60 protein-coding genes, 1 tRNA gene and 1 riboswitch (2 of these 62 running past the window's edge) are annotated in these 54,968 nt (G+C 70.5%); of the genes, 33 read left to right on the top strand and 28 right to left on the bottom strand.

Features of this window, described 5'->3' with window-relative positions:
* Both BLR04_RS10960 and BLR04_RS10965 read left to right on the top strand, forming a co-directional pair.
* Nucleotides 1-991 carry the end of a prolyl oligopeptidase family serine peptidase gene (locus BLR04_RS10960; RefSeq protein ID WP_176903028.1) on the top strand. Its footprint begins 1,145 nt before the window's first position, so the window shows 991 of its 2,136 coding nt (coding positions 1,146-2,136); the start codon falls outside the window, past its left edge; its stop codon occupies nt 989-991.
* The gene (locus tag BLR04_RS10965; protein WP_090762413.1) at nt 985-1,545 is read left to right on the top strand and encodes a hypothetical protein; all 561 of its coding nucleotides are present in this window, start codon (nt 985-987) and stop codon (nt 1,543-1,545) included. Before BLR04_RS10960 ends, BLR04_RS10965 begins: the two co-directional genes overlap by 7 nt.
* Here the strand turns inward: BLR04_RS10965 and BLR04_RS10970 are convergent.
* From BLR04_RS10970 to BLR04_RS10980, 3 genes are all read right to left on the bottom strand, one after another.
* Nucleotides 1,542-2,555 (bottom strand): zinc-dependent alcohol dehydrogenase, encoded by a 1,014-nt coding sequence (locus BLR04_RS10970; RefSeq protein ID WP_090762416.1) that lies wholly within the window; start codon nt 2,553-2,555, stop codon nt 1,542-1,544. The two genes, BLR04_RS10965 and BLR04_RS10970, sit on opposite strands and share 4 nt — an antisense overlap.
* A complete protein-coding gene (locus BLR04_RS10975) occupies nt 2,555-3,394 on the bottom strand; it encodes a fumarylacetoacetate hydrolase family protein (protein WP_425413435.1) in 840 nt (279 codons plus the stop codon). Before BLR04_RS10975 ends, BLR04_RS10970 begins: the two co-directional genes overlap by 1 nt.
* A 119-nt stretch (nt 3,395-3,513) precedes the next feature.
* Nucleotides 3,514-4,716 (bottom strand): MFS transporter, encoded by a 1,203-nt coding sequence (locus tag BLR04_RS10980; protein ID WP_090762421.1) that lies wholly within the window; start codon nt 4,714-4,716, stop codon nt 3,514-3,516.
* A 105-nt stretch (nt 4,717-4,821) separates the two neighbouring features.
* On the opposite strand from BLR04_RS10980, the gene BLR04_RS10985 reads away from it, so the two are divergent.
* From BLR04_RS10985 to BLR04_RS11010, 6 genes are all read left to right on the top strand, one after another.
* Nucleotides 4,822-5,274, top strand: a complete 453-nt coding sequence (locus tag BLR04_RS10985) for a winged helix-turn-helix transcriptional regulator (protein WP_143022010.1) — start codon at nt 4,822-4,824, stop codon at nt 5,272-5,274.
* 342 nt (nt 5,275-5,616) lie between these two features.
* Nucleotides 5,617-6,570 (top strand): RNA polymerase sigma factor SigJ, encoded by a 954-nt coding sequence (gene sigJ, locus BLR04_RS10990; protein WP_218128821.1) that lies wholly within the window; start codon nt 5,617-5,619, stop codon nt 6,568-6,570.
* Between the two features lie 132 nt (nt 6,571-6,702).
* Entirely contained in the window at nt 6,703-7,944 is a 1,242-nt protein-coding gene (locus BLR04_RS10995) for an ROK family transcriptional regulator (protein WP_218128822.1), read from the top strand.
* Between the two features lie 189 nt (nt 7,945-8,133).
* Entirely contained in the window at nt 8,134-9,480 is a 1,347-nt protein-coding gene (locus BLR04_RS11000) for an ABC transporter substrate-binding protein (RefSeq protein ID WP_090762961.1), read from the top strand.
* Between the two features lie 7 nt (nt 9,481-9,487).
* Complete coding sequence (locus BLR04_RS11005; RefSeq protein ID WP_090762425.1) at nt 9,488-10,438, top strand: carbohydrate ABC transporter permease; 951 nt, start codon at nt 9,488-9,490, stop codon at nt 10,436-10,438.
* Nucleotides 10,435-11,292 carry a carbohydrate ABC transporter permease gene (locus tag BLR04_RS11010; RefSeq protein WP_090762427.1) on the top strand — a complete coding sequence of 286 codons (858 nt, stop codon included), beginning with the start codon at nt 10,435-10,437 and terminating at the stop codon, nt 11,290-11,292. The genes BLR04_RS11005 and BLR04_RS11010 overlap by 4 nt, the downstream gene beginning before the upstream one ends.
* Nucleotides 11,293-11,406: 114 nt before the next feature.
* Here BLR04_RS11010 and BLR04_RS11015 read toward each other — a convergent pair whose 3' ends face one another.
* A complete protein-coding gene (locus BLR04_RS11015) occupies nt 11,407-12,144 on the bottom strand; it encodes an SDR family NAD(P)-dependent oxidoreductase (RefSeq protein WP_090762429.1) in 738 nt (245 codons plus the stop codon).
* Between the two features lie 103 nt (nt 12,145-12,247).
* On the opposite strand from BLR04_RS11015, the gene BLR04_RS11020 reads away from it, so the two are divergent.
* The gene (locus BLR04_RS11020; RefSeq protein WP_090762431.1) at nt 12,248-12,871 is read left to right on the top strand and encodes a TetR/AcrR family transcriptional regulator; all 624 of its coding nucleotides are present in this window, start codon (nt 12,248-12,250) and stop codon (nt 12,869-12,871) included.
* Nucleotides 12,872-12,927: 56 nt separating this feature from the next.
* Here BLR04_RS11020 and BLR04_RS11025 read toward each other — a convergent pair whose 3' ends face one another.
* From BLR04_RS11025 to BLR04_RS11040, 4 genes are read right to left on the bottom strand one after another with little or no spacing between them, the layout of a single operon-like run.
* Nucleotides 12,928-14,817 (bottom strand): S9 family peptidase, encoded by a 1,890-nt coding sequence (locus BLR04_RS11025; protein WP_090762433.1) that lies wholly within the window; start codon nt 14,815-14,817, stop codon nt 12,928-12,930.
* A 32-nt stretch (nt 14,818-14,849) separates the two neighbouring features.
* A complete protein-coding gene (locus BLR04_RS11030; protein WP_090762435.1) occupies nt 14,850-15,980 on the bottom strand; it encodes a GDSL-type esterase/lipase family protein in 1,131 nt (376 codons plus the stop codon).
* Nucleotides 15,977-16,813 (bottom strand): SDR family oxidoreductase, encoded by an 837-nt coding sequence (locus tag BLR04_RS11035; RefSeq protein ID WP_090762437.1) that lies wholly within the window; start codon nt 16,811-16,813, stop codon nt 15,977-15,979. Before BLR04_RS11035 ends, BLR04_RS11030 begins: the two co-directional genes overlap by 4 nt.
* Complete coding sequence (locus tag BLR04_RS11040; protein WP_090762439.1) at nt 16,810-17,097, bottom strand: hypothetical protein; 288 nt, start codon at nt 17,095-17,097, stop codon at nt 16,810-16,812. Before BLR04_RS11040 ends, BLR04_RS11035 begins: the two co-directional genes overlap by 4 nt.
* A gap of 65 nt (nt 17,098-17,162) precedes the next feature.
* Here BLR04_RS11040 and BLR04_RS11045 point away from each other — a divergent pair, with 65 nt between their 5' ends.
* Nucleotides 17,163-17,615, top strand: coding sequence for a MarR family winged helix-turn-helix transcriptional regulator (locus BLR04_RS11045; protein WP_090762441.1), 453 nt, complete (start codon nt 17,163-17,165; stop codon nt 17,613-17,615).
* An 86-nt stretch (nt 17,616-17,701) separates the two neighbouring features.
* On the opposite strand, the gene BLR04_RS11050 is transcribed toward BLR04_RS11045, so the two are convergent.
* The 3 genes from BLR04_RS11050 to BLR04_RS42290 all read right to left on the bottom strand — a co-directional run bounded on the left by BLR04_RS11050 (nt 17,702) and on the right by BLR04_RS42290 (nt 20,048).
* Nucleotides 17,702-18,451: a GNAT family N-acetyltransferase gene (locus BLR04_RS11050; protein ID WP_245740175.1), complete on the bottom strand. Its 750-nt coding sequence runs from the start codon at nt 18,449-18,451 to the stop codon at nt 17,702-17,704.
* Nucleotides 18,452-18,751: 300 nt separating this feature from the next.
* Nucleotides 18,752-19,444: a TetR/AcrR family transcriptional regulator gene (locus tag BLR04_RS11055; RefSeq protein ID WP_090762443.1), complete on the bottom strand. Its 693-nt coding sequence runs from the start codon at nt 19,442-19,444 to the stop codon at nt 18,752-18,754.
* A gap of 151 nt (nt 19,445-19,595) precedes the next feature.
* Nucleotides 19,596-20,048, bottom strand: a complete 453-nt coding sequence (locus BLR04_RS42290; RefSeq protein WP_281191386.1) for a LysR family transcriptional regulator — start codon at nt 20,046-20,048, stop codon at nt 19,596-19,598.
* Nucleotides 20,049-20,187: 139 nt separating this feature from the next.
* On the opposite strand from BLR04_RS42290, the gene BLR04_RS11065 reads away from it, so the two are divergent.
* Nucleotides 20,188-20,850 carry an MBL fold metallo-hydrolase gene (locus BLR04_RS11065; RefSeq protein ID WP_245740176.1) on the top strand — a complete coding sequence of 221 codons (663 nt, stop codon included), beginning with the start codon at nt 20,188-20,190 and terminating at the stop codon, nt 20,848-20,850.
* Between the two features lie 185 nt (nt 20,851-21,035).
* Here the strand turns inward: BLR04_RS11065 and BLR04_RS11070 are convergent, their stop codons facing one another.
* Nucleotides 21,036-22,394, bottom strand: coding sequence for a M20/M25/M40 family metallo-hydrolase (locus tag BLR04_RS11070; protein ID WP_218128823.1), 1,359 nt, complete (start codon nt 22,392-22,394; stop codon nt 21,036-21,038).
* 281 nt (nt 22,395-22,675) lie between these two features.
* Between BLR04_RS11070 and BLR04_RS11075 the strand changes: the two genes are divergently transcribed.
* The 7 genes from BLR04_RS11075 (at nt 22,676) to BLR04_RS11100 (ending at nt 26,146) form a co-directional block, all read left to right on the top strand.
* A complete protein-coding gene (locus tag BLR04_RS11075; RefSeq protein ID WP_143022011.1) occupies nt 22,676-23,353 on the top strand; it encodes a hypothetical protein in 678 nt (225 codons plus the stop codon).
* A 4-nt stretch (nt 23,354-23,357) separates the two neighbouring features.
* On the top strand, nt 23,358-23,864 hold the full coding sequence (locus BLR04_RS11080) for a thioredoxin domain-containing protein (protein WP_090762452.1): 507 nt from the start codon (nt 23,358-23,360) through the stop codon (nt 23,862-23,864).
* Entirely contained in the window at nt 23,861-24,358 is a 498-nt protein-coding gene (locus BLR04_RS11085) for a hypothetical protein (protein ID WP_090762453.1), read from the top strand. Before BLR04_RS11080 ends, BLR04_RS11085 begins: the two co-directional genes overlap by 4 nt.
* Nucleotides 24,343-24,516: a hypothetical protein gene (locus BLR04_RS40535; RefSeq protein ID WP_176903029.1), complete on the top strand. Its 174-nt coding sequence runs from the start codon at nt 24,343-24,345 to the stop codon at nt 24,514-24,516. Before BLR04_RS11085 ends, BLR04_RS40535 begins: the two co-directional genes overlap by 16 nt.
* 72 nt (nt 24,517-24,588) lie before the next feature.
* Nucleotides 24,589-25,071: a hypothetical protein gene (locus BLR04_RS11090; RefSeq protein ID WP_090762455.1), complete on the top strand. Its 483-nt coding sequence runs from the start codon at nt 24,589-24,591 to the stop codon at nt 25,069-25,071.
* Nucleotides 25,072-25,602, top strand: a complete 531-nt coding sequence (locus BLR04_RS11095; RefSeq protein ID WP_090762456.1) for a MauE/DoxX family redox-associated membrane protein — start codon at nt 25,072-25,074, stop codon at nt 25,600-25,602.
* A 40-nt stretch (nt 25,603-25,642) separates the two neighbouring features.
* Entirely contained in the window at nt 25,643-26,146 is a 504-nt protein-coding gene (locus BLR04_RS11100; RefSeq protein ID WP_090762458.1) for a hypothetical protein, read from the top strand.
* A 176-nt stretch (nt 26,147-26,322) separates the two neighbouring features.
* Here BLR04_RS11100 and BLR04_RS11105 read toward each other — a convergent pair whose 3' ends face one another.
* The gene (locus BLR04_RS11105) at nt 26,323-27,198 is read right to left on the bottom strand and encodes a sigma-70 family RNA polymerase sigma factor (protein WP_245740177.1); all 876 of its coding nucleotides are present in this window, start codon (nt 27,196-27,198) and stop codon (nt 26,323-26,325) included.
* 72 nt (nt 27,199-27,270) lie between these two features.
* On the opposite strand from BLR04_RS11105, the gene BLR04_RS11110 reads away from it, so the two are divergent.
* A complete protein-coding gene (locus tag BLR04_RS11110; RefSeq protein ID WP_090762459.1) occupies nt 27,271-28,041 on the top strand; it encodes an SDR family oxidoreductase in 771 nt (256 codons plus the stop codon).
* Nucleotides 28,042-28,069: 28 nt separating this feature from the next.
* Here the strand turns inward: BLR04_RS11110 and BLR04_RS11115 are convergent, their stop codons facing one another.
* Nucleotides 28,070-28,903 carry a helix-turn-helix transcriptional regulator gene (locus tag BLR04_RS11115; protein WP_090762461.1) on the bottom strand — a complete coding sequence of 278 codons (834 nt, stop codon included), beginning with the start codon at nt 28,901-28,903 and terminating at the stop codon, nt 28,070-28,072.
* Between the two features lie 117 nt (nt 28,904-29,020).
* On the opposite strand from BLR04_RS11115, the gene BLR04_RS11120 reads away from it, so the two are divergent.
* The 3 genes from BLR04_RS11120 to BLR04_RS11130 all read left to right on the top strand — a co-directional run bounded on the left by BLR04_RS11120 (nt 29,021) and on the right by BLR04_RS11130 (nt 31,983).
* Nucleotides 29,021-30,091, top strand: a complete 1,071-nt coding sequence (locus BLR04_RS11120; protein ID WP_090762463.1) for an aldo/keto reductase — start codon at nt 29,021-29,023, stop codon at nt 30,089-30,091.
* Nucleotides 30,092-30,157: 66 nt separating this feature from the next.
* Nucleotides 30,158-30,901 (top strand): SDR family oxidoreductase, encoded by a 744-nt coding sequence (locus BLR04_RS11125; RefSeq protein WP_090762970.1) that lies wholly within the window; start codon nt 30,158-30,160, stop codon nt 30,899-30,901.
* A gap of 38 nt (nt 30,902-30,939) precedes the next feature.
* On the top strand, nt 30,940-31,983 hold the full coding sequence (locus BLR04_RS11130; RefSeq protein ID WP_218128824.1) for an MDR family NADP-dependent oxidoreductase: 1,044 nt from the start codon (nt 30,940-30,942) through the stop codon (nt 31,981-31,983).
* A 48-nt stretch (nt 31,984-32,031) separates the two neighbouring features.
* On the opposite strand, the gene BLR04_RS11135 is transcribed toward BLR04_RS11130, so the two are convergent.
* From BLR04_RS11135 to BLR04_RS11155, 5 genes are all read right to left on the bottom strand, one after another.
* Nucleotides 32,032-32,490 carry a hypothetical protein gene (locus BLR04_RS11135; protein ID WP_143022012.1) on the bottom strand — a complete coding sequence of 153 codons (459 nt, stop codon included), beginning with the start codon at nt 32,488-32,490 and terminating at the stop codon, nt 32,032-32,034.
* A 63-nt stretch (nt 32,491-32,553) separates the two neighbouring features.
* Nucleotides 32,554-32,823, bottom strand: a complete 270-nt coding sequence (locus BLR04_RS11140) for a hypothetical protein (protein ID WP_090762467.1) — start codon at nt 32,821-32,823, stop codon at nt 32,554-32,556.
* Between the two features lie 400 nt (nt 32,824-33,223).
* Nucleotides 33,224-34,525, bottom strand: coding sequence for an MFS transporter (locus BLR04_RS11145; RefSeq protein ID WP_090762469.1), 1,302 nt, complete (start codon nt 34,523-34,525; stop codon nt 33,224-33,226).
* Nucleotides 34,526-34,713: 188 nt separating this feature from the next.
* Nucleotides 34,714-35,265 (bottom strand): ArsR/SmtB family transcription factor, encoded by a 552-nt coding sequence (locus tag BLR04_RS11150; RefSeq protein ID WP_090762471.1) that lies wholly within the window; start codon nt 35,263-35,265, stop codon nt 34,714-34,716.
* 461 nt (nt 35,266-35,726) lie between these two features.
* A tRNA-Arg gene (locus tag BLR04_RS11155) sits at nt 35,727-35,798 on the bottom strand.
* A 116-nt stretch (nt 35,799-35,914) separates the two neighbouring features.
* Here BLR04_RS11155 and BLR04_RS11160 point away from each other — a divergent pair.
* Complete coding sequence (locus BLR04_RS11160; protein ID WP_090762976.1) at nt 35,915-36,301, top strand: response regulator transcription factor; 387 nt, start codon at nt 35,915-35,917, stop codon at nt 36,299-36,301.
* A 31-nt stretch (nt 36,302-36,332) separates the two neighbouring features.
* Here the strand turns inward: BLR04_RS11160 and BLR04_RS11165 are convergent, their stop codons facing one another.
* Both BLR04_RS11165 and BLR04_RS11170 read right to left on the bottom strand, forming a co-directional pair.
* Nucleotides 36,333-37,181 (bottom strand): universal stress protein, encoded by an 849-nt coding sequence (locus BLR04_RS11165; protein WP_090762473.1) that lies wholly within the window; start codon nt 37,179-37,181, stop codon nt 36,333-36,335.
* Between the two features lies 1 nt (nt 37,182).
* On the bottom strand, nt 37,183-37,527 hold the full coding sequence (locus BLR04_RS11170; protein ID WP_245740178.1) for a hypothetical protein: 345 nt from the start codon (nt 37,525-37,527) through the stop codon (nt 37,183-37,185).
* A gap of 106 nt (nt 37,528-37,633) precedes the next feature.
* Nucleotides 37,634-37,744: riboswitch (TPP riboswitch) on the top strand.
* Here BLR04_RS11170 and thiC point away from each other — a divergent pair.
* The 7 genes from thiC (at nt 37,737) to BLR04_RS40540 (ending at nt 44,100) form a co-directional block, all read left to right on the top strand.
* Complete coding sequence (thiC, locus tag BLR04_RS11175; protein WP_090762475.1) at nt 37,737-39,290, top strand: phosphomethylpyrimidine synthase ThiC; 1,554 nt, start codon at nt 37,737-37,739, stop codon at nt 39,288-39,290. Its footprint overlaps the riboswitch before it by 8 nt.
* Before the next feature lie 286 nt (nt 39,291-39,576).
* Nucleotides 39,577-39,963 (top strand): hypothetical protein, encoded by a 387-nt coding sequence (locus tag BLR04_RS11180; RefSeq protein ID WP_143022013.1) that lies wholly within the window; start codon nt 39,577-39,579, stop codon nt 39,961-39,963.
* Nucleotides 39,964-39,981: 18 nt separating this feature from the next.
* Nucleotides 39,982-41,385 (top strand): sensor histidine kinase, encoded by a 1,404-nt coding sequence (locus tag BLR04_RS11185; protein WP_218128825.1) that lies wholly within the window; start codon nt 39,982-39,984, stop codon nt 41,383-41,385.
* A complete protein-coding gene (locus tag BLR04_RS11190) occupies nt 41,382-42,044 on the top strand; it encodes a response regulator transcription factor (protein WP_090762982.1) in 663 nt (220 codons plus the stop codon). Before BLR04_RS11185 ends, BLR04_RS11190 begins: the two co-directional genes overlap by 4 nt.
* A 70-nt stretch (nt 42,045-42,114) precedes the next feature.
* The gene (locus BLR04_RS11195; protein WP_090762478.1) at nt 42,115-42,675 is read left to right on the top strand and encodes a DUF4956 domain-containing protein; all 561 of its coding nucleotides are present in this window, start codon (nt 42,115-42,117) and stop codon (nt 42,673-42,675) included.
* Nucleotides 42,672-43,502, top strand: a complete 831-nt coding sequence (locus BLR04_RS11200) for a polyphosphate polymerase domain-containing protein (protein ID WP_090762480.1) — start codon at nt 42,672-42,674, stop codon at nt 43,500-43,502. The genes BLR04_RS11195 and BLR04_RS11200 overlap by 4 nt, the downstream gene beginning before the upstream one ends.
* 46 nt (nt 43,503-43,548) lie before the next feature.
* Nucleotides 43,549-44,100 carry a DUF6879 family protein gene (locus BLR04_RS40540; RefSeq protein WP_090762482.1) on the top strand — a complete coding sequence of 184 codons (552 nt, stop codon included), beginning with the start codon at nt 43,549-43,551 and terminating at the stop codon, nt 44,098-44,100.
* A 10-nt stretch (nt 44,101-44,110) separates the two neighbouring features.
* On the opposite strand, the gene BLR04_RS11210 is transcribed toward BLR04_RS40540, so the two are convergent.
* Nucleotides 44,111-44,569, bottom strand: a complete 459-nt coding sequence (locus tag BLR04_RS11210; protein ID WP_090762484.1) for a MarR family winged helix-turn-helix transcriptional regulator — start codon at nt 44,567-44,569, stop codon at nt 44,111-44,113.
* A gap of 87 nt (nt 44,570-44,656) precedes the next feature.
* Here BLR04_RS11210 and BLR04_RS11215 point away from each other — a divergent pair, with 87 nt between their 5' ends.
* On the top strand, nt 44,657-45,304 hold the full coding sequence (locus BLR04_RS11215) for an FMN-dependent NADH-azoreductase (protein ID WP_090762486.1): 648 nt from the start codon (nt 44,657-44,659) through the stop codon (nt 45,302-45,304).
* 144 nt (nt 45,305-45,448) lie between these two features.
* Here the strand turns inward: BLR04_RS11215 and BLR04_RS11220 are convergent, their stop codons facing one another.
* From BLR04_RS11220 to BLR04_RS11240, 5 genes are read right to left on the bottom strand one after another with little or no spacing between them, the layout of a single operon-like run.
* On the bottom strand, nt 45,449-46,672 hold the full coding sequence (locus tag BLR04_RS11220; RefSeq protein ID WP_090762488.1) for an acyl-CoA dehydrogenase family protein: 1,224 nt from the start codon (nt 46,670-46,672) through the stop codon (nt 45,449-45,451).
* 26 nt (nt 46,673-46,698) lie between these two features.
* Nucleotides 46,699-47,685 carry an ABC transporter ATP-binding protein gene (locus BLR04_RS11225; RefSeq protein WP_090762490.1) on the bottom strand — a complete coding sequence of 329 codons (987 nt, stop codon included), beginning with the start codon at nt 47,683-47,685 and terminating at the stop codon, nt 46,699-46,701.
* Entirely contained in the window at nt 47,675-49,555 is a 1,881-nt protein-coding gene (locus BLR04_RS41700; RefSeq protein ID WP_090762492.1) for a dipeptide/oligopeptide/nickel ABC transporter permease/ATP-binding protein, read from the bottom strand. Before BLR04_RS41700 ends, BLR04_RS11225 begins: the two co-directional genes overlap by 11 nt.
* Nucleotides 49,548-50,486, bottom strand: coding sequence for an ABC transporter permease (locus tag BLR04_RS11235; RefSeq protein ID WP_090762494.1), 939 nt, complete (start codon nt 50,484-50,486; stop codon nt 49,548-49,550). Before BLR04_RS11235 ends, BLR04_RS41700 begins: the two co-directional genes overlap by 8 nt.
* A complete protein-coding gene (locus tag BLR04_RS11240) occupies nt 50,483-52,105 on the bottom strand; it encodes an ABC transporter substrate-binding protein (protein WP_090762497.1) in 1,623 nt (540 codons plus the stop codon). The genes BLR04_RS11235 and BLR04_RS11240 overlap by 4 nt, the downstream gene beginning before the upstream one ends.
* Before the next feature lie 116 nt (nt 52,106-52,221).
* Here BLR04_RS11240 and BLR04_RS11245 point away from each other — a divergent pair, with 116 nt between their 5' ends.
* Complete coding sequence (locus tag BLR04_RS11245; protein ID WP_176903031.1) at nt 52,222-52,878, top strand: TetR family transcriptional regulator; 657 nt, start codon at nt 52,222-52,224, stop codon at nt 52,876-52,878.
* 55 nt (nt 52,879-52,933) lie between these two features.
* Nucleotides 52,934-54,502, top strand: coding sequence for an amidohydrolase (locus BLR04_RS11250; protein WP_090762499.1), 1,569 nt, complete (start codon nt 52,934-52,936; stop codon nt 54,500-54,502).
* A gap of 21 nt (nt 54,503-54,523) precedes the next feature.
* Here the strand turns inward: BLR04_RS11250 and BLR04_RS42560 are convergent, their stop codons facing one another.
* Nucleotides 54,524-54,968, bottom strand: partial view of a DUF6807 family protein gene (locus BLR04_RS42560; RefSeq protein WP_090762501.1) — the end only. It continues 1,490 nt past the right edge of the window; the window shows 445 of its 1,935 coding nt (coding positions 1,491-1,935); its start codon lies off the right edge, out of view; its stop codon occupies nt 54,524-54,526.

The following is a 54,968-nucleotide window of genomic DNA, read 5'->3' on the forward strand; positions in this document are numbered from 1 at the left end:
GTCCCTGCAGACGGGGTTCCCGTACGGACGCCACCTGTGGTTCGGCTACTGCGACGCCGCCACCCCCTCGACCGTCCACCGGTACGACCCCGCCACGGGCGAGACCGTCGCCGAGGCCCGCTGCGCCGCGAGCCGTCCGGCGCCGGCGATCCGCAGCCGTACCGTCCGTTACCCGGCGGCCGACGGCACCGAGATCACCATGTTCCTCTTCATGCCGTCGGACGACCGCGACGGCCCCCGCCCCACCCTGCTGTACGGCTACGGCAGTTTCGGGCTGACGATGCGCCCGCTGTTCTCGCCGATGGCCGCCGCATGGGTGCACGCCGGCGGCATCCACGCGGTCGCCTGCGTACGCGGCGGCGGCGAGGAGGGCCAGCACTGGCACGACGCCGGTCGCGGGCCGAACAAGCACCGGGCGATCAGCGACTTCAACGACGCCGCCGACTGGCTCGTCCGTACCGGGCTCACCACGCCAGGGCAGCTCGCGAGCTACGGCATGTCGGGCGGCGGGCTGCTGGTGACCTCCGCCGCCATGCAGCGCCCTGACCTGTACGCCGCCGTCATCGCCGACGGCCCGCTCTGCGACATGGTCCGCTACGAACGGTTCGGCCTCGGCGGCACCTGGACCGAGGAGTTCGGCACCGCCGCCGACCCAGAACAGTTGCGGTGGCTGCTCGACTACAGCCCGTACCACCGGGTCACCCCGGGCACGGCCTATCCCGCCTTCCTGCTCGCGGGCGCGGTCACCGACCTGCTGACCGGCGAGGCCCACGTGGCCAAGATGTGCGCGGCCCTCCAGCACGCCACCAGCAGCGACCGGCCCGTCCTCATGCGCCGCGAGCCCGACGGCGCCCACGCGGGGTCGTGCGCGAGCAAGGAGCGCGCCCTGGCCGCCGACCTCCTCGCCTTCGCCGGGACGCACACCGGCCTGGCCCCCGTACGACAGGAAGAGGCACGACCTCCCGTGACGGAGGGGAGCACGCCATGCTGACCAGGATGACGGACGTCCTCGACACGTCGTCGGCGCGGTGCCTGACCGTCGAGGCGCACAGGTGCCGCGGCGGGGCCGCCGAGGTGGACAAGTCCTCCGAGGAGGCCGGCCCGTCCGACACCCGGTACCGCGCCATGTACGCGACGGGGGAGGTGCTCGGACAGCTGCACCGGAGCGACTCGATGATCGCGGCGGTGAGCCGCGCCGCCGGCGTCGTGGTGGAGCCCAGCGTGGCGACCTACATCTACTACCGCAAGGGCGACTTCATCGCGCTGCACCGCGACCAGGAGATCTGCAAGACCGTCCTGCTGGTGTGGCTGGCGGGGCCGGGCGGGCCGCTGCACGTCCACCCCGACCTGAGCCACCTCGACCCTGACCAGCTGTCGCGGGTGTCGCGCGAGGCGGGCGGCCATCCGGCGAACGGCGCGCGACACCTGCTGCAGGAGGGCCCGCTGCTCATGACCGGCTCGGTCGTCCCGCACCACCGGCCGCCGCACGACGGCGACGAGGAGCTCGTCATGGCGTCGTTCTGCTTCGACCACCGGCCTGCCTAGCGGCGCGGGTCGATGTGGATCTTCGGGCCGGGCCCGGCGCCCCGCGGGCGCCTACCGGCCAGGGCGTCGACGGTGCCGGACAGGCCGACCGTGGCCGCGACGAGCGGGCGGGCGTCCACCGAGCCGTCGGCGTAGGCGGCGATGGCGCCCGGCAGGCCGGCCGAACCGCCCAGGATGCCGACGGCGGTGACGTCCTTGAGCACCATGTCGCGGGTGTCGACCGTGGACGGGACGCCGGCCAGGCCGATGCAGACGACCCGCCGGGCGGGTTCCACGAGCTCCAGCGCGAGCCCGGGCAGTCCGGCCGCGTTCGAGGCGTCCACGACGGCGTGCCACGGCACCGGCGGCAGGGCCGCCCGCGTCCAGACCTGATCGAAGCCGAGCTCGCGCGCCACCCGCAGGGCCGCCTCGTCACGCGCCATCAGGTGCACCTCGGCACCGGCCGCGCGTGCGAACAGGGCCGTGAGCAGGCCGATCGTGCCGGTCCCGAGGACCAGCAGCCGCTCACCCGGCTCCAGGCCCGCCGCGTGCACGGCGCGCAGGGCGTTGCCGCCCGGCTCGGCCAGCGCGCCGAGTGCCGGATCGACCGCGTCCGGCAGCGCGTGCAGCGCCGCGAAGGGGACGGCCAGCTGTTCGGCCAGCGCGCCGGCCCGGCCCCGGCTGATGCCGATCTCCGCCAGGTCCGCGCACACGTGGTGGCGGCCGGTCAGGCAACGGCCGCAGCGACCGCAGCCGAGCATCGTGTCGCCGGTGACCCGCCGGCCCAGCCAGGACGGATCGACGCCGTCGCCCGTCGCCGCGACCCGCCCGCACCATTCGTGGCCCGGCCGTAACGGGTAGCGGGCCCGACCGGTGCGCAGGTAGCTCATCTCGCCGGTGAACAGCTCGACGTCCGTGCCGCAGACGCCGACCCGTTCCACGTCCACCACGACCTCGCCGGGCGCGGCGACCGGCGGCGCGACCTCCTGGACCTCGGCCAGTCCAGGGCCGGTCAGGACCAGCGCGCGCACTACCGGGGTCCGACGACCCGCTGGCGTTGCGTGCCCAGCCCGTCGATGCCGAGCTCCATGACGTCGCCGGGCTGCAGCCACACCTGCGGCCTGAGCCCCATGCCGACGCCGGGCGGGGTGCCGGTGTTGATGAGGTCGCCCGGCTCCAGCACCATGAACTGGCTCAGGTGGTGCACGATGACGTACGGATCGAAGATCATCGTCTTGGTGTTGCCGGTCTGGCGGCGCACGCCGTTCACGTCCAGCCACATGTCGAGGTCGTTGACGTCGGCGATCTCGTCGGGCGTGACCAGCCACGGCCCGGCCGGGTTGAACGTCTCGGCCGACTTGCCCTTGCTCCACTGGCCGCCGCGCTCCATCTGGAAGGCGCGCTCGCTGACGTCGTTGACCACCAGGTACCCGGCGATGGCGGCGCGGGCCTCGTCCACCGAGTCCAGGTACGCGGTGCGCCGGCCGATCACGATGCCGAGCTCCACCTCCCAGTCGGTCTTCGTGGCGCCGCGCGGGATGCGCACGTCGTCGTTCGGTCCGACGAGGGTGTTGGGCGACTTGGTGAACAGGATCGGCTCGTCCGGCACCGCCTGGCCGGTCTCGGCGGCGTGGTCGCTGTAGTTGAGCCCGATGCACAGGATCTGGTGCGGCCGGGCGATGGGCGCGCCGATCCGTTCGTCGCCGAACTCCCGTACGTCGCCTTGGCGGATCCGGTCGGCGAGCAGGGCGACCCCGCCCGAGCCGAAGAAGCGCTCGTCGAAGTCGGGGGTGACGTCGGAGACGTCGATGTAGTGGGTGTCGTCGACGCGGACGACCGGCTTCTCGGCGCCGGGCGCGCCGATGCGCATGAGGTACAAGGCGGGTCTCCCCGAATCAGTCGGGCGGCGTGTGCCAGGGCTTCCACCGCCTCGACGCCTGCGCGGTACGAACCGTACATTACGGTCCGCGCGCCCGGCGCACTACCCGCTCAGGGCGTGGTGCTCGCGGCGCGGCGCAGGGCGGCGACCGTGCCGAAGGCGCTGAGGAGGACCGCGCAGAAGAAGACGCTGAACGCGGTGGCCCCGGCCAGCAGCCCGGCCGTCAGCCCGTGCCCGGTGACGATCACGCCGAGCGCCGGGGCCCCGATGCCCTGGCACAGGTAGCCGACGAGGTAGCCGCCGGAGACCATGCTCGCGCGGTGGTGCGGCGCGGCGTACCTGTTCAGGACGGTCAGGCCGCCCGCGAAGTCGAACGCGTACGCCGCTCCGGCGCAGGCCGAGGCGAGGAAGAAGACCGTCAGCGAGTGCGTGGCGCCGGTGAGCACGAACAGCCACACCGCCGCGACCGACCCGGCGGCGCCCACGATGACCAGCACCCACACGTCGAGCTTCCTGGCGACGAGCGCGTTCAGCGTGATGCAGCCGGCGAACACCGACAGCAGCAGGCCCGTGACCAGGGCGTTGGTCGAGCCGGCCAGCTGCTGGGCGATCTTCGCGCCCAGCGGCAGGACGATCGAGCCGAGCAGGAACGACGAGGCCATCGCGATCGACCCGGCGGTGAAGATGCCGCGGTTGCCGCGTGGGATCACGATGGCGCGCACCCGCCAGGGCTCGTCGGTCTCGTCGCGCGTGTGGCGCGGCATGCACAGCACCAGGAGGCCGACCACGGCGATGATCGCCGCGAGGACGACGAAGTTGAGCCGCAGCGGGTACGGGGCGTACTCGGTCAGGGCGCCGCCGACCAGCATCGCGAGGGCGATCCCCAGCGCGGAGACCGCGGTGCCGATCGCGCCCGCGCGCTTCTCCTGGCCGGGGCCGCTGAACTCCACCATGGCGACGTTCGCGGCGCCCAGTGACAGGCCGACGCCGAGGCCCATGAAGGCGCGTCCGGCCAGCAGCCATCCGACGTCCGTGGCCACCGCGAACAGGAGCACGCCGACGAGTTCGGCGCCGAGGCCGAGCAGCATGGCGGCGCGGCGGCCGATGTGGTCGGACAGGTCGCCGAAGATCACCAGGACCGGGATGAGGGCGATCGGGTAGGCGGCGAAGATCCAGGTCACCGTGGTCGTCGAGATGTGCCAGCCGGACTGGTAGAGCGGGTACGTCATGGTGGGGCAGGCGCTGGTCCACAGGGCGAGCGCGACTACGGCGCCGGCGGTCCAGAAACCGCCGCGCGCACCGAGGTGGGGCACGGGAACTCCAGGCGAGAAGGGTGAACGCCGGACTGGCTGACTTGCTCAAAGAAAGCTAGCACTGCCTGGATAGCCTGGTGCAAGCCAGGGGTTTATCCTTTGCACATGCCCAAGACGCTCGGACGTGACTCCACGTGCTCCATCGCGCGCAGCCTCGAGATCCTCGGCGACGCCTGGACGCTGCTCATCGTCCGGGAGGCGCTCGTGGCGGGCTCGACCCGCTTCCAGGAGTTCCAGGAAGCGCTGGGGACGGCGCCGAACATCCTGTCCAAGCGGCTGGCCGCCCTGGTGGACGAGGGGCTGATGCTGCGCCGCGCCTACCAGGAGCCGGGGACGCGGCCGCGCGACGAGTACGTCCTGACGGAGGCCGGTCGCAGCCTGGCCGTCGTCATCGCGGCCCTGGCCGAGTGGGGCCGCGAGCACCGCCCCCGCCCCGACGGCACCTCACCCCGCTTCGTCACGGACGACGCCAGAACCGCCGACCTCGCCTTCGTCACAGCCGACGGCCACCGCATCCCCGCCTCCACGCTGACCGCCCACCGCATCTCCGACCACTGACCCCTGCATCGCCCAGCCCGGCCGCACGCTTCTCGCCTCGTGGGTGAGGCGCTTTGTGCATGAGCGTTCCTGGTCGCGGAGGTGTGTGGGGCGCGTGGCTGCGTCCGCCGGCCTGCCGCGCGGGCCTGCGGCCTTTGCCGGAGGCGGACGAAGGTTTGTGGTGGAGCACCCCTGGCAGCCGGCCGGCTCCGTGCCTGTTCCCTCCACGCGGCCGGGGTGGGTCAAAATTCGTTTGCTGGAATATGGGGGATAAATCGTATTTGTGGGACTAAAACGGAGCATAACCTCCCTTTTGGGGGCGCGCCGCCCGGGCGTGAACGTGCACCACGCAGGAGAGCCATCGTGCTGGATGACCGCAGAGCAACCGGACACTCCCCGCACGCTGTCTTCGGCGAGCGCGGCAAGCTGCTGAACATCGCCTTCAGGATGCTCGGCTCGACCCCGGACGCCGACGAGGTCGTCCAGGACACGTACGCGCGCTGGTTCGCCCTGTCGGACGAGGAGCGCCGCGCCGTCAGGTCGCCCGCCACCTGGCTCATGAGGACGGCCGGCCGCACCTGCCTCGACCATCTCGCCGCGGCGCGGACGCGCCGCGAGCAGTACGTGGGGGAGTGGCTCCCGGAGCCGCTGCCCGGCGACACCCGCTGGAACAGCAGCGCACGCACCGAATGGATCTGCGACCCCGCCGAGCACGTGACCTTCGACGAATCGGTCAGCATGGGCGTGATGGTGGTGCTCGAATCGGTCACCCCGGCCGAGCGGATCGCGTTCATCCTGCACGACGTCTACGACCTGCCGCACACCGAGATCGCCTGCGTCATCGGGCGTGTCCCGCCCGCCTGCTGCCAGCTCGCGGCCTCGGCCCGGCGGCACATCCAGGAGCGCCGGCACCGCCCGGTCGCTCCCGAGCAGCATCGCGACGTCGTCGCCGCCCTCAGGCAGGCCTGCGCGGACGACGACCACGACGCCCTGGCCGGTCTGCTGGACCCCGAGGTCAGCGTCCGTTCCGACGGCGGGGGGAAGGTACGGGCGGCCCTTCGTCCCGTCCACGGCCAGGAGAAGGCGGCGCGCTTCCTCCTCGGCCTGCTCCGGCCGCAGCACGGCCAGCGCCTCGCCGAGGAGACCGTCAGCGGGCACCCCGGGCTGGCGGCGTACGTCGACGGCGAGGTGGTCGCGGTCGTGGCCACCGATGTGCGGGACGGCCGCGTCTGCGACCTGTGGATGATCCTGAACCCCGACAAGCTCCACGCCTGGCGATGCCTGCAGCCCGCGCGATGCGAACAGGGTGACGGCTGAGGCCGGATAGCTTGTAGGCTCGGCGAACGCGCGATGAACGGCCGAGCCGGCCCCGCGGCCCTCGGACCTTTCCTACCGGCGACGGCAGACGGGGCGTCCGCAGCCGTCCGGTTCAGCAGCGGGAGGTCAGCCTTGCACCGCACCGGAACCAACCTTCCCGCCGTCGGCGAGTACAACCAGACGGTCGTCCTCGATGCCATCCGCCGGCGTCCAGAAGGCATCACGCGGTCCGAGCTCGCCGCCCTGACCGCGCTGAGCGGCATGACGGTGACGAAGGTCTGCCGGCGCCTGCTCGCCGCTGGCCTCGTCGACGAGCACGGCACGCGGACGAGCGGTCCCGGCAAGCCCGCGGCGGTCATCAAGCTCAACCCGAGCGGCGGCTTCGCCGTCGGCGTGCACATCGACCCGGCGGCGGTGACGTACGTGCTGGTCGACCTGTCGGGAACGGTCCGCGACCACTCGCGCACCGGCACGCCCGTCACGGGCGACCCGAGCGCGGTCATCGAGGAGATGGCGAACGCGATCGAGGCGCTCATCGCGGGCTCGGCCGTCGACAGGTCCCGCATCATCGGCATCGGCATCGCCTCGCCCGGCCCGGTGGACGTCGGCGACGGTGTGCTGCTGAACCCGCCGATGATGCCGAACTGGCGTCAGGTGCCCCTGCGCCGCGCGCTCGCCGAGGCGACCGGCCTGCCCGTGCTGCTGGAGAAGGACACGACGGCCGCGGTCGTCGCCGAGCTGTGGTTCGCGGCGCCCGGCAGCAGCCGCGACTTCGCGTTCATGTACTACGGCACGGGGCTCGGCACCGGCCTTTCCGTGTCGGGCGAGGTCGTGCGCGGCATCAGCTCCAACGCGGGCGACGCGGGCCACATCACGGTCGACCCCGCCGGGCCGGTGTGCCACTGCGGGCGGCGCGGGTGCGTCGGCTACGTCACCGTCCCGCGCGCGCTCGTGGAGCGCGCGGTGCTCGACGGCGTGCTCTTAGCGGACGAGGCAGGCGACCTCGACGACATGGTCGCCGTGGACGCGGCGTTCACCAGGCTGGCGGCGCTCGCCGCGACCGGTGACGCCGGCGCGCGGGCGATCCTGACCACCGCCGCCCGCTCGCTGGCGCGCGCGATCGTGCTGCTGGTGAACCTGCTCGACATCGACGAGGTCGTCTTCGGCGGCCCGTTCTGGGCGCGCGTCTCGCCCGTGATCCTCGACGCCCTGCCGGAGGCGGTACGCGAAGACCCGGCTCTGGTGAGGCCGCACCCGATCCGGTTCAGCCAGTCGGCGATCCCGGTCGACGTGGCCGCCGTCGGCGCGGCGACGCTCGTGCTCGACAACACCTTCTCGCCCCGGCCGTCCGCGTTGTTGCTGGCTGCGGAGTGAGCGCCCCCGACTTTGTCCTCACAAAGTCTTGCGGGCAATTTGAAAACATGGTTTGCTAACCCGCCAGGGCGCCCGGCGCTTGAATCGACACCGTCGCGTCTACCCCTGCCTTCATGGGCACTCCCCCGACCCCTCGACTGAGGCGTGATCGTCGGCTCGTCCAGCGCCGTCGCCAGTCAGAAGGAAGACATGAGCAACAGAGTCACGAGCATTCGTCTCGCGGGCGCCGTCGTCGCCACGGCAGTCGGTATCTCCGTACTGGCCGCGTGCTCGTCGCCCGCTCCGTCGGGCGACACCTCCGCCGCCGCGGCCGCCTGCGAGCCCGCGAAGGGCAAGGTCACCCTCCAGTACTGGAACACCGTTCCGGGCATGGACAAGGTCGTCGACCTGTGGAACAGCAAGAACCCGAACATCCAGGTCGAGATCAAGAACATCTCGAACGACATGTACGGCACCATCGGCAACGCCCTGAAGGCGGGCAACGCGCCGGAGCTGTCGCAGATCGGTTACGACCAGCTGCCCAGCCTGCGTCTCCAGAGCGCCTTCGCCGACGCCTCGGTCTGCCCGGACGCCCTCGCCGTCAAGTCGAAGTTCGTGCCGTGGGCCTGGTCGCAGACCAGCTTCGGCGACACAGGCGTGTTCGCGTTCCCGCAGGACACCGGCCCGATGGCCCTCTACGTCCGCAAGGACCTCTTCGAGAAGCACGGCCTCGAGATCCCCAAGACCTGGGACGAGTACGCGGCCGACGCGCAGAAGCTGCACGACGCCGACTCCGACCTCAGCATGACGTTCTTCGACCCGAACAACGCCGAGTTCTTCAACGGCCTGCTCTGGCAGAACAGCGCCAAGATGTACGACTACTCCGGCGACAAGTGGCAGGTCACCGTCGACAACGACAAGAGCCGCCAGGTCGCCGACTTCTGGCAGAAGCTGATCGACGCCAAGCTGGTCCGCACCGACCTCGCGCACGCCACGACCCCGATGTACGCCGCGTACCAGAAGAACCAGATCGCCACCTACATCGGCGCCGCCTGGGGCTACAGCATGCTGCGTGACAACCTGCCCGACCAGAAGGGCAAGTGGACGATCGTCCCGCTGCCGACCTGGGGCACCAGCACCGCGTCCGGCAACTGGGGCGGCTCGACGGTCGCGTTCATGAAGGGCAACACCCACCTGTACGAGTCGGTCAAGTTCAACACCTGGCTGAACACCGACCCGGAGGCCCTCGCGATGGAGAACGAGCTGGGCGGCCTCTACCCGGCCTCTCTCGACGGCCTGGCGCTGCCCGCGCTCAAGAAGGGCGTCCCGTACTACGACGACCAGAAGATCTTCGACGTGTTCGCGGAGTCGTCCAAGAACATCGACAGGACCTGGTCGTGGGGCCCCACGCAGAAGACGACGAACCTGGCGCTCCAGGACGCGCTGGCCAAGGCGGTGGGCGGTGAAGGCAAGCTCACCGACGCGCTCGCGGCCGCCCAGGAGATGGCGCTGAAGTCGATGCAGGAGCAGGCGATCCCGGCAGCGGCGGGCAACTGACGCCGGCATGACCGACATCGCAACCTCCGCGACCCGCGTGGCCGCAGTGCCCGGAGGCCGTCGTCGTCGACTGAACGGCGGCGGCCCCAGGGCCGGCACCATCGCGGCGTTCCTGACCCCGTTCTTCCTCCCGTTCTTCCTGTTCCACCTGGTGCCGGTCGCGTACGCGTTCTGGCAGAGCCTCCTCGTCGTACGGCGCGAAGGCGGGCAGTACGGCACCTCGTACACCACCTTCGGGGGTTTCGAGCAGTACCTGCTGGTGGTGCAGAACACGGAGTTCTGGGGGAGCATCGGGCGCATCGGACTGTTCGGCGTCGTACAGGTGCCCGTCATGCTGTTCGTCGCGCTGATCATGGCCCTGCTGCTCGACAGCCCGCTGCTGAAGCTGAAGTCGTTCTTCCGCATCACGGCGTTCATGCCGTACGCGGTGCCGGGCGTCATCGCCGCGATCATGTGGTCGTTCCTCTACTCGCCGCAGCTCAGCCCGGTGGTCGACCTGCTGAACGGCATCGGCGTGGAGGCCGACTTCCTCGGGCCGAACGCCGTGCTGTGGTCGGCGGCGAACGTCTCCACCTGGCTCTGGACCGGCTACAACATGCTGATCATGTTCTCGTCGCTCCAGGCGATCCCGCAGGAGCTGTACGAGGCCGCCAGGATCGACGGCGCGAGCAACTGGGCGATCGCGTGGCGGATCAAGGTGCCGATCATCGCCCCGTCGGTCATCCTCACCACGGTGTTCTCGATCATCGGCACGCTGCAGCTCTACGGTGAGCCGGCCGTGCTGCGCCAGATCTCCTCGAACATCTCGAGCACGTACACGCCCAACATGCTCGCCTACGCGGTGGCCTCCGGGAACAACTACCAGCAGGCAGCGGCGATCTCCGTGGTCATCGCCGTCATCACCTTCGTGTTGAGCTTCGGGTTCATGCGACTGACCTCGAAGAGGGCCGGACTGTGAACAAGCAGAGCGCGATCCGCGAGAGCCTGGTCAGCCGCACGGCCGCCATGGGCCTGATGTTCGTCCTGGCGATCTACTTCCTGCTGCCGATCTACTTCCTGATCGTCGCGGCCACGAAGGCGCAGGGCGACCTCGCCTCGACGTTCGGGCTGGCGTTCGCGAACTTCAACCTGTTCGAGAACCTGGACACGCTGTTCGGACGCAGCGACGGGATCTTCGCGCAGTGGGCGCTGAACAGCGTGATCTACTCGGTGCTCGGCGCGGCCGTCGGAACCCTGATCTGCGCGGTGTGCGGCTACGCGCTCGCGAAGTTCAGGTTCCGGGGCCGGGAGTTCCTGTTCTCCGTCATCCTCGGCGGCATCCTCGTCCCGAGCACCGCGCTCGCGTTGCCGCTGTTCCTGCTGTTCTCGGCGACCGGGCTGGTCAACACCTATCTCGCGGTGTTCCTGCCGAGCATCGTCAGCCCGTTCGGCGTCTACCTCGCGCGCGTCTTCACCAACGCCGCCGTGCCGGACGAGCTGCTGGAGTCGGCGCGGCTGGACGGCGCCGGTGAGTTCCGCACGTTCTTCTCGGTGGCGTTCAAGCTGCTGACGCCGTCGCTGGTGACCATCTTCCTGTTCCAGTTCGTCAGCATCTGGAACAACTTCTTCCTGCCGATGGTCATGCTGCAGAACGAGTCGCTCTTCCCCATCACGCTGGGCCTCTACCAGTGGAACGGGCAGACGGCCCGCATCTCGCTCCTGCAGCAGTCGGTGATCACGGGCTCGCTCGTCTCGATCGTGCCGTTGATCATCGTCTTCATCCTGCTGCAGCGCTACTGGCGCACCGGTTTGGCTGCCGGCTCGCTCAAGTAACTGTTTGTCGGGAAGGGTGGGCGGCGGGGTCGTTGCTGACGCTTCGGTCTCGCCGCCGGCTCGCTCAGGTGAGCGTCGGGAGCGGCCGGCGATGGGTCGCGGGCCGCTCCCCGTTCACATGGTCTGGTCGGTCGGGCGGACGAGGATCTCGTTGACCGCGACGTGCTCCGGCTGGCCGATCGCGTACACGACGGCGTTCGCGATGTCCTCCGGCTGCAGCGTGCGCATGGAGGCGCCCAGCCGCCGGGCCATCTCGCGCCGGTCCGGGTCCGTGATGTGGCTGACCAACTCGGTGGCGACGAAGCCGGGCTCGACGATCACGACCCGCACCCCCTGTGTCGTGACCTCCTGCCGCAGCGCCTCGGAGAACGCGGTGATCCCGAACTTCGTCGCGGCGTAGACGCCGCCGCCGGCATGCACGATCCGGCCCGAGGTCGAGGAGATCTGCACCACCGTGCCCCTGCCCTCCAGCAGGTGCGGCAGAGCCGCGTGGACGGTGTACATCGACCCGAGCAGGTTGGTCTCCACCATGCGGGTCCACTCCGTGGTGTCCGCGTCCGCGATCGGGCCGGAGAGCATGAGCCCGGCGTTGTTGACCAGGACGTCGAGGGCGCCGAACCGCTCGACGGTGCTCGCGACCGCCGCCCGTACCGACTCCTGGTCGGTGACGTCGAGGTCGAGGGTCAGCACCTCGCCCGGCGCCTTCCTCGCCAGCGACTCCAGCCGGTCGGCGCGCCGGGCGCCCACCGCGACCCGGGCTCCCTCCGCCGAGAGGGCCAGCGCGGTGGCCTCGCCGATGCCCGACGACGCCCCGGTGACGAGGACGACCTTTCCCTGCAGCGTGGTGTTCATGTTCTTCCTTCCCCGATAAACGGACCGCTTGGTCAGGTTTGATGCTAGCAGCAAAGCGGACCGGCCGGTCAGGTTGGGTAGACTGACGGACGGAAGGAGGCCCATGGCTGGAAAGACGCCCGCCGGCTCGGCGCGCAGCGACGCCGTGCGCAACCGCCGGCTGCTCCTCGACGCCGCCGCCGAGGCGTTCGCCGAAGGCGGGGTCGAGGTGTCCATCGGTGAGATCGCGCAACGCGCCGGCGTGGGGAAGGGCACGGTCTTCCGGCACTTCGTCTCCAAGGACGAACTGCTCGCCGCGATCATGCTCGGCATGCTCGACGAGCTCATCGACACCGCCTCCGGGCTGACCACCGCCGACGACCCGGGTGCGGCGCTGAAGGGCTTCCTCACCGCCGGCGTGCAGATCTTCGTCCGCGACCGCGCGTTCTGCGAGGTCATCGGACGCCCGTCGCTGCAGCACGCGGAAGTGCGCGCCGCGATCGACCGCCTGTGCGACGTCGCGGAGCAGCTCACCGCCCGCGCCCGCGACCGGGGGCTCGTCCGTCCCGGCATCACCGGCACCGACGTCGCCCTGCTCATGGCCGGCGTCCAGCAGACCGCGGCCCCGCTGCTCGCCGCAGAGCCGCAGGCGTGGCGGCGCTACCTCGACCTGGTCTTCGACGGCATCACCGCCTCGACGGGCCGCGAACTCCCGTACCCGCCGCCGTCCCACCTCTCCCTGGCCTGAACGCGCGCGGCCCCGCACCCCTCAGCACGGGGTACGGGGCCGCGGCGTGACACCGACTACAGGTGGCGCCCCCACCACTCGAGGACGGCCTCGAACCGGGCCACCCGGTGGCTGGGCAGGCCGGAGCGCGACAGCTCGTGCCCCTCGCCAGGGAACAGCAGGAACTCCGACTCCACCCCCCGCAGCTGCAACTTGACGAACAGCCGCTGTGCCTGCTCCACCGGGCACCGCCAGTCGTGCTCCGAGTGGATGATCAGGAACGGGATGTCGATCTTGTCGGTGTGCGTGAGCGGGCTCTGCTCCACCCAGCGCGCCGGGTCATCGCCGTACAGGTCACGCGCGAACGACCAGCCGATGTCGCTGCTGCCGTGGAAGCTGTCGATCGCGTTGACGGCGCGCTCGCTGATCGCCGCCTTGAACCGGTCGCCGTGGTGGGCGGCCATCCACGTCGTCATGAATCCGCCGTGCGAGCCGCCGAGCACACCGGCGCGGGAGGCGTCCAGGCCGCCGGTGGCCAGGGCGGCGTCGAACAGCGCCACCAGGTCGATCGCCGACAGGCGGCCCACGTCGCCCATGATGTGCCGGCCGTGCGCCTGGCCGTAGCCGGACGAGCCGCGCGGGTTGCCCATGACGACCGCGTACCCGGCCGAGGCGTACACCTGGGCCTCGTCGAAGACGTGCCAGCCGTACTGCGCGAAAGGACCGCCGTGGATCATGAGAAGCACGGGGTGCGGGCCCTCGCCGGCCGGGCGGACGATCCAGCCGTGCACGGGGTAGCCGTCCGGAGCCGTACCGGTGATCTCCTCGATCGGCAGCACGTCGATGCCGGGGCCGAAGGAGGTCAGGGTGATCTCCTTGCCGTCGCGCAGCGCGATCAGCTCGCCCGTGCTGCGGGGGTCGGAGACGGCCGCGACGGTGACGTCCGCGGCGTGGGCGAAGGCGTTGACCTCGCGCGAGCCGTTCACCAGCACGGTCGGCTCGCCGCCCGCGTACGGCACCAGCAGCAGGTCGACGGCGCCCCGGTTCTCGGCGGTGACGAGCACGCCGTCGGCGGCCGGCACCTGTGGCGACCCGGAGAGGTGGAAGCGCTCCTCGTCGGTGAGGCGGCGGGCCTCGCCGCCGGAGACGGGCACGAGCCAGAGGCCGAGGTTCCTGGCGACCAGGTGGCGGCCCTCAGGGCCGGCGTGGGCGCCGAGGAAGCACAGCGACTCGCCGTCAGGGGTGAAGCACGGCAGGGCCACCGACAGGTCGGTAGCGGTCACGCGGCGCAGGCCGGACCCGTCGGGGGCGCACACCCACACGTCGTCGGTGAGCGTGCTGTCGCGCTTGTCGTGCCGGGCGGCGGTGAACGCGAGCAGCGCGCCGTCCGGGCTCCAGGTGACCCCGCCGTGGTCGAAGTCGCCCTCGGTGACCTGGGACGCGGCCGGCTCGTCGGCGAACGGGTCGACGACGAAGACGTGCGTGCGCCGGTCGAGGGAGAAGCCCAGGTTGTCCCACCGGTACTTCAGGCCGGTGATGCGGCGCGGCCGCTCCTGCTCGGGCTTGGCCTCGCCGTACCGGCCCTCCTCGGGGACGCGCGCGACGAACGCCAACCGCCGCGAGTCGGGGCTCCACACGGGAGCGCTGATGCCGAGCGGCTGGTCGGTCACCTTGCGCGGCTCGCCGCCGTCGGTGGGCATCACGTAGAGCTGCGGCTTGGCGCCGTCGCCGCCGCGGACGAAGGCCAGCCACGCGCCGTCGGGGGAGTAGGTGGGCTCGGCGTCGCGCGGACCCCTCGTCAGCGGGCGAGGCTCGGCGGAGCCGTCCGTCGGGACGAGCCAGAGGCCCCCGCGATACTCGTCGGCTTCGAGGTCCGGCCGGGTCACGGCGACGACCGCATGCTTACCGTTGGGCGAGATCGTCGGAGCACCGAGAGCCGGCAAATGGGCGATATCCGCAGGTTTCATGCTGAAGACAGTAAACCCACTGCCTGAGCCGTTCACAGTGGCCGGGAGATCACGATTTCCTGGGACGACCGCTGGAGAACGAGGCTCTTCAGGTCCACGGTGCGGGCCATGGCCCGGGCGCCCGCGTCGTTGAGGTGCATGCCGTCGCCGCTGTCCAGAGCGGGGTGGATGCGGTCGGGAGCGTCGGGGTCCTCGACGGCTCGGGCCACGTCGAAGACCGCGTCGAACGTCCCCGTCGTACGGATCCAGTCGTTCACCTCGCGTCGCGCGGCGAGGCCCGCGGGCGTGCTCAACCCGCCGGCGGCGCCCCCGAAGGGACCGATGGTGGCGGCGAGGATCTTCAGGCCGGCCTGGTGCGCGCGGCCGGCCAGCGCCTCGAAGCCCTCGACGAGGACGTCGGAGGTGACCCGAGGCTCGCCGGTCATGGCGGGAAGGACGAGATCGTTGATGCCGAAGTGCACCAGGACATGGGTCAGCCCGGGGATCGCCAGGACGTCGCTGTCGAAACGCGCCAGCCCGTGCTCGCCGACCTCGTCGGTCAGCAGGCGGTTTCCCGCGATGCCCTGGTTGACGACCCATCCCCGCGGCAGACGCCGGTTGAGGAAGTCGACGGAGCGGTTGTTCGCGCCGCTCGTGGTGCCGACCCCTTCGAACCAGGAGTCGCCGAACGCGACGGCGACCGCGGTGTCGTCGGGGGCGAGCACGTCCACCCCCGCGACGTAGAACCTGCCTTGGACCTGCTCGGCCCCGGGGTGGACGGGCGACCTGCCGCGGACCACGCGGGCGGTCTGCGCGGGCATGTGCGAGTAGGTGGCCGGCCCCGTCTCCTCGGGGAAGTAGAGGCCGAGGTGCAGGTCGGCGCCGGCGGCGACGGGAAGGTCGGCCGGATCGCTGACGATCTCCGCGCCCGGCGGGACGGTGACCGTCCCCGAGCCGCCGAAGGTCAGACCGGCCTGCCCGTGCTCGGTGGCGGCCCGCGCGGCGCCGAGCACCAGGGGGCCGCGGCCGTGCCGGTTCGTCAGGCGTACCCGGACGCGTTCGCCGCCGCCGGCCATGTGCAGCACCTGATGCACCGTCTGGTCGGCGAAGCCGCGCGGCCTGCCGAACTGGATCCGCCCGTACGGGCTGATCACCCCGGTACGGAAGGCGGCTGTCCACCTCATGCTGCGAGCCGGTCGGCGTGGTCGCGGGCGAACTCGGCGAACGTCCTGCCTGGACGGCCCGTCACGGCGGCGTACGTGGACGTCGTGTAGTCGCCCCAGCCCGCGTCGTACGCCGTCAGGTACTCCGCGGTGACCCTCGCGTCCCACTCCTTCGCCCCGGCGGCCATCATCGCGGAGCAGGCTTCGTCGGGGCTGACCGGCTGGTAGGCGATCGGTCTGCCGTACACCTCCGACAGCAGGCCGGTGGTGTCGCGCAGCCTGATGCTCTCCGGGCCCGTCAGGGTGTAGATCGCACGATGGTGCCGCTCGGGATCCCGCAGCACGGTGGCGGCGAAGTGGCCGATGTCCCGTACGTCGATCAGGCCGATCCGGCCCTCTCCCGGAGCGCCGCGGAAGGTGCCGCCGTCGACGGAGCCGAGCAGGTTCTGCATGAAGTACGCAGGGCGGACGACGGTCCAGCCGAGTCCGGAGGCCGCGAGCTCGACGTCCGACAGGGCGTGCAGCCTGCCGTTGCGGGTGGGCGCGTCGTGGCCGGCGCCGATGGCCGACATGCGGACGATGTGCCGTACGCCCGCCTTCCTGGCCGCCCAGACCGCGTTGCTGCTGGCGTGCGTGGAGTCGGGACCCATGGCGAGCAGCAGCCACACCGTGTCGACGCCCGCGAAGGCCCGCTCCAGCGTCTCGGGGTGGTGGAGGTCGCCGACCGCGACCTCCACGCCTGACGGGGCTCTGCTTCTGTCGCGGACCAGTACGCGCAGGTCGGCCGTTCCTCGCAGGGAGCGCAGCACCTCTCGGGAGACCGTGCCGTTGGCGCCGGTGACGAGGATGGTCATCGGACGGTCCCCTCCTCCACGGAGACGACCTCGGCGATCAGGTCGAAGAACGCCTGGATGCCGGGCAGGTTGCCGCCCTTGGCGCGGGAGGCCGCGAAGTCGGCCGGGCCGGCCCACTCCACGATGTCCAGCCATTCGGTGTCGGACAGCTGGACCAGCTTCGCGCCCAGGAAGCCGTGCCGGTCGGCCTCGAAGTCCGCGAGCATCTCCTGGCGGGCGGCCAGGAGGTTTGTGGTGTTCTGAGGAGATACGCGGAACCTGGTGAGTTCTACTGTCGTGGTCATGCCGCGACGATATAGTAAGAGATAGTGACAGTCAAGATTAGTGACTAATTGGGAGAGTGTGCGTGATGCGGAGGAGCGAGCGCAAGCGTGAGGCGCCCGACCTGGGGATCCTGTCCGGGCAGACGCTGTTCGGCCTGCAGAAGGAGCTGTTCTCCCGGCTGTCGGAGATGGGGCACCCGCGGGTGAGGCCGCGGCACGGGGCCGTACTGGCGTACCTCGACGTGGAGGGCAGCCGGGCCTCCGACCTCGCCGCGCAGTCGGGCCAGCACAAGCAGGTGATCGGCACCTTGGTGGACGAGCTGGTGGCGCTCGGATACGTGGAACGCCGTCCCGACCCGGCCGACCGCAGGGCCAAGCTCATCGTGCCCACCGAACTGGGCCGCGACCACATGGAGAAGTCGGACGCCGTCCTGGCAGAGATGGAGGCGGAGCACGCGAAGGCGGTAGGGGAGGAGGCGTACGCGGAGTTCAAGCGCGTCTTCGCCCTCGTCGCCCAACGCCAGTCCAGACCGAGGTGACCTCACCGGCACCCCACCGCCCCGGTCCGGATCGGGCCGGGAGTGGCGGTCTCAGGACAGGGCGGGAGGGGTGGCTCGGCGGTGGGTCATGAGGCCAGGCTGTAGAAGCCGATCGGTGAGTTCGGTCGGAAGCCGATGCGCGGGTACACCCTGGCGCCGTCGACGGTGGCGTGCAGGGTGGCACGGGTGAGGCCGGTGGCGCGGGCGCCCTCGTACAGTGCCTTGCGCGTGACCGCCTCGCCGTACCCCCTGCGCTGCCACTCGGGGTCGGTGGCGACGAGCGCGACGAACAGGCGGCCGTCCGCCTCGACGGCCCCGGCGCACGTCACCGGGACGCCGTCCCGCAGGCCCAGGTAGGCGTGCACCTGCTGCTTCCACAGCGTGGAGCCGACGAGCCCGTCACGGCCCTCCTCCAGGGGGAACCCGTACGCGCGCGAGTTGAGGTCGGCGTACGCGCGCAGGTGCTCGTCGGTGGAGACCCGCACGAACGTCAGCTCGGGGTGCGCCGGCTCGGGGATGGGCAGCAGGTCACCGGCCATGCCGGTGCCAGGGAAGGCGTACGCGAGCCCGGCCTTCTCGGCCGCCGTCGCGAGGGTCTCGCGCGACTCGCCGTCGAGCAGGCCCTCGAAGAGCCACAGGAAACCGGGCCGCTCCTTGGAGCGCATGATGTCGGCCGCCTGGGCGAGGCGCTGCGCGAGCAGTTCGGCATCCGGGTGGACGTCCGTCAGGGTGACGGCGTTCCAGAACGCGAGCGGCTGTCGGCCCAGCGGACGGCGATGCCCGGAAGGTCGCGTACGTCGGCCTCTGGGTTCCGGTCGCGCACCATGGCCCGCCACGCCACGGCCAACTGCTCCACCGATTCCTGGGAATGCAGCAGATGTGTCATGAATATCCCCCTGTATGTGAATGGCCCGCCCCCGGGCCTCCGTAGGACTCGCCGATCCGCCTGAACAATTCGCGAGCGTGCCGCACGCACACGACGAAAAGGCGAGAACCGTACTCGAGCCAATCCTGGAACAAGAAAAAGAATGCGCTGAGCCCGATATTCGGTCAACCCGCGGAGCGGCTCCAGACAGGGGTCACCAACCCGGGTTCGAAGGGGCCGGACTTCGCTCTTGCCGCGAGATCCGTGCGTGTCACTCGGCGGGCTGCAGCCGGTCGAGCCAGTCGCCGAGCAGGGCGTGCTCCGCGCTGGTCAGCACGTCCCCGATCGCGCCGTCCTGGCGGAGGGCCTCGCGTAAGGCGGCCGCCCTGAGGGCGACCTCGGGGATTCGTGCGGCGGGTTCGGCGTCGGTCGTGGCCGCGCGCACCAGGTGGTCGAGCGCGGTCGTGGCGAGCTGCGGGTCGCGCTCGGCGGGCGGGGTCGCGATCAGCGTCAGCGTGACGCCCACGCCCGTCGCGTAGAAGAGCTGCGTCGCCTGGTCCACGCTGACGCGCAGCCGTCCGGACGCCGCGACGCGGGAGACGATCCGCCGCAGCAGGCCGAGCGCCTCCCGGCCCGCGCGGCCGCCTTCCGGGGAGGGCGTGCCGCCGAACATCAACGTGTAGACGGCCGGGTTCGACAGGCCGAAGTTCACGTGCAGATGCCAGGTGCCGCGCAGGTCGGTGACGGGATCGTCGGTCGTCACCGTCTGTTTGTCGGCGAGGTACCGCCGGAAGCCGTGGGCGGCGACGGCGTCGAGCAGGCCCTCCTTGTCGCCGAACAGGCGGTACAGGGTCGGTGCGGTGACACCCGCGGCCGCGCTGACCGCACGCGTCGAGACGGCGTCCCGGCCGCCGACGGCGAGCATGGCCGCCGCCGCACGCAGCATCCGTTCCCGAGTGTCCATCGCCCGCACTTCCCAAGATCGACCCGACCTTACGAAGCTATGCTATCCACGTTACGTGGATATTGTAACGATGGAACGGACGCCGAGCGGCGGCTCCGGTCGCCCGCGGCTCTCGCCGTCACTCGGTGCCGGAACAGGACTGGATACTCCGCTACCGGTCCGCGTACCCGCTGTTCAGCGCAGCAAGGATCGCTGATCGGTTTCCGGGATCCACACCCGCGGGTCGGACGGCGAAGGGAGCGTGGGCGTCGGCAGCCGTTGCAACAGCGTGCGGAGCCGGGGGCGCTGGTTGCGCGGGTGCCAGACGGCGCTCGTCGTACACGTCCACCCGTAGGGGTTCATCCACTGCCCGGCCCGACCGCACCGCCCGGTCGAACGCGGACACCGCCTCGACGGCGTGAGGCAGCAACCGCCGCCCCGCATCCGTCAACTCCACGGTACGAGTGGTCCGTTCGAACAGTGGTGCGGCCAACGTCTGCTCCAGCCGGCGGATCCGCTTCGACAGCGCCTGCTGGCTGACGAACAGCCGCTCGGCGGCCCGCCCGAAGTGCAACTCCTCGGCGGTGACGACGAACGCGCGCATGCCCTCGATGGTGGCCTCCACGCCGCGAGCGTGGATTGAAAACCGCTGGTTGTCAATCCAAGGCGAACAGTTGTTGGACGTCGTTCTTCTGCCGCGTGTTGACTGACTCCCGCGGAGAGGAGTTTCCATGCAAACAGTAGAAATACGTCCAGAGCTACATGTGCTCCTGCTCGAATTCGGCCAGGCGTACCTGTGGAACGACGCGGGCGCGCTCACCCTCATCGACAGTGGCATCGCCACGTCCGGCGGTGAAATCGCGGCCGCCGTCGGGGTTCTGGGCTTTCGCCGAAGTGACGTCGAACGCGTGGTGCTCACCCATTTTCATGAGGATCACTGTGGCGGGGCGGCCGAGGTCAGCGGATGGGGGGACGTCACCGTGATGGCCCACCGGTTGGATGCACCGGTGATCCGTGGTGAACGGTCAGCTCCTCCGCCGCTCCTCACGGACGAGGAGCGCGCCCTGCACCACGCGCTCGGCGCCCACCTGCTCCCACCGGCACCTCCCTGCCGCGTCGACCGCGAACTGGAGGACGGCGACGTCATCGACCTCGGCGGCGGCGCACGGGTGATCCACACCCCCGGCCACACCGACGGCAGCATCGCCCTCCACCTGCCCCATGCCGGCGTGCTCTTCACCGGAGACACCGTCGCGCACGCCGCGGGGCAGGTCATGCCCGGCGTCTTCAACGTCGACCGGGCGGAGACGCTGCGCTCCTTCCGCAGACTGGCGGCCATCGACGCGTCCCTGGCCTGCGTCGGTCACGGCGACCCCGTCCCCGACGCCCACACCACCCTCACCGCGGCGGCAGCGGCCCTCCTGTGACCGAATCGGTCACATGACGATCGAGTACGTCCCCGTCCCCGGCGACGGCCCGCGGGGCGATCGCCCGCCGGCTCGCCGAGGTGGTTCCCGGTGCGCGCCTGGAGATCGTGGCCGCGGCTGACCACTACCTGCCGCTGCGCGCCCAGGAACCGCTCATGAAGATCATCCTGCGCGGCTGACGCGCGTCATCCGTGGGACGCGGACCGCGCGTGCGCGTCGAGCAGGTGGGCGACCGCCTCCGTGACCTGGACGGCGAAGGGGATGTTCAGCCACTCGTCCGGCACGTGCGCGTTCGAGTCGCTCCCGAGCGCCCCGGTGACGACGAACTGCGCGTCCGGGTAGCGCCTGCCGAGCAGCTCCATGAACGGGATGCCGCCACCGATACCCATGCTCTGGCACGGCTTGCCGAACACCCGGTCACCGATCTGCTCCAGGGCCGAGGCCAGCCAGGGCGACGGCGCCGGCGCGTAGAAGCCGTTCAGGGCCATGAAGTCAGTGACCTCGACCTGCGCCCCGTACGGCACGTCCGACGTGAGGATCTTCTCCAGCGCGGCCCGCGCCACCTCGGCGTCGACGGTCGGGGGGAGGCGGAAGCTCAGCCGCAGCGAGGTCGAGGCGCGCAGCACCGCGCCCGCCACCGCGGGGTCGGGGAGTCCGGCGGCGCCGGTGATCGACAGAGTCGGCCGCCAGGTGTTGTTGAGGATGAGCTCGGCCTCGTCGTCCACCACCCGCCGCATGCCCGGCGCCAGCGGGAGCGGCGGCACGGCGACGCCGGGGTGCCGCGCGGCGAGTTCCGCGGCCTCCGCGCGCCGCTCCTCGGGGATCGGCACCACCATCTCGGGCACCTTCACCTCGCCGGTCTCCGGGTCCTCGACGCGGTCGAGCAGCTGACGCATGATCCGGAACGAGCTCGGCACGATGCCACTGCCGAGCCCGGAGTGCACGCCGTGTTCGAGGACGCGGACCGTGACGGTCGCCTGCACCCCGCCGCGCAGGCTGGAGGTCAGCCACAGACGCTCGTAGTCGCCGCCGCCTCCGTCCAGGCAGACCACCAGCGCCACCTCGCCGAGCCGGTCGCCCAGGTGGTCGAGGTACGCGGGCAGGTCGGGGCTGCCCGACTCCTCGCCCGTCTCCAGCAGGATCACCGCCCGCGCGTGCTCGCCGCCGGACGCGCGTACGGCTTCCAGCGCGGTGAGGGCGGCGTAACCGGAATACCCGTCATCGGCCGAGCCGCGGCCGTACAGCCGGCCGTCCCGGATCACCGGCTGCCACGGGCCGAGGCCCTCCGACCAGTCGCCGAGCGGGGGCTGCTTGTCCAGGTGCCCATAGAGCAGGACGGTGCCGTCCGACGCCGCGCCCGAGGTCGCGGGCACGTCCACCAAGAGGAGCGGGGCGCGGCCGTCGAGCTGCACCACTTCGCACCGCGCCCCGGGGAGGTCCCGCGCCGTCACCCAGGCCCGCACGTGCTCGACGGCCGCCCGCAGGTGCCCGTGCTCCTCCCACTGCGCGTCGTAGGCCGGCGACACGGCGGGAATCTCGACCAAGCCGGAAAGGCTGGGGAGCACGTCCTTCGTCCAGGAGTCACTGATGGATTCGCGAAGTCTTTCGTGATTCATGCAGTCATACTGCCGCATCATTGGGAGCCCAGGTACTGCCGCTTTCCGGTTCGCCGATCAGATCTTGACCGCTTGTCAGCAGCGTGAGATATTCCGTTCGATCTTCATGATTTTCGGTATCGGCGCCGGGCACTCACACCTTTCTGCCAGTTCAACGCGCCATCAGACCTATTCGGCGCGCCCTCCCCCACCGCGCGAAAGGCCACCCGATGCAAGTGCGTGCACCCAACGGTCGAAGTCTCACGGTCGACGGAAATCCCCAGCCCTTCATCGGCGGCTGGGCCTACCTCTTGTGGGCGCACGGCCCCAAGGGCGGTACCAGGTTCCAGGTCACACCGGCGGGGGCCGCCGAGGTCGTCTCCAAGCAGATGGGCGAGTGGTCCAAGTACACCGTCCGTGAAGCTCAGTGGAACGGTGGCCGGCTGCTGTCACTCGAAGATCCGCAGAGCGGCACCAACATGGTGTGGGTCGGACCACACAACGAGGTCTCCACCTTCTTCGCCGGCACGGGCGTCCCGTTCGAAGCCTTCATGGACATCCTGGCTCTGTTCGACATCCAGGACAAACCTGAGGGGCTCACCATGTTGCCCCGGGCGGGATCGGGCATGACGCTCGGCAACCTGCTGGCGGTCAACACCATCGACCAGGTCTGCAGCGTCCAGGTCAAGCCGGTCGAGGAAGCCTCGGAGACGATCCCGCGCTCCGCGGGCAGGCGCGTGCGGGGCGGCTCGATGTGGCGCGTCGACGAGCGCGACTCGGCCGGCGCCGTGCAGACCCGCTCGGTCTTCATGGTCAATGACAGCACCGCGACGACCGTGGTCGCCGCCCGCCCGGACGACACGCGTTTCATCAACGTCGTCGAGTCCATCTCGTGCAGGCTGGGCTGACGCGATGAGAGCCTTCCTCGACTCGCTGGCGGTGCTGTCCTTCCTGGGCACGGTGCTGTTGCTCTTCGCCTTCGCCGCGATGCTGAACATGGTCCGCGAGTTGCAGGCCAAGCTGCTGCGAGCGCAGGCGGCCGTGCCGGCGGCGCCGACCGTCAGGGCGGTGGACAGGTTCGGCTCGGACGACGGTGCGCCGACCTTCGTCCTGGTCGTGTCGGAGCACTGCCCCAACTGCCGTGACCGAGCCCACCGCCTTGCCGCCGTGGCGGGACCGGACCTGTCCTGGCACGCCGTGCTGCTGGCATCCGCCGAGCGTTGCGCCGAGTGGGTGGCCGACAGCCAGGTGCTGCCCGTCATCGACGCCGCTCTCGTCGGCACGGTCGCCGTCGGCGCGACCCCGACGCTGGTCAAGTACTCCGCCGACGGCAGGGAGGAGTGGCGCAGAGTCGTCGGTTCCGACGACGACCTCGACGCCCTCCTCGCCGTCGACTCCGCAGAGAGGTTGAGCGCATGACAGTCGATGTCGACCGATACTGGGCCGACGTGCCCTCGGTGGAGGACGAACCGGACAACGGCAGGCGCCGCAGCCTGACGTGGTCGGTGCCGTCCCGCCGGACCATCTTCAAGACCGCGGGCGCGCTCGGCGGAGCCCTGGCCCTGAACGTGCTGTCCGCCCTACCGGGCAGGAACAACGCCGCCCAGGCGGCAGTGGGCACCGAGTACACCAACTGCGCCGGCTACAACAACGCTGCCGGTTACGACAACAACACCAAGGTCTGCGTGGGCGCCCCCTACTCCAGGAGCTACTGCGGCGCCGACGGCTGGTTCCTGCGCGGCTCCGGCACCTGTTGGAACAGCTACGCCGTTCAGATGTGCGGAGCGGGCAGCCTGGCCAACAGGAACGCCTGGCGCTGGACGCACAGTGGCACCCCCTACCGGTGCGCCGACGGGTACGTCGCCGTCTGCGGTGGCACGACCTTCTACATCTGCTCGTGGTCCAACCCCTGATGAACAACAGCTTCGCCCCCGTACGGGTCGCGCTCGGCGTCACGTTGAGCGCGGCCCTGGTGATGGCCGCCCACCAGTTCTGGACCCCGTCGTTCGCCCTGCTCGCCTGGACGCTGATGGGGGTGACGGCCGGGTTCTCACTGTCCGGCTCCGTTTGAAGCCTCAACTCAGCGGATCTGCTGACCTCGTCGGTCTGGCGAGGCAAGTTACCGGTCTTCTCCGCCGGACTCATGATCGGCGCGCTGCTGGCCGGCATCATCACAGGGACGCTCGGCGGGCTGGCCTCGATCATCCCGGAAGCGGTGCGGCTCTGGGCACTCGCCCCGATCACCGCCGTCATCATGCTCTTCGAGCTGGCCGGACGGCCGCTGTCGCTGCCGCAGAACCGCAGACTCGTGCCCCAGGACGTCATCCCTCGTGCTGACTTCTCCGGGCCGCTGCAGTTCGGCTTCGAGATGGGCACGGGCGTGCGTACCTTCACCCCGACCGCGCTGCCCCAGCTGCTCGTCGTGGTCGTCGTGCTGGCCGGAGGGCTCGGACCGGGCCTGCTGGCCGGGCTGGGCTTCGGCGTGGGCAGGACGCTCATGCCGCTCGCCCGCGCGCTCAGCGGCGACCCGCGCCAGTGGGACACGAGGCTGCTCGCCTCGACGGCCTGGGTGGGACGGCTGTGCGCCATCGGGTTCCTGCTGGCTCTCGCACTCCACTGGACATAGATGACCGTCTTCGACACTCTGCCTGCCTGTTTCGCCCTGACCGGCGCCGTGCTGCTGGTGATCGCAGCGCTGCGCCGCGGCGACCTGACCAAGATGATCAGGGACCACGACCTGCTTCCCCGTTTCCTGCTACGGCTCGCGCCGCTGGCCGGGCCCGCCGAGGGTCTGGCCGGCGCCGCCGTACTGGCCGGCTGGCTTCTCGGAGAGGCCCGGCTGTTGCGGTTCGCCGCCGCGGCCGTGGCGCTCTGGTACCTGGCACTGGCCGTCTATCTGGCCGTCCTGCTGCGGCGCAGGGGCAGGGTGCCCTGCGGATGTCTGGACGAGACCAGCCCGGTCTCGCCCACGAAGGTCGGCCGGGCCGCGCTGCTGGCACTGGCCACGGCTCCGCTCGCCATGGGATGGCCGCCGGTACCGGCCGAGACGGGCACCCGGCTGCTCGCCTGCGGTCTCGCCGCCTTCGTGGCGGGCCTGCTGATCGTCGCCGACAAGATGGCCGACGTCCGCAGAACCTTCTCGGCCCTCGGGCGGTAATCCATGTGACGGACGAAGGCCCGAGAGAGGATCATCAGTCGTGAACCGTACGATCGTGACGCTCATCGCGCTGTTCTGCGTCGCCTGCGGAACAGACCAGGTGAAGGCCGACGAGTCTCCGCTCCTGCTGAAGCCGAGCCAGCTGGCGGACGGCCGTACCTGGACGGTCACGGGCACCTCGTACGGCACCTGGGGGGATCTGGACGCGAACCTGGTGCCCTGCGGGAAGCGGGTGATCGCTCCGACGGAGAGCCCCACCTGGTGGCGGTCCTTCACGGCGGCGGACGGCACCACGATGACGCAGATCGTGGTGAGTGGCGTGGACGCCATGGACGCCTTCAAGTACTTCTACGCGGAATGCGGAGCGGTCGGCACCGTCACCTCGACGGTCGGGCCCAAGAACGTCGCGCGCCACGACGGCGAGGTGGAGGTGGCCGCGATGTCGAAGAACAGGTTCACCGTGATCGCCGGCACCCACTCCGAGAAGGAACTCCAACGGTTCGCGGAAATCGCGCGCACCCACCTGGACACCATCCCGTCCTAGCCGCGTCGACGGGGGAGGGGCGGTCATCCGCTCGCTGACGTCCGCCGGAAGGACCGGCCGGCCGCGAGCACCCCTTTCCTTACGCTCCCGAAGTACGGCGAGATACCACCGCCGTACGGGCACCCTTCCCTACGCCCACCGAAGTGCGGCGAGTCGAAAAAGGCGGAGTGGTGCCGTCAGACCAGGGTGATCTCGAGGGTGTGGAGGCGTTCCGGGTCGGCGATGATGTCGATCGAGGAGATGGCGGTCCCGTCGAAGACGAACCGGATGACCAGCGACAGCCTGCCGAGCGGCGCCATGACCAGGGCCGGGCTCCCGTCGACCAGGGCCAGGACGGTGAAGTTGGCGCGAGGAGCCGCCGACAGGGCGCTTCTGGCGACGGCCAGGGCGCCGTGCAGGGTGAGGGGTCGGCCGGCACCGGTGACCGACGCGTCGGCGCGCAGTTCGATCTCGGGATCGAGCAGGGTCAGCAGCGCCGCGAAGTCGCCGGTCCGCGTCGCCGCCAGGTAAGCCTCGACCGCGTGACGCCGATGGGCCGCATCAGCGGGCCGCGTCGTGGTGCCCCGTACCTTGGCGCGGGCCCGGCTCGCGAGTTGCCGCACGGCGGCGGGGCTGCGCTCCATCATGTGCGCGATGTCGTCGAAGGCCACGTCGAACATGTCGTGCAGGACGAACGCGATCCGCTCCGCCGGGCTCAGCCGGTCGAGCACGACCAGCATCGCGAGCCCGACAGAGTCGGCCAGCTCGGCCTCCTCCTGCGGGATCCGGTCGTCGTCGGCCGCGCCGAGCCAGTCAGCGGTGAAGCTCTCCAACGACTCCTCGTGCCGGGCCTGCCGGGCCCGCAGGAGGTTGAGGCAGACGCGGCTGACCACCGTCGTGAGCCAGGCGGCCAGGTTCTGCACCTCTGACAGGTCCGTCCGGTCGTACCGCAACCACGTCTCCTGGACCGCGTCGTCCGCCTCGGCGCCGGAGCCGAGCATCCGGTAGGCCAGCGCCCGCAGCCGCGGCCGCTCCGACTCGAACGTGTCGAGCGGCGAAGAATCCTGAAGCACGATGTCACATTCCTGAGCCGGGACGGGTCGTAGGCGCGTCGATCCGCAAATCTACAAGAGGGAGATCACGAGATGTCCTCCACCATCCTGGTCACCGGCGGCACCGGGCTGCTCGGTTCGCACGTGGTTCCGCTGCTCAGGCAGGCCGGGCATCGGGTCCGGGTGCTGAGCCGGCACGCCAGGGACGCGGGCGGCGGTGTCGAGCACGTGGCCGTCGACCTGCTGACCGGGGACGGCCTCGACGAGGCGCTCACCGGGGTGCGGACCGTGCTCCACCTCGCAGGAGGGCCCAAGGGCGACGACGTCGGCACCCGGAACCTGGTCCGGGCCGCCCAGCGGGCGGGCACGGTGCGACACCTGGTGTACATCTCGGTCATCGGGGCGGACGCCGTACCGATCGGCTACTTCGCCCGGAAGGCTGAGGCGGAGCGGATCATCGCCGGCTCGGGCATCCCGTACACGGTGCTGCGCGCCGCGCAGTTCCACGAGTTCGCGCTGCGGACGGTACGGGCCATGGCGAAGGCGCCGATCCTGCCGGCGCCTGGCGGGGTTCGCTGGCAGCCGGTCGCCACGCGCGAGGTGGCAGCCCGCCTGGCCGAACTGACCCTGGGCGCGCCCGCGGGCCGCGTCCCCGACCTGGCCGGCCCCCGCGTCTACACGTTGGAGGAACTCCAGCGCAGCTACCTGGCGTCGGTGGGCAAGCGCCGGATGCGCCTCCCCATCCACGTCCCCGGCAAGATCGGCAAGGCCTACCGCTCAGGCGCCAACCTCTCCGCAGCCACGCCCACCGGCAGCGACACCTGGGAGGAGTTCCTGACCGCCCGGCTCACCCACCTTGCATAGTTCGGTGAGGAGAGGCGGGTCAGCATCATCACCGTGTGCGCAGCCGGTCCATTGCCGCCTGGCTGTCGTCGTCCGCGGCGCGGCAGATCATCAGCCGCTGGTCGGGGTCTTGAAGTGGCATGAGCACTTCGAAGTGCACGGCGATTTCTCCGGCGTCGGGATGCCGTAGCACCTTGTGGCCGCGGCCGTTGATCTTGACGTCGCGCCGGGCCCACAAGCGTGCGAACTGCTCGTTGTGCGTGATGCACTGGGAGATGAGTTCGTTCAGCACCGGGTCCTTCGGATGCGCGGCCCACGCGGCGCGAAGGTAGGCGATTCCTTCCCGCACGACGCGTTCGCGGTCGACGTAGTACTCGCGTGTTTCCGGATGGACCAGACACAGCCACATCGAGTTGCGCTGATGGGGCGGCAGGGTGTCGAAGTCGATCAGCAGCCTCGCCATTTCGGGATTCCAGGCCAGGATGTCGTAGCGGTGGTTCAGCACCATGGCCGGCAGCGGGGACAGGTCAGTGACCAGCCGGGCCAGCGGCGGTGCCACCGTGGTGGAGGGCTTGGCGGTGGTGCGGGGGCGTTGCCGCGTGAGGTCGTAGAGGTAGGTGCGTTCGTCGGGGGCCAGGCGTAGGGCGCGGGCCAGCGCTTCGACCACGTCGGCCGAGGGCCGCAGCGGGCGGGCCTGTTCCAGCCGCACAAGGTAGTCGATGCTGATCCCGGCCAGTTCGGCGACCTCTTCGCGGCGCAGTCCAGGGGTGCGCCGGGCCTGCCGGCGCACGGGCAGCCCGACGTCACGCGGGTCGAGGCGCTCGCGTCGGGTGCGCAGGAACGCAGCCAGTTCATGGGCCGGGTCCACGAAGCCGGTCGTCATTGCCTTTCCAACACGCTGGGTAGGAGTGGTGTTCCCAGGAAGTGTCTTCCCTTACGCCCTGCTGCCGGCGGTCGCAGGCTGGTGGTCGACGTCGGATCACGAGCACAGGAGGACACGATGTCGCTGACCCTGGACACCTACCGGCTGCTGGGCCGCTCCGGGTTGCGGGTCTCACCGCTGGCGCTGGGCACGGCGACCTTCGGCACCGAGTGGGGCTGGGGCGCCGGGCGCGAGGAGGCGCGCAGGCTGTTCGACCGTTACACCGAGCTCGGCGGTAACTTCTTCGACACCGCCAGCACCTACACCAACGGCAGTTCCGAGCGGCTTCTGGGCGAGTTCACCCGCACCGACCGCGACGGACTCGTGCTGGCGACGAAGTATTCGACGCTGCGCCGGCCCGGTGACCCCAATTCCGGGGGTACGCACCGCAAGAGCATGCTGGCGTCGGTGGAAGCCAGTCTGCGGCAGCTGAGCACGGACTACATCGATCTGCTCTATCTGAACGTCTGGGACTTCAGGACGCCGGTGGAGGAGATCCTGCGCGGCCTGGACGACCTGGTGAGGCAGGGCAAGGTTCTGTACGTGGCGATCTCCAGCGCCCCGGCCTGGCAGGTGTCGCGCATGCAGACGATCGCCGACCTGCGCGGCTGGTCGCCGCTGGTGGCACTGGAGATCGAGTACAGCCTGATCGAGCGTACCGGGGAGCGTGACCTGATCCCCATGGCACGCGAGATGGGACTGGGCGTGGTCTCCTTCTCCCCGCTGGGCGGCGGAGTGCTCACCGGCAAGTACGGTCGCGAGGACCTGAACCCGACGGGCCCCGTCGCCGGCGAGACCGCCGGCAGCCGCAGGAGCCTCAACGCCGCCCTCGGAATGGTCACCGAACGTACCCTTGCCATCGCTGACGTGGTGAAGGAGGTGGCCTCGGAGCTGGGCCGCACACCCGCCCAGGTCGCACTGGCCTGGACCATGAAGGCCCCGGGCGTGACGGCACCCATCATCGGCGCCCGCACTGTCGCGCAGCTGGAGGACAACCTGGGCGCCCTGCAGGTCGACCTCACTCCTTCCCAGCTGGCCCGCCTCGACGAGGTCAGCGCCATCGACCCCGGCATTCCGCACAGCCTGCTCGCCAGTGACCACATCCGCACGGTCACCACAGGCCACATGAAGATCGAAAATCGCCGCTGATGCACGTCACGACGGCAAAAACCAGATATATCGCCACGTTTGCTGATGGGACGGAGCAACCTCGGCATGGGTAAGTACAGCGACAAGAATGCGGTGATCACGGGTGGCAGCAGCGGCATGGGGCTCGCAGTGGCGGAGCTGCTGGTGCGAGGCGGAGCCCGCGTGGTGATCACCGGCCGTTCTCAAGCCACGCTCGACGCGGCGCGGAAGCGGCTCGGTGAGAATGCCGTGGCCGTCCGGGGCGATGTGGCCTCGTTGTCCGACCTGGATACGCTCGTCGGCCATGTGAAGAGCGAGCTCGGCTCGATCGACGCTCTGTTCGTCAACGCCGGCATCGCGCCCCTCACGCCCCTCGATTCGACGACCGAGGAGGTGTACGACGAACTGTTCGCGATCAACGTCAAGGGCGCCTTCTTCACTGTGCAGAAGCTCGCCCCACTGCTGAGCGCGAACGCCGGCGTCGTCCTCACCACCTCGATCGCGAACGTCATCGGCATGGTGGACACCAGTGTCTATGCGGCCGGCAAAGCGGCGTTGCGCTCGATGGCCCGCACCTTCTCCGCCGAACTGCTTCCGCGAGGAATTCGTGTCAATGCGATCAGCCCGGGTCCCATCGACTCGGGGATCCTGGAAACGATGATGTCCGTGGAGGCCGCCGACCGGTTCAGGGCGGAGCGGATCGCGAGCAACCCCATGGGGCGTTATGGCACCGTCGAGGAGTTCGCCGTGGCGGCCGCGTTCCTCGCCTTCGACGCCACGTACACCACTGGTGTCGAGCTTGCCGTGGACGGCGGCGAAACCCAGCTCTGAGCTCGCCATGCTGCTCTGCCATGGGCTCAGGCCCGTCCATGACCGACCGAGAGGCCTTCATCATGACCGTCCAGGGAACACGTGCCGTCGTCCTGCGCGAGCATCGTACGGATCTGGCTCAGCCGCCCAGCTCACTGCTCGAGGTGGTCACGCTTCCCCCGCAGGAGCCGGCCGCCGGCCAGGTGAGGGTGCGCAACCTGTACCAACAGGTGATCGCGGCGAGCGGCGACCTGATGTTCGAGACCACGCAGATCCCGGTGCCCGTCTTCCGGGTCGGCGAGCCGATGCACGGCACCGCGATCGGCACGGTCGTCGAGTCACGCGCCGACGGCCTGCCGGTGGGAACCGTCGTGCTGCACACCTCGGGCTGGCGCGAGGAGAGCATCCTGGGGCCGGGCGAGGCGTACCCCGTGCCCGGCAGCGTCTTCCCCGGTCCCGAGTACCTGCTCAACCAGGGCGTGCCCGCCTACCACGGCATCGTCGACATCGCCGGCGTCGGCGACGGTGACGTCGTCCTGGTCAGTGGAGCCGCCGGCGGCGTCGGGTCGATGGCCGCGCAGATCGCCAAGGCACGTGGCGCCGCGTACGTCATCGGCATTGCCGGCGGGCCTGACAAGACCCGCTACCTCGTCGAGGAGCTCGGCCTCGATGCCGCCATCGACTATCGCAACGACGACCTCGACGACCGGCTCACCGAGCTCGCCCCCGACGGGATCACCGCCTTCTTCGACACCATCGGCGGCTCCCAGTTCGAAGCAGCACTCCGGCACACGGCGTCCGGCGCCCGCTTCGCGCTGTGCGGCACCCTCGCCGGGCAGGTCAACGGCGGCGACGGCGGGCACCCCCGCCTCGACATCATGACCGCGCTGGTCCACGAGGTGCAGATCCGCCCCTTCACCACCAGGCACACCCCCGACCAGGTCGAGGCATGGAACACCCACTATGCCCAGTGGTACGACGAAGGCCGGATCACGTTCGCGCACACCCTGCTCGAAGGCACCCTCCAGCGCGTCATCACCGCGCAGGACGAGCTCCTCGCCGGCGTACACCGCGGCAACGTCATCGTGAGGCTCGCCGCATAGGTGAGCCGCGAGGAAACCACCGGGGAACGCCGGCAGCAGGTCCGTCGTCTATGGGGATGCGGCGTCAGCGGGGCGGCGGCAGACCCACAAGCCGTTCTCCTGGACGGCGGTGAGACTCTTGTCGCTGTACTGCCAGATGCAGACGACGTCCTTGTCGATGTCCATGACACATCGCCAGTCCTTGCCGTCCGCGTCCGAGGCTCTGACGTCAAGCGTCCTCTTGAACTTCTGACGACAGAAGCCCAGCATGTCGTCGATCCCGCCGACGTCCTTCCCCTTCGGGTCCAGGCAGATACCGCTGTGCAGGTCCGCTGACTTGTACACGCCCTCCAGATCGTCCCTTTGTTTCTGCCAGTTGCACGCCTCTGTGAGGTCGACCGCTCGGGAGCAGGACTTGACGTCATTGCTGTTGAAGTCGTACGAGGAGCAGTATTTCGCCAGATCCAGCCCACCGACGGCCACCGGCGCCGCAGGCCTTGGCGGCTCATAGGCGAGTAACACTCCCATGGTGACCGTCGTCAGGAGAAGAAAGGCGCCCCAGAATCTCGCATAAGACCATATGTCTTTTCGTCACGGCTTTTGGGAAAGCCCGTCGCGGGACCTGCGGAACAGCTCGAACAGTTTCTCGGGAGAGGCGTTGAGAAAAGCCGACAGGGAGAAGGCGAAAGCGGCCAGCACGACAGCGATGATCGTGCCGAGCCACCCCAGTGCGGTGGAGGGCGGGAGCTCGACGGGTGCGAGCGCCTCGACCCCCACCGTGGCCAGCCCGAAGAACAGCGCCGCCACCACGAGCAGGAGGACGTATTGACCGATTGTGACACGCTTCCTGTCATCGTCCATGAGTGGCCTCTCCACGATCGTTTTTGCCGGTACGCATGGGATCGCCATCAGAGGGCGTCCATCCCTGGGCCACGCACCCGGCGCAACCACCGATAACGATCATCATGACCGTGCACGCACGGTATGTGGAGAGTTTGCAGCCTGCAATCCGCTCAGGTGCCTTCGTAGCGAAAACGTGATCTGATCCACCGGCATGAATCTGGGCCTGACCTGCGACTCCACGTGGAAACGATCAGCAGTCCGGACGATAAGCCACTCGCGATTACTGGCGTAATAATTCTTGCGCGCCCAGGGGTATTCATCGGCGAAAAGAGTGTTGCACGCACGTCCGCGCAGGGGCTTGGGCGGCAACCACGCGGTTGCCGGCGTCGGCGACCGCAGCCGTGCTTCGGCGGGCAGGTCAGCGCGCCGGGACCTCGGTGGGCCGCCGCACGTCGGGTGCCCCTCCCTGGGCTTCAGGACGGCCTGGTTCGCTGGTCGTGGCGGCCTTGGCGAGTGCCGCCTCGACGCGGCGGTTGGTCGTCATGGTGGCCGTGACGGCGGTCATGGTCAGGAGGAGGCAACCGGCGGCGTAGATCGGGGTGCGGATGTCGGAGGTGGTGGCCAGCCAGCCGCCGAGGAACGCGCCGAACGGGGCGGCGCACATGGCGAGCATGCGGGACGTGGAGGCGACCCGGCCCATCAGGTGCGCCGGGACGATCGCCTGCCGGAGAGAGGGGCCGAGCACCATCGTGGCGCCCATCCCCGCTCCGCAGACGGCGAGCGCGAGCCCAGCCACGTACGGATCAGGAGCCGTGGCGAGCCCCAGGACGGCAAGGCCCTCCACGGTGGCCGTGCAGGTCAGCGCGGTGCCTGTGCCGAGCCGTCGGCCGAGGAAGGACGCGACACCCGCGCCGGCCAGGCCACCGGCGGCCTCCGCGGTGAGGAGCAGGCCGAAACCGAAGGTGCCGATGCCCAGACGTTCATGGGCGAAGAGAGCCAGGACGGTTTCCACGGCGAGGAAGGCGACGTTCCCGACCGCCGGCCGCAGCGCGAGGCCGAGCAGCAATCGATCACGGAAGACGTACGCGGCCCCGGCCCGTGCCTGGCGGAGCAAGGACTCGCGAGCGTCCGCGACAGGCTGCGGCCCGGCGGGCAGCGACCGTACGAGGAACGCGGAGACCACGAACGACACCGCGTCGGCGAGCAGCGGAACCGCTCGCCCGAGCGCGAGCAGGGCGCTGCCCGCGGGTGGCCCCGCGAAGCCGGACGCGGCGGTCTGCGCGCCGCGCAGCCGGGCGTTCGCGCGCTGCAGAAGCGCGGGTTCGCGGCCGAGCAGATCCGGCAGGTACGCCGTGGCGGCCGTGTCGAAGAACAGCCCGCCGAGGGAGAGCAGGAAGGCGACGGCCGCCAGCAGGGGGACGCCGAGCACGTCGAACCAGGCCGCGGCGGCCAGGACCGTGAGCAGCACCGCACGTGCCACGTCGGTGATCCACATCGTGCGGCGACGGTCCCAGCGGTCGACCAGAGCACCGCCGAGCACCCCGAACAGCAGCCACGGCAGCGTCCCGGCGGCCGTGACGACGGCCAGCGCCATCGGATCCCGGGTCAGGGTCAAGGCCAGCAGCGGCAGCGCGGCATGCATCACCCCGTCACCGAACGAGGACACCGTCTGAGCGGTCCACAACCGCCCGAACCCCGGCGGCAGCTTCGCCACACGCATTGCCGATAACCCGCCGCCGCGAGGGACCGGCTTCTTCACCGGAGGCGTCGTGCTTGGGTCCGAGGGTGTCGTGCTTGAGACCGAGTGAGGTGTGCTCGACTCCGAGTGAGGTGTGTTTGAGACCGAGTGAGGTGTGCTCGGGTCCGAGGGTGTCGTGCCCGAGGCCGAGGGCGGCGTGTTCGAGGAAGTCACTTGGCGTCCCCCTCCTCTTCCTGCTCTTCCTGGCGGCGCTGAGCGGGCCGGAACAGCGCGAAGACCAGCGACACGTCCGGCAGCGACGGGTCGGACAGCGCCCGGTACTCATCCGCCAGCGCGTTCAGCCGCGCTCCCAGCTCCGCGAACTGCGCGTCGGTGAGCCGCAGATGCGCCATCTTCACGTGCCGCACGCTGTCGGCAGGTGACTCCTCCAGGTCCGCCACCGCATTCCGCATCAGCACGTCCGGCTGCCCCGGCCCCGGATCCGGCAGCTCGATCGACCGCGCGGCCATCGCGTAGTACCGCTCGGTGACCCCTCGCACCTTCCGCGTCCGCACCACCTTCACGAGGCCGGCCCGTTCGAGCAGCCGCACGTGATAGCTGGAACTCCCCTTCGCGAGGCCCACCCGCGCGGCGATCTGCGTGATCGTCGCGGGCTCGAAGCGCAGCACGGCCATGATCCGGTGCCGCGTGAGGTTGGAGACAGCACGCAGCTGCTCCTCAGTAGTGACATGAAACGTCTCAGGAAGATCGCTTTCAGGCATGGCCCCCAATGGTCAATGATTCTTGACCATTACGCAAGTCGGTTCCCGTCCCGTACGCCCCCCGCCTCGCCCGCCCTCGCAAGCCCTGGCACGGCCGCTCCCCGCCTGCAGGTCGGATCATCAGTCCGATCGCGGGGAGTTCGGGCCCGGTCCCATGGCGACAACATCGCCATGGCAAAGCTCGGGACCTGCGAGGGCTGGGCGGGAAAGGTGTCGAAGATCGGCCCGGCCGGTACCTGGGCGATACGGGATCTGGCCTGTGCCGACAATCCATCGCACTGTGGGGCACGGGTGACATGGCCCCCGTCGAGTTGCAGGAGGCATGGACGGAAGCTTGATCGACAACTGGCTCGCAACGTGCGGCTGCAACGAGAACGGGCGGGGCTCCGTGAGACTGGAGACCCGCCCGTTCGTACGATGTTCGCCCTGGTCAGCGGGCGTAGCCGCTGATCGGGATCGAGTGCCCCCTGTAGGATTCGAACCTACGCACCCGGCTCCGGAGGCCGGTGCTCTATCCCCTGAGCTAAGGGGGCTCGATGCGTGACCAAGGCTACCAGTATTTCGGCACCACTCCGCACCGGATAAAGGTCGGCGAACACTTCGTGTGAAACCGCACGTAGCCAGGGCGTTGGGGGTTAGCTTGGCGGGCGTGGGCGAGGTTCTTGGGAAAGTACTGGTCGTGGACGACGACGAGGTCATCCGGCAGCTCATCGCGGTCAACCTGAACCTTGAGGGGTTCGAGGTCGTCACCGCGACCGACGGGCAGGACTGCCTCGATCGCGTACTCGACGTCATGCCGGACGTCGTCACGCTCGACGTGATGATGCCGTGCCTCGACGGGTGGACGACGGCGGAGCGGCTGCGTACGGGCGAGGCGACCCGGCACATCAAGGTCGTGCTCATCACGGCCCGCGCGCAGGACGACGACAAGAGGCGGGGCTGGGAGATCGGGGTCGACGCCTATCTCACCAAGCCGTTCGACCCCGCCGAGCTGATCCAGGTGGTCCGCGACCTGGCCGCGACCCCCCGCGGCTGACCACAGCTCGGTCCTGACGGCGTCGGGCGGCCTACGGCGAATGGTCGGTGCCACGCATTATGGCGAGGGGGCAGGGGGCGTGGTGGAGGAGGCCTTGGCTGATGGAGCCCAGGAGCATGCCTGCCACCTGACCGTGGCCGCGTGAGCCGACCACCAAGAGGTCGGCCGCGGCGGCGGCCTCGCGGAGGACCTCCAGGGGGTGGCCGTGCACGACCTCGGTGACCACGTCCACGGTGGGGTGGCGTTCGCGGTGGTCCGACAGGCGTTCGTTCAGCATGTCGAGAGCTTCCCGCTCGCTGTCGCGGTCGGCGGGTTCGAAGCCGGTCGACCGGGGCCAGGCGAAGGCGTACACGACCCGCAGCCGCGCGCTTCGCAGCTCGGCCTCGCGGAAGGCGAAGTCGACGGCTCGTTCGGCGTGCGGTGAACCGTCGGTCCCGGTCACGACCTCGCCGTGCTGAGCGGTCGGCCGGTGGTGGACCAGGACGACGTCCGTACGGGCGTGTGTGGCGATGCCGTGCGCGACCGAGCCGACGAGCAGGCCGCGCACGCCGCCGACGCCGCGGTTGCCGACGACGAGGAGTTCGGCCTGCTCCGACGCCTCGACCAGGGCGGTACGAGGGTCGCCGGGCAGCAGCACGCTCTCGACGGCGACCTGCGGCCATTCGCGGCGGGCGCGGTCCTCGGCCGTGGCGAGCACGGTGCGCGCGGAGTCGCGCATCCACCGCGAGATCTCGGGATAGTGGTCGGCCTCGTTCTCGCACAGCCACTTCGGTACGGCGTACGCCACGGTGAGCGGCGCCCTGCGCAGTTTCGCCTCGGTGGCGGCCCATCCGGTGGCCTCGAGGCCGGTACGGGACCCGTCGACGCCCACGATGATCACGTCAGACCTCCGAGTAGCACTCCACCTCGGCGCGGCGGCTGGAGAGGCCCTTGGCGACGGATTCGCGGACGCAGCGGCGTTCGGCCTTGCTGAGTCGGAGTTTGCCGCAGACGGCGACACCGGAGTACACCCGGCAGTCGAGCGTCTTGTCGATGGCGCCGACGCGGTAGTGCTGCTTGACGGCCGCGCGGCACTTCGCAGGTCCGATGCCGGCGTATCGGCATTGGTTGATCAGGATGTCGTACTGCTCCTGGCTGACCTCGCGCCGCTCTCCTCCGCCGCCGCCCCCCGCGGCGGTGGCGCCGGCGGCGGCCAGTGCCACGAACCCGGCAACAGCCACGATCATTTTCATAGTCCCCCCGAAGGGGTCCGTACCGCCGGGAGCACCGGCCAAACCTCCCGCCCCACAAAAGTGCATGTTTCACGAGATGTCAGTCGTGGGTACGATCTTGGCCGTCCAACGCGGGAGCCCGGCACACCGGGCTGAGAGGACGGCTGAGCGCCGCCGACCGCCAGAACCTGCTCCGGGTAATGCCGGCGAAGGGAGTTTGCGCGATGACTGACGCGCCCACGCCTCGATTCTCCAAGATCTACACCGGTGACCTGCGTGTCCCCATGCGTCAGGTGAACCTCTCCAACGGGTCGGCGGTGACGCTGTACGACACCTCGGGCCCGTACACCGACCCGTCCTTCGAGCCTGACCTGCGGCGCGGGCTGCCGCGCCGGCGCGAGCAGTGGGTGCGCGAGCGCCGCGAGAAGGGCGAGCCGGTCACCCAGTACGGCTGCGCCCGGCGCGGGCTGGTGACCGAGGAGATGGAGTTCGTGGCCGTCCGCGAGGGGGTGACGGCCGAGTTCGTCCGGCAGGAAGTGGCCGCCGGGCGGGCCATCATCCCCGCCAACGTCAACCACCCCGAGACCGAACCGATGATCATCGGGAGGAACTTCCTCGTCAAGATCAACGCGAACATCGGCAACTCGGCGGTGACGTCCTCCATCGAGGAGGAGGTCGAGAAGATGACCTGGGCGACCCGGTGGGGCGCCGACACGATCATGGACCTGTCCACCGGCGACGACATCCACGAGACCCGGGAGTGGATCCTGCGCAACTCGCCGGTGCCCGTGGGCACCGTGCCGATCTACCAGGCGCTGGAGAAGGTCAAGGGACGGCCGGAGGCGCTGTCGTGGGAGGTCTTCCGCGACACGCTGATCGAGCAGTGCGAGCAGGGCGTCGACTACGTGACCGTGCACGCGGGCGTGCTGCTGTCGTACGTGCCGCTCACCGCCGGCCGCAAGACCGGCATCGTCTCGCGCGGGGGCTCGATCATGGCCGCCTGGTGCCTCGCGCACCACCGCGAAAGCTTCCTGTACGAGAACTTCGAGGAGATGTGCGAGATCCTCGCCCGCTACGACGTGTCGTTCTCGCTGGGCGACGGGCTGCGTCCGGGTTCGATCGCGGACGCGAACGACGAGGCGCAGTTCGCCGAGCTGCGCACGCTCGGTGAGCTGACCGCGATCGCGCGCCGGCATGACGTCCAGGTCATGATCGAGGGCCCAGGGCACGTGCCCATGCACAAGATCAAGGAGAACGTCGACCTGCAGCGCGAGCTCTGCGACGACGCGCCGTTCTACACACTCGGGCCGCTCGTGACGGACATCGCCCCTGGCTACGACCACATCACCTCCGGCATCGGGGCTGCCATGATCGGCTGGTACGGCACCGCGATGCTCTGCTACGTCACCCCCAAGGAGCACCTCGGCCTGCCGAACAAGGACGACGTCAAGACCGGCGTCATCACGTACAAGATCGCCGCGCACGCCGCCGACCTGGCCAAGGGGCACCCGCAGGCCCAGGCGTGGGACGACGCGCTGTCGGACGCGCGGTTCGAGTTCCGCTGGGAGGACCAGTTCGACCTCGCGCTCGACCCCGACACGGCCCGGTCCTTCCACGACGAGACGCTGCCGGCCGCGCCGGCCAAGACGGCGCACTTCTGCTCGATGTGCGGTCCGAAGTTCTGTTCCATGCGCATCAGCCACGACATCAGGGAGCAGGGGTACGCGGAGAAGGCGGCCGAGTTCCGCCGCCTCGGCGGCAACCTGTACGTCAAGTGACGCCCTGGCCACCGGTGGCGGGCCAGAACGGTGGCCCGCTGCCCTCATGATCGGCGCCTTCCCGCCGGGCCGGGCGCCATGACGTGGGGTCCCGCACCGAGCGCCTCTCGCGGTGGCATCGCCACCCGCCGCCGCGAGGGCCTGGCGGGGAAGGTGTTGGAACCGGTGCCGTCCTCCATCGTGGGGCGGGGGGCGGCACCGGTCAGCCGTTGTCAGCGCGTCCCAGATGAGAGCTTTCTCATCTGGGTTTCAGCGTGGTCTCCTCGAACGGCGGGAGGGTGGCCCCATGAAACACCGCGCGATGGTGATTCTCCTCGTCGTGGCCGTGGCCGTGGCGGCGATCATGGCGACGGGCCTGCTGGTGCAGGCCACCGAGAGGGAAGCCGACCTGGGCGGCCCCGTGGTGGTCACCCCCCGTACGAAGGTCTCGTCAGAGCCCACGCCGAACCCGCAGAATACGGCGAGCAGGGGTGTCCGGACGCCGGGCGCCACACCCGTACCCGGCGCCGGAGAGCCGACCGCCACTCCCGACAGACCCACCCCCACCCCGACCCAGGCCGGGAGCACCGCGCAGCGGGAGAACCGGGCCGAGCCGGTGGCCCCGCCGTCGCCCCGGCCGGGCGGCGGCGACGATGACGACGACGATGACGACGGAGGCGACAGTGACGACTGACCGGGAAGGCCCCCGAGGGTGAGTGCTCGCGCCCGCATCGTGGGCTGGATGCTCGCGGTCGTCGGTTTAGCCCTGTCCGTAGCCATCTTCGCCACCTGGACGATCCTGCTGACCAGGCTCGACGACCGGATCCACCGCGAGCTGGAGAACGAGTACGACAAGTTCCGCCGCTACGCCCAGAGCGCGCTCGACCCGAAGACCGGCCGCACGGTCACCGACGTCCAGGACCTGCTCATCGGTTACCTGGAGGTCAACACGCCCGACCGGTGGGAGACGTTCTTCAGCATCCTCGACGGCAAGGCGCACAAGGTCACCTTCGTGCCGCCGCCGGTGCGCGTCGACACCGACCCGGCGCTGGTCGCGGACATGGCGAAGGCGACCAGGGTCACCCGCAGACACCTCGACACCTCGCGCGGAGCCGTCCAGTACGTCGTCATCCCCGTCACCGTGGACGGTGACCGCCGCAGCGGGCACTTCGTCGCGGCGGTCTTCTACGACCTGCACCGCGACGAGATCGTCGACGCCGTACGGGTGCTCGGCCTGTCCGCGGGCGCGGCGATGGCGCTGGCGGGCGCGGCCGGGTGGTTCGTGGCGGGCCGCGTGCTGGCCCCGGTCCGGCTGGTACGCCAGACGGCCGAGCAGATCAGCGACTCCGCCGACCTGACCCGCCGGCTGGACGTGCCTGGCGACGACGACGTGGCGGCGCTCGCGGCGACCTTCAACCACATGCTCGACCGGCTCGAACACGCCTTCGTCGTGCAGCGGCACTTCATGGACGACGCCGGTCACGAGCTGCGCACGCCCATCACGGTGATCCGCGGCCATCTGGAGCTGATGGGCGACGACCCGGACGACCGCGCCGACACCCTCGCCCTGGTCACCGACGAGCTCGACCGGATGAACCGCATCGTCGACGACCTGCTCACCCTCGCCAAGGCGGAGCAGCCCGGCTTCCTGACGCTCGACACCGTCGAGCTGGCCGACCTCACGGTCAGCGTCGTGGCCAAGGCCCGCGGCCTCGGCGAGCGCAAGTGGCGCGTGGACGAGGTGGCCGAGGCGCGCCTGCCGGCCGACCGCCAGCGGCTCACGCAGGCGATGATGCAACTCCTCGCGAACGCGGTGCGCCACACCCGCGACGACGACCTGATCGCCGTCGGCTCCGCCGTCCGGGACGGTCGCGTCGATCTCTGGGTGCGCGACAGCGGCCCCGGCGTGCCGCCCGCCGAGCGTGAACGCATCTTCGGGCGGTTCGTCCGCGGCGAGAGCCGTAGCGGCTCGCACGAGGGAGCCGGTCTCGGGCTGGCCATCGTCAAGTCCATCGCCCACGCCCACGGCGGCACCGTGCAGGTGATCGACGGCTCCGGTGGCGGGGCCTGTTTCGTCATGTCCCTTCCGCTGTGGGAGTCGTGGAGGCCCAGGTGAACCGGATTCTGATAGCGGAGGACGAGGCCCGCATCGCGTCCTTCGTCGAGAAGGGGCTGCGGGCCAACGGCTTCGTGACCGCCGTGGTCGGAGACGGCGTCGCGGCCTACGACCTGGCCGCCACGGGTGGTTTCGACCTGCTGATCCTCGACATCGGGCTGCCGCTGAGCGACGGGTTCACGGTGCTGCGGCGGCTGCGCGGGTCGATGGTGACCATCCCCGTCATCATCCTGACGGCGCGCGACAGCGTGAGCGACACGGTGGCCGGTCTGGAGGGCGGCGCCGACGACTACATCGCCAAGCCGTTCGCGTTCGAGGAGCTGCTGGCCCGGGTGCGGTTGCGACTGCGCGCCGACCGCACGCCCGAGGTGACCGTGCTGCGCGTCGCCGACCTGTCGCTGGATCTGCGGACGAGACGCGCCTACGTGGGCGACCGCGCGGTCGACCTGTCGACCAGGGAGTTCGCTCTGGCCGAGATCTTCTGCCGGCATCCCGACCAGGTGCTGACCCGCGAGCAGCTGCTCAGCCACGTGTGGGGGTTCGACTTCGACCCGGGTTCCAACGTGGTCGACGTCTACGTCCGCTACCTGCGGCGCAAGATCGGCGCCGACCGGATCGAGACCGTCCGGGGCACCGGCTACCGCATGAGAGTCGCCTAATCATCAGCTCACCGGCGCTTCACCGCACCCCTCGAAGCTGTTCATAGGCAATTTTTCGAAGGGAGCGGTCATGGCAGTCGGACTGGTGATGGACCTCGTGGCGATCGTCACGCTGGCCTACGGGCTCTACTACCGGCGTCACCACCGGCGGGATCTGTTGTTCGCGTACGTCGCGCTCAACGTCGGGATCTTCGCGGTGGTGTCGCTGTTACTGGTGCAGCGGGTGGACATCGCGGTCGGCTTCGGGTTGTTCGGCGTCCTGTCGATCATCCGGCTGCGGTCGGACGAGATCACCCAGCAGGAGATCGCGTACTACTTCGTCGCCATCGCGCTCGGCCTGGTCAACGGGATCGCGGGCGCGACGTGGCCGCTGACCGCGCTGCTGCTCGACGTCGTCCTCCTGGCGGTCATGTACGTCGCCGACCACCGGAGGCTGCTCGGCCGCACCCGGCAGCAGATCATCACCCTCGACGTGGTGCACGCCGACCCCGACCTGTTGCGGGTGGACCTGGAGGCCCGACTGCGGGCGAAGGTGCTGCACCTCGTCGTCACCCAGATCGACTACGTGCGTGACGTGACGGTGGTGGACGTCCGCTACGTGGTGCCGCACGCGCGGGTGGGCACGCGATGAGCGCCGGGCCGTACGCGGACGCGCTGCTCGCCGGCGTTACCGCCGCGATGCCGGGTCTCGGGCTGGACGAGGTGCCGGAGCTGATGAGCCGGGTCGACCGCAAGTACCTCGTGACGACGGCCACCATGGCGAGGCTCGCGGCCGAACTGGACGACCGGTTCCACGTGCTGCGCATCGGCGGGCGGCGGCAGTTCCGCTACACCTCCACCTACTTCGACACCCCCGAACTGCTCACCTTCCACCAGCATCGGCAGGACCGGCGGCGGCGCTTCAAGCTCCGTACCCGGACCTACCTGGACGGCGGCGGGCAGTGGCTGGAGCTCAAGCTAGGCGGCGCCCGGGGCGGCACCGACAAGCTGCGCATCCCGTACGACGGCGTGCCCAGCGGGACGCTGACCCCGCAGGCGATGGACTTCGTCCGCGACACCCTGCTGAGCCGGCTGCGCCTGATCGCGCCGGAGACGTTGGAGCCGGTGCTGGCCACCGACTACCGGCGGGTCACGCTCGTCGACCGGGAGGGCGGCGCGCGGGTCACCTGTGACACCGGGCTGGTGTGCCGCGACGCGCACGGCAGCCGGCCCGCCAGGGGAGACCTGGTGCTGCTGGAGTCGAAGTCGGCCGACGGCAGGGGCGCGATCGACGGGGTGCTGCGCGGGCTGGGGGTGCGGCCGGTCAGCGTGAGCAAGTACTGCGTCGCGGTCGCCGCGCTCAGGGGCCTGCCGGCCAACCGGTGGCGGCCGGTGCTCCACCGCTACCTGGGACGGCACGTCCCCGCTGGTCGACAATGGCGGTCGCGCGATGATAGGCAGATGGCGAGTACGGTCTGACCTGCGCGAACAGGGGAAGCCGGCCGCGGCCACGGGGGACGTCCACATGCTTGAGCGCGTTCACGAGATTCCCGGCGTCCTGCTGGACGCGGAGGAGTATCTCGACGACTTCTGGCCGCGGTACCGGACGGTCGACGGCGTGGTGTGGAAGCTTCAGCGCGTCCAGGCCTTCCCGGCCGCCGCTCCGGTGTCGGAGGACGACTGGCGGCGTTCGCTCGGGCTGGTCGGTGAGGGTCCCGCCCGGCCCTTTCCCGGTCGGCGCGTCCGCGTGGTGGAGCGGCCGGTCACGTCGTACCTGCGGTGGGAGATGCACCTGCTGGCGCTGCGGACGCCGCCCGCCGAGCAGGTGCGGGTGCTGGACGCCGCCGAGGTGTCCGACCTGGAGGGACGGCGCCGCCTGCCGGAGCTCGTGGTGCTGGGGACGGCGGTCATGTACGAGGTGACGTACGACTCCGCGGGTGTGCACAGCGGGGCGCGGCGGATCGACGCGCTCGACGTGGTCGACGCGTGCCGGGGCGAGCTGGAGAAGCTGTTCGCGCTGGGCGAGGACCTGCGCGACTACTACGAACGCGAGATCGCGCCAGGGACGACGGCCTGACGGGTCGCCCCTAGTCGTTGGTGCACACGACCTTCTGGCCGACAGTCGCCTGCTTGAGCAGCGAGTAGAGCAGCTCGCGCTGGGCTTCGTCGAGCACGCTGCCCAGCACTTCGTCCTCGACCGCGGCGAGCGCGAACTCGGCCTTCGCCAGCCGTTCCACGCCCGCCTGGGTGAGCTCGACGATGTGCCTGCGCCGGTCTTCCGGTGACCGCCGCCGTTCGACCAGCCCGTCCTTCTCGAGGTCGTTGAGCAGGCTGACCACGTTGGTGCCGTCGATCTCGAGGGTCGCGCTGAGCGCCTGCTGGGTGGTGCCACCACTCTCGCGCAGCACGGTCAGGGCGACGAGGTGGCGAGGGCGCAGACCGAGTGGCGCCAGCACCGACTCGCTCCGGGTGCGGATGCGGCGCGACAGGTGGTCGAGCAGGACGCCCGACCGGTGCACCGGTTGGTTGACGACGGGCAGCTCCATGGGAACAAGCCTAGCCCACTTGACGTTGAATCGGCTTGTCGCTAATCATTGGCGAAACACAAACGATTTATGAAAGGCCAGTAGGCAATGCCTCACCTGCTACATATCGACTCCAGCATCCAGGGCGGCAACTCGGTCAGCCGCAAGCTCACGGCCCGCGCGGCGGCGGCCTGGCGCTCCGCGCACCCCGGCGGCAGCGTCACCTACCGCGACCTCGGCGCCAACCCGCTCCCGCACCTCGACGGGGACGGCGGTCTGGCCCGGCTGCTGCCACCCGAGCAGCACACGCCGGCTCAGGCCGGATCCTGGAGGCTGACGCAGATGCTCGTCGCGGAGGTCAAGGCGGCCGACGTCGTGCTGCTGGGGCTCCCGCTGTACAACTACGGCGCGCCGAGCAGCGTGAAGTCCTGGGTCGACCACCTCATCGCGCCCGGCCTGGCCTTCGACCCGGAGACGAACAAGGGGCTGCTCGGCGGACGCGACTTCGTCGTGATCGCCACCCGTGGGGGCGGCTACGGCCCTGGGGCGCCGCGCGAGGGGTGGGACCACGCCCTGCCGTGGTTCCCGCACGGGCTGTCGGCCACCGGGCTTGAGCCCCGCTACATCGAGGCCGAGCTGACGCTCGCCAAGGTGAATCCGGCCATGGCCCCTCTGATCCCGATGGCGGAGGAGAGCCTCGCGGCGGCGGAGAAGGCGGTCGACGCCCTCTGGACGCCGGCCACCGCGGGAGTCTGAACCGGTCGCGACCGCGCCGAACGCTCCCCCTTAGGGGCGGGGGAGCGTTCGGCCTCGCAAGGGTCACTGGTGGCGGGGCGTTCGGCGTCACAAAGGGCGGGCCACCAGAGGCGTGTCACAAGGGGCGGGCCACCAAGGGCGGCTTCACAGGGGGAGGCCGCCGGTGGCGGAGCTGGTGGAGCCGGTGGCGCGGTAGGCGGCGATGGTGCGCTCGGCGATGCGCATCTGGTGGATCTCGTCGGCGCCGTCGGCGAAACGAGCCCAGCGGGCGTGCTGGAACATGTTGGCCAGCGGCGTGTCCGTCGAGTAGCCGAGCGCCCCGTGCACCTGGATCGCGCGGTCGACGATCCGGTTGAGGCTGTTGGCCACGAAGTGCTTGGCCATCGAGACCTCCGTACGGAAGTCCTCGCCCTTGTCGATCTTGGACGCGGCGTGCAGCACCATCAGCTTGCACTGGTAGAGCTCCATCGCCGAGTCGGCGATCAGCCACTGGACGCCCTGCTTCTCGGCCAGCAGCGAGCCGTGGCTGTGGCGGTTGAGCGCCCGGTCGACCATCATGTCCAGGGCCGTCTCGGCCTGCGAGATCCACCGCATGCAGTGGGCCAGCCGGGCCGGGCCGAGCCGGTACTGGCCGAGGCGGTGGCCGTTGCCCCGGCCGCCGAGCACGTGGCTGTCCGGCACGCGCAGGTCCTCGATGACGATCTCGCTGTGCCCGGTCGAGCCGTGCATCGTCTCGACCTCACGGACGTCGTTCCAGCCCGCCGAGGGCAGGTCGACGAGGAAGGCGGTGTTGGCGCCGCGCGAACCCTCGGGGACGTCCTGCTCGGTCCGGGCGATGAGGATCGCGAAGTTCGCCCGGCGCGCGTTGGAGATGAACCACTTGTGGCCGTTGATGACCCACTCGTCCCCGTCGCGGACCGCGTGCGTACGGATGAGGGTGGGGTCCGAGCCCGCCACCTCGGGCTCGGTCATGGCGAAGCACGACATCACGGTCCCCTCCAGCAGGGGACGCAGGTACTTCTCCTTCTGTTCGTCGGTCGCCCAGTGCAGGAGGGTGTGCATGTTGCCCTCGTCGGGCGCCTGGCAGTTGAACACCCACGGCCCGATCCTGGTCTTGGCGGCCTCCGACTGCACCATGGCCAGTTCGACGTGGCCGAGGCCCATGCCGCCCCATTCCTTCGGCATGTGCGGCAGCCACAGACCCTCGGCCTTGGCCTGCGAGCGGAGATGGAAGATCGTCCGGAGGTACTCGTCCCGGTCGCCCTCCTTCACCTCCTCCATGGCGGGCACGACGGTGTCCTGGATGAAGGCGCGGACCCGCCTGCGGATCTCCTCGTGCTCGGGGGCGAGGGTGAAGTCGATGGCCATACTGGTGGTACTCCTCTATATAGGGATCAATCAGTAGTTGTCAGGTCGGGGAAGTGGCAGGCCAGCCAGTGGTCCTGGCCGACCCGCCGGATCTGGGGCTCCTCGGCGGCGCACCGCTCCCGTGCCCGGGGGCAGCGCGTACGGAACCGGCACCCCGACGGCGGCTCGACCGGCGACGGCGGCTCGCCGCTGATCAGCGTGTCGGCGGGCGGCAGGTCGAGCCCGCCGTCCGGGATCGAGGCGATGAGGGCCCGCGTGTACGGATGCGCCGGCCGCCCGATCAGCTCGGCGCTCGGCGCCAGCTCGCAGACCTTCCCCAGGTACATCACGAGGATGCGGTCGCTGACGTTCTTCACCACGGCGAGGTCGTGGGCGATGAAGACGAGCGTCAGGCGGTAGCGGTCCTTGAGGTCCTCCAGCAGGCCGAGGATCTGCGCCTGCACCGAGACGTCCAGCGCCGAGACCGGCTCGTCGCAGATCACCACCTCCGGTTCGAGGATCAGCGCCCGCGCGATCGACACGCGCTGGCACTGACCGCCGGAGAACTCGTGCGGCCGGCGTACCGCGGCGGTCGCGGGGTCGAGCCCGACCGCCTCCAGGACCTCGTCCACGCGGTCGCCCGGCAGGTTCCACACGCGGGGGCCCTCGCCGACGATGTCGCGGACGCGGCGGCGCGGGTTCAGCGAGGAGATCGGATCCTGGAAGATCATTTGTAACCGGCGGCGGGTCCGGCGCAGCGCCTCCCCACGCAGCGTGGTGAGCTCCTGGTCCTCCAGCCGCACCGAGCCGGAGCGGGGCCGCGGCAGCTGGACGAGCGCCCGCGCCGCGCTCGACTTGCCGCAGCCCGACTCGCCGACGATGCCGAGCGTCTCGCCGCGCGCCACGTCGAAGCTCACCCCGGCGACCGCGCTCACGGTACGGCCGCGACCCGCAGGGAACTCGACGACCAGGTCCTCCACCCGCAGCAGCACCTCGTCCCGAGGACGGAGATGAGCCTTGCCGCTACCTGCCACCGCTCTCAACCCCTTCCACGAGCCTGTCCGTGCCGTCAGATGAACGCGGGTACCAGCAGGCGTACGGATGGCCGCCGTTCGCGACCAGCGGCGGCGCCTCACGCCCGCACCGTTCTTGCGCGTACGGGCACCGCGGCAGGAACGCGCACCCCGCAGGCAGGTCGACGAGGTCCGGCGGCCGGCCGGGGATCTCCCGCAGCCGGTGGTGGACCGGGTCGGTCAGCCGGGGAGCCGCCTGGAGCAGCGCCTCGGTGTACGGCATCCGGGGCCGCGCGAAGACCTCGGCCGCGGGCCCGCGTTCGACCACCTTGCCCGCGTACATGACGATGACCTCGTCCGCCCAGCGGGCCACCACGGACAGGTCGTGGCTGACCAGCACCACCGCCATGTCGCGCTCCTCGCGCAGCTGGTGCAGCAGTCGCAGCACCTGGTCCTGGATGGTGACGTCGAGCGCCGTGGTGGGCTCGTCGGCGAACAGCACGTCAGGACCGCACGAGAGGGCCATCGCGATCGTCACCCGCTGCCGCATGCCGCCCGAGAGCTGGTGCGGGTAGCGTCCCAGCACGCGGACGGGATCGGGGATGCCGACGGAGGCCAGCAGCCGGATCGCCTCGGCGCGGGCCTCCTTGCCGCCCATGCCGAGGTGCACCCGCAGTGGCTCGGTGACCTGCGTGCCGATGGTGCGCACCGGGTTCAGCGCGGTCATCGGGTCCTGGAACACCGTGCCGAGCCGGGGGCCGAGCACCGAGCGCATCTCGGCGGGCGTGCGCGCGGTCAGGTCGTCGCCGGACAGGTAGACCTTGCCGCCCCTCACCGCCGTTCCTGGCAGCAGGCCGAGGATCGAGCGGATCAGCATCGACTTGCCCGACCCCGACTCGCCGACGACGGCCAGCGTCCTGCCGCGTTCGAGGGTGAAGGAGACCCCGTCCACGGCCTTGACCACGCCGCGCGGCGTGACGAAGTGGCAGCGCAGCTGTTCGGCCTGCAGCAGCGTGTCGCGGACCTCGTGCTCCGGCACCGGCAGCGGCGTGAGTGCGACCTGGCGTACCGGCTCAAGGCCGCTCTCGCGCACGTCGGACAGCGAGCGCAGCCGGTCGCCCACCAGGTTGAACGACAGCACGGTCAGGAACATGACGAAGGAGGGCGCCAGCACGACGTGCGGCGCGGTCTCCATGAGCGTGCGGCCCTCGTTGATCAGGCCGCCCCAGGTGGGCGTGGGCGCCTGCACCGACAGGCCGAGGAACGCGAGGCTGCCCTCGGCGACCACGACCACGGCCATCCCGATGAACGCGTACGACGCCGCGGGCACCGACACGTTCGGCACGATCTCGCGCCACAGGATGCGCCGGTCGCGGGTGCCGAGCACGCGGGCGGCCAGCACGAACTCCCGGTCGGCGAAGCTCAGCGTGGCGCCCCGGATGAGCCGTACCCACGACGGCACCCCGAGCACGCCCAGCACGATGAGCACGTTGCGCAGGCTCGCCCCGGCGAAGGCCACCACGGCGAGGGCGAACACGAGCGCGGGGAACGCCTGCGCCACGTCGTTCACGGCCATGATGACCGTGTCGGCCGTCTTGCGGCGGTAGCCGGCGAGGACGCCGAGCGGGGCGCCGACGAGCAGGCCGAGCAGCACGGCGCCGACGCCGACGCCGAGCGAGACGCGGGCGCCGTGCACGATCCGGCTCAGCACGTCGCGGCCGAGGCCGTCGGTGCCGAGCGGGTGCGCGAGGCTCGGGCCCGACTGCGGCGGCCCGGCGAGCGTCTCGTCGTAGCGGGCCAGCGGCAGCACGTCGGCCAGCAGGGCCGCGAACAGCACCAGCCCGATCCAGCCGACGGCGAGCCAGAAGCCGATCCCGAGCCGCCTACGCATGGCGGATCCTCGGGTCGACGGCGGCGTACACGAGGTCCACCGTGAAGTTCACCGCCACGTAGCCGACCGAGATGAGCACGACGCCTCCCTGCACCGTCAGGTAGTCGCGGGAAAAGATGGAGTCGACGATGAGCCGCCCGATGCCGGGCAGGCCGAACAGGGTCTCGATGATCACGGTGCCGCCGATGAGCGCGCCCAGGTTGAGGCCGATGGCGGTGATGAGGCTGATCGCGGACGGGCGCAGCGCGTGCCGCCACAGGATGCGGCGGGGCGACAGGCCGCGGGCACGGGCCAGCGTGATGTAGTCCTCCTGGAGGGTCGCGATCAGGTCGGTACGCAGCAGCCGCGAGTACACCGCGAGCTGGCCGCAGCCGAGGGTGACCGCCGGCAGGATGACCGAGGTGAGGTTCCAGCCGAGGTCGGTGGTGAGCGAGGTCCAGCCGGTCGCGGGCAGCACCTGCCAGGTGACGGCGAAGACCAGGATGAGCAGCACGCCGAGGACGAACACGGGGGTCGACAGCAGCGCGAAGCTGAGCGCGGTGAGCGCCTGGTCGAGCGGCTGCCCGGCGCGGCGGGCGGCGGCCATGCCCAGCGGGACGGCGAGGCCGAGCGCGACGACCTCCGCGGCCACCAGCAGTTCCAGGGTGACCGGCAGGCGCTCGGCCAGTTCGGCGCCGACGGACATCCGGGTGATGTACGACTCGCCGAAGTCGCCGGTCACGAGCCCGCCGAGCCAGTCGAGGTAGCGCACGAGGAGGGGCTGGTCGAGTCCGAGCTGCTGGCGGAGCTGCGCGCGTGACTCCTCCGTCGCCGACATGCCGAGTATCTGCGTGACCGGGTCGCCGGGCAGCAGGTTGAGCAGGGCGTACGACAGGAAGGTCACCACGAGCAGCACCACCGCGAGCCGGACCAGCCGGTGCAGGACGATCACTCGCTGACCCAGATCTGCGCGAACGGGTGGTACGGGATCGGCGCGCCGGTCAGCGGCCTGCCCTTCTCGCCGTCGGGCAGCGTGTGCTCCCCGATGCCGCGGACCTTCGTCTTCGCTATCACCGCTCCGGTGTTCAGGTGGTCGATGAACAGGATCGGCATCTGGTCGCGCAGCCGCTGCTGCACGGTCGCGTACGCCTGCTTGCGCACGGCCTCGTCAGGGGTGACCCGGCCGGCGTCGAGGGCGTCGCTGAGCTGCTTGTCCTTCAGCCTGGTCGGGTTGAGTGAGATCTGGCCGATCGGCCGGGCGAAGGCCTGGTGCAGGGCGTTGTACTCGCCGTCGGGGTCGGCGGCGGAGAACGCGGTCCAGACCGTGGCGCCGTAGTCGCCGGTGAGCGCCCGGTTGATCAGGTCGGCCTGGTCGGCCTGCCTGATGGTCACGTCGATGCCGGCCTTGCGCCACATGTCCTGGCACAGCTCGACGAGCTGCATGGTGTTGGGGTCGGTGGTGGAGATCGCCTCGAAGCGGATCGGGCCCTTGTCGGCCTCGACCTCCTGGACGAGAGCGGTGGCCTTGGCCAGGTCGTAGTCGGGGTAGCCGCCGTCGACGTACCACTTGGAGTCCTTCGACCATGGCCCGTCGGCCGGTTCTGTGAGGCCGCCGCGCAGGGTCTTGATGATGGTGTCGCGGTCGAGCGCGTGGGCGAGGGCCCGGCGGACGCGGACGTCGTCGAGCGGCGGGGCGGCGGTGTTGAGCAGGAACACGTACTCCGACACCGACATGCCCTGCGCGCGGTGCACGGTGTAGGCGTCCTTCATGTCGCCGAACTTGACGACGTCCTCGTCGCGGTTGGTGCCGACGGCGTCGACCCCGCCGGCCTCCAGGGTCTGCGCGCGGGTCTGGCTGTCGGGCAGGATCCGGAACTCCACCTCGTCCAGGTACGGCAGCCCCTCCCGCCAGTACTTGGGGTTACGGGTGACGACCATGCGGTTGTCCGGCACGTACTCCTTGAACAGGAACGGCCCGGTGCCCACCGGCGTCCGGCTGGCCTCCTTGAGGTCCGCCAGCGAGGCCGGCGGGATGATCATGCCGACCTGCAGGGACAGCTGGTACGGGAACGCCACCCACGGCTGGCGGAGCTTGACCGTCACGGTCATCGGATCGGTGAGCTCGACCGCGGTCACGGGCGCGAGCACGGCGGCGGTCAGCGGGGACGCCTTCTGCGCCTCCAGGTTGGCCTTGACGACCTCACCGGTCAGGGGAGTGCCGTCCGAGAAGGAGATGTTCGGCCGCACCTTGATCGCCCACTCGTCGTAGGCGTCGTTCGGGGTGAGCGACTCGGCCAGGTACGGTCGCCAGTCGCCGTTCGCGTCCACGCTCACCAGCGGTTCGATGATCGGGGTGGTCATGCTGTAGCTCTGTACGGCGAACTGGTCGGTGATCGGGTTGAATCCGTTGCCGTCGGCACTGAGGCCGTAGACCAGGCGTCCGCCCCTGGTCGGCCCCGTCGCTGCCGGCGGCGCTTCTGCCTGTGAGGTCTCGACCGGCCGTTGTCCGCTGCACGCCGTCATCACGGTCACGGCGAGCATCACCACGGCCGCGGTCTTCCAGCGTCTCATCCACGCCTCCTCCCGGTAGAGCCCCCGAGAGCAATTTCACCGATAGTACTATCGGTGAAAAAGCGCACAAGTGCCGCGGGACAATCGTTATCCGGGGGTCGATAGAGAGGACTGCCGTGACCAGCACACCGCTCACCAGGAGCGAGGCCAAGAGCCAGACCAGACGCAAGCTCATCCGCGCCGCACTGGCGATCCTCGACGCCGAGGGCGAGGCGGGCCTCACGACGGTCAAGGTGGCCAAGGCCGCCGGCATCGCGCAGTCCAGCTTCTACGTGCACTTCAAGGACCGGCAGGAGCTCCTGCGGGTGCTCGCAGAGGAGGGCGGCGCACGGCTGCGCACCGCGATGCGCGAGGCGCGCCGCCAGGCCCGCGAGCACCCCGACGACCTCGAACGGCACCGCGAGACGTTCCGCATCCCGCTGGAGGCCATCTGCCGCCACCCCGAGCTGCTGCGCATCCAGCTGCGCGCCCGGCACGACCCGTCGTCCTCGCTGCAGGAGTTCGCGGCCGAGCGCGCGGCGGCCTACCGTGAGCACCACGCCGCCGACCTGGCCGCCCTCGGCTACACCGCCGACGACGAGCGCGACCGCCGCCGCCTGGAGATGATCGCCGACGGCATCAACGCCGCCACGAACGCGCTCGCGATCGGCCATGTGGAGGGCCGCTACCCCGACCTCGACGAGTGCGCCGACATCCTGGTGGCCCTCTCGCGCGGCGCGCTCCGGCTGCTGCGCGCGACCAGCACGCGGAGCGAGGAGGGCGACCCGCACTGACAAGGGCGCCGAACCCCTACAGTGTTGGGCATCCCGGACGTTGGAGAGCCCCGACATGACGATGCGCGTCTTCAGGAACGCCACGATCCACACCGGCGATCCGCACCGCCCCCAGGTGCAGGCGCTGGCCGCCGACGACGAGGTGATCGTCGCCACCGGCACCGAGGCGGAGGTCCGCGCCGCGGTCGGCACGGGCGCGGAACTCGTCGACCTCGACGGCGCCGCCGTCATCCCCGGCCTCTACGACGCCCACATCCACACTGCCAGTTACGCGCGCGAGCGCAGCCAGATCGACCTGCGCACCGCCCGCTCGCTGGAGGAGGCGCTGGCCGCGATCGCCGAGCATGCCGCCCGGCAGCGGCCGGGGGCCTGGGTACTCGGCGGCCGGTGGAACAGCAACGCGTGGGAACGCCCGGTGCAGCCCGACCGGCACGCGCTCGACTCGGTCTGCCCCGACCGGCCCGCCGCGCTGCCGAGCATCGACGGGCACACCGTGTGGGCCAACTCGCTCGCCCTGCGCATGGTCGGCATCGACCGCACCACCCCCGACCCGGTCGGCGGCCAGATCGTCAGGGACGAGCACGGCGAGCCGACCGGCATCCTGCGCGAGGCGGCGTCGTACCCGCTGCGCGACCTCGTGCCGGAGGAGGACCTCGCCGACCAGTTGCTGGCCGCGCAGGAAGACCTGCTCGCGCTCGGCCTGACCAGCCTGCACGACATCGACGGCGAGGACTGCCGCGACGCCTACCTGCGGCTGCGCGACGCCGGCGCCCTGAAGCTGCGGGTGCTCAAGGCGATCCCGGTCGAGCACCTGGAGGCCGCCGTCGCCGAGGGCCGCCGCACCGGCGACGGCGACGACTGGGTGCGCACCGGCCCGGTCAAGCTGTTCAGCGACGGGGCGCTCGGCTCGCACACCTGCCACATGATCGACGGGTTCGCCGGCGACGAGGGCAACCACGGCATCGCCGTCACGCCGTACGACGACCTGGTGAAGCTGATCCGCACCGCCGCGTCCGCCGGGATCGCGGTCGCCACGCACGCCATCGGCGACCGCGCCAACCGGCTCGTCCTCGACGCCTACGAGCAGGCCGGCCCCGCACCGGGCCTGCGCCACCGCATCGAGCACGCCCAGCACGTACGCCGCGCCGACATCGCCAGGATGGCCCGGCTCGGCGTCGTCGCGTCGATGCAGCCGGTCCACTGCACCAGCGACATCGACCTCGTCGCGGCCCTGCTCGCCGGGCACGACCACGTCTCCTACGGCTGGCGGACGCTGCTGGACGAGGGCGTCGCGCTGGCCTTCGGGTCGGACGCCCCGGTCGAGCACCCGAACCCGTTCGTCGCGCTGCACGCCGCCGTGACGCGTACCAGGACCGACGGCACGCCGTCCGGCGGCTGGCAGCCCGAGCAGCGGATAAGCGTCGGCGAGGCGCTGCGCGCGCACACCCTCGGGTCGGCGTACGCAGCGGGGGAGGAGCACCGCAAGGGCGTCCTCACCCCGGGGCGGCTCGCCGACCTCGTGGCCGTCGACACCGACCCCTTCGCCGCGGAAGTCGACGCCATCGCCCGCACCCAGGTGCTGACCACCGTCGTCGGCGGCCAGGTCCGCCGGCAGCGGCCCTGATCAGCGGTCGTCTCCCGTACGTCACAGGTCGAGGCCGGCGACCAGGTCGGCGGCCTCCGCCTCGGTCAGCCGTCCGTCGGCCACGACCGTCACCACCCGCCTGGACAGCGTGTCCGCCACCACCAGCGGGGTGTCCCAGGCGAGCGCCTGCCCGACCCCGGGGTACTCCGACAGCCGGACGAACCAGGGGTCGTCGTCGGCCTGCGCGAACACGAGCGTCCAGTCGCGGCCCTCGGGTGTGGTGCCGGACATCGCCACCCACCGGGAGCGGCTGCCGTGCACGGCCTCCTCGCCGCCGGGCCCCTCGGGCGACAGGGCGGTGCGGGCGGTGGACGTGCCGGGGCCGCGCCAGAAGAAGCCGCCGTAACCCGCGCCCTTCCGTCCCTTGGTGGCGGAGCTGCGCACGGTCAGCGGCGCGCCGGTCAGGTTCGTGAGCGTGTACGCGAAGTCGAGCGCCCACGCCCCG

Source organism: Nonomuraea maritima, assembly GCF_900100395.1.
Lineage (GTDB): Bacteria > Actinomycetota > Actinomycetes > Streptosporangiales > Streptosporangiaceae > Nonomuraea > Nonomuraea maritima.

Bases quoted from the DNA above. Each gene is read 5' to 3' on its own strand.
- BLR04_RS11040 (WP_090762439.1), bottom strand. From the start codon at position 17,097: ATGACCACGACAGTAGAACTCACCAGGTTCCGCGTATCTCCTCAGAAC.
- BLR04_RS11120 (WP_090762463.1), top strand. From the start codon at position 29,021: ATGTCGCTGACCCTGGACACCTACCGGCTGCTGGGCCGCTCCGGGTTG.
- BLR04_RS11000 (WP_090762961.1), top strand. From the start codon at position 8,134: ATGAGCAACAGAGTCACGAGCATTCGTCTCGCGGGCGCCGTCGTCGCC.
- BLR04_RS11085 (WP_090762453.1), top strand. From the start codon at position 23,861: ATGACAGTCGATGTCGACCGATACTGGGCCGACGTGCCCTCGGTGGAG.
- thiC (WP_090762475.1), top strand. From the start codon at position 37,737: ATGACTGACGCGCCCACGCCTCGATTCTCCAAGATCTACACCGGTGAC.
- BLR04_RS11145 (WP_090762469.1), bottom strand. From the start codon at position 34,525: ATGCGTGTGGCGAAGCTGCCGCCGGGGTTCGGGCGGTTGTGGACCGCT.
- BLR04_RS11210 (WP_090762484.1), bottom strand. From the start codon at position 44,569: ATGGAGCTGCCCGTCGTCAACCAACCGGTGCACCGGTCGGGCGTCCTG.
- BLR04_RS11240 (WP_090762497.1), bottom strand. From the start codon at position 52,105: ATGAGACGCTGGAAGACCGCGGCCGTGGTGATGCTCGCCGTGACCGTG.
- BLR04_RS11140 (WP_090762467.1), bottom strand. From the start codon at position 32,823: ATGGACGATGACAGGAAGCGTGTCACAATCGGTCAATACGTCCTCCTG.
- BLR04_RS11090 (WP_090762455.1), top strand. From the start codon at position 24,589: ATGATCGGCGCGCTGCTGGCCGGCATCATCACAGGGACGCTCGGCGGG.
- BLR04_RS40540 (WP_090762482.1), top strand. From the start codon at position 43,549: ATGCTTGAGCGCGTTCACGAGATTCCCGGCGTCCTGCTGGACGCGGAG.
- BLR04_RS11075 (WP_143022011.1), top strand. From the start codon at position 22,676: ATGCAAGTGCGTGCACCCAACGGTCGAAGTCTCACGGTCGACGGAAAT.
- BLR04_RS11180 (WP_143022013.1), top strand. From the start codon at position 39,577: ATGAAACACCGCGCGATGGTGATTCTCCTCGTCGTGGCCGTGGCCGTG.
- BLR04_RS10975 (WP_425413435.1), bottom strand. From the start codon at position 3,394: ATGCGCATCGGCGCGCCCGGCGCCGAGAAGCCGGTCGTCCGCGTCGAC.
- BLR04_RS11130 (WP_218128824.1), top strand. From the start codon at position 30,940: ATGACCGACCGAGAGGCCTTCATCATGACCGTCCAGGGAACACGTGCC.
- BLR04_RS11020 (WP_090762431.1), top strand. From the start codon at position 12,248: ATGGCTGGAAAGACGCCCGCCGGCTCGGCGCGCAGCGACGCCGTGCGC.
- BLR04_RS11025 (WP_090762433.1), bottom strand. From the start codon at position 14,817: ATGAAACCTGCGGATATCGCCCATTTGCCGGCTCTCGGTGCTCCGACG.
- BLR04_RS11110 (WP_090762459.1), top strand. From the start codon at position 27,271: ATGTCCTCCACCATCCTGGTCACCGGCGGCACCGGGCTGCTCGGTTCG.
- BLR04_RS11250 (WP_090762499.1), top strand. From the start codon at position 52,934: ATGACGATGCGCGTCTTCAGGAACGCCACGATCCACACCGGCGATCCG.
- BLR04_RS11015 (WP_090762429.1), bottom strand. From the start codon at position 12,144: ATGAACACCACGCTGCAGGGAAAGGTCGTCCTCGTCACCGGGGCGTCG.
- BLR04_RS11095 (WP_090762456.1), top strand. From the start codon at position 25,072: ATGACCGTCTTCGACACTCTGCCTGCCTGTTTCGCCCTGACCGGCGCC.
- BLR04_RS11045 (WP_090762441.1), top strand. From the start codon at position 17,163: ATGCGGAGGAGCGAGCGCAAGCGTGAGGCGCCCGACCTGGGGATCCTG.
- BLR04_RS11125 (WP_090762970.1), top strand. From the start codon at position 30,158: ATGGGTAAGTACAGCGACAAGAATGCGGTGATCACGGGTGGCAGCAGC.
- BLR04_RS11030 (WP_090762435.1), bottom strand. From the start codon at position 15,980: ATGAGGTGGACAGCCGCCTTCCGTACCGGGGTGATCAGCCCGTACGGG.
- BLR04_RS11170 (WP_245740178.1), bottom strand. From the start codon at position 37,527: ATGATCGTGGCTGTTGCCGGGTTCGTGGCACTGGCCGCCGCCGGCGCC.
- BLR04_RS10965 (WP_090762413.1), top strand. From the start codon at position 985: ATGCTGACCAGGATGACGGACGTCCTCGACACGTCGTCGGCGCGGTGC.
- BLR04_RS11200 (WP_090762480.1), top strand. From the start codon at position 42,672: ATGAGCGCCGGGCCGTACGCGGACGCGCTGCTCGCCGGCGTTACCGCC.
- BLR04_RS11150 (WP_090762471.1), bottom strand. From the start codon at position 35,265: ATGCCTGAAAGCGATCTTCCTGAGACGTTTCATGTCACTACTGAGGAG.
- BLR04_RS11220 (WP_090762488.1), bottom strand. From the start codon at position 46,672: ATGGCCATCGACTTCACCCTCGCCCCCGAGCACGAGGAGATCCGCAGG.
- BLR04_RS41700 (WP_090762492.1), bottom strand. From the start codon at position 49,555: ATGCGTAGGCGGCTCGGGATCGGCTTCTGGCTCGCCGTCGGCTGGATC.
- BLR04_RS11055 (WP_090762443.1), bottom strand. From the start codon at position 19,444: ATGGACACTCGGGAACGGATGCTGCGTGCGGCGGCGGCCATGCTCGCC.
- BLR04_RS11080 (WP_090762452.1), top strand. From the start codon at position 23,358: ATGAGAGCCTTCCTCGACTCGCTGGCGGTGCTGTCCTTCCTGGGCACG.
- BLR04_RS11215 (WP_090762486.1), top strand. From the start codon at position 44,657: ATGCCTCACCTGCTACATATCGACTCCAGCATCCAGGGCGGCAACTCG.
- BLR04_RS11115 (WP_090762461.1), bottom strand. From the start codon at position 28,903: ATGACGACCGGCTTCGTGGACCCGGCCCATGAACTGGCTGCGTTCCTG.
- BLR04_RS11195 (WP_090762478.1), top strand. From the start codon at position 42,115: ATGGCAGTCGGACTGGTGATGGACCTCGTGGCGATCGTCACGCTGGCC.
- BLR04_RS10985 (WP_143022010.1), top strand. From the start codon at position 4,822: ATGCCCAAGACGCTCGGACGTGACTCCACGTGCTCCATCGCGCGCAGC.
- BLR04_RS11135 (WP_143022012.1), bottom strand. From the start codon at position 32,490: ATGGGAGTGTTACTCGCCTATGAGCCGCCAAGGCCTGCGGCGCCGGTG.
- BLR04_RS11035 (WP_090762437.1), bottom strand. From the start codon at position 16,813: ATGACCATCCTCGTCACCGGCGCCAACGGCACGGTCTCCCGAGAGGTG.
- BLR04_RS11005 (WP_090762425.1), top strand. From the start codon at position 9,488: ATGACCGACATCGCAACCTCCGCGACCCGCGTGGCCGCAGTGCCCGGA.